Source organism: Cupriavidus sp. 05N39, from assembly GCF_056397325.1.
Genome location: NZ_JBFTNE010000016.1, coordinates 1 through 57,671 on the forward strand (window position 1 = coordinate 1; position 57,671 = coordinate 57,671).

The following is a 57,671-nucleotide window of genomic DNA, read 5'->3' on the forward strand; positions in this document are numbered from 1 at the left end:
CCACTGTGCAGAAGCGAGCCTGCGGCTATCGCAATCCGGACCACTTTAAGATCGCCGTCTACTTCCACTGCGGTGGTCTCAACCTACATCCAGCTGCGCTGACCCACACGAAAGTCGGATGAACCTCAAATAAAAAAACCGGCCAAGAAGCGTTGCGCTCCATGGAGCGACGCGTTGGCCGGTCTTGCCGCGTGGAAACATCCACGCCGGTTTCACGTAGTGCCTGCCCTCGCTTTTCAACGCGCGCCGGGGCGCGGCGCGAGCGGCAGTGATACAGCCGTCAAACCAAGACTACACACATCAACAACAAACAATAGCTAACTACAGTGCACTACAGCAGCAATTACTCTTGATTCGCGCTTCTTGATGTCGGTGCTCTGGCAATTCGGCAATCAGCCGTTCGCGAAAACGATCTTTGCCTTGCGAGCCTGGCTTTGCAGGCGGCCAAACACGTCTTGCACGGCGGCGATGGCGCTCTTCACGTCATCGATAAAGGCCGGGCTGCGGGGACCGAGTTCGCGTTCAATCAGTTCGCGTTCGAGTTGGTCGGTCATCTTGATATCGGATTGCGAGTTCATGGCTTTCTTCCTTTCAGGGATAACCCTCATCGGGTTTTCCCTAGTATAGCAAAAGGAATGACGCATCGCAGCATTAGGTGATAGTACGTATGCAAGATGCCAACAGAGGCGCTGCTTCACCAGCATCACTCGAAAATGATACTCAAAAAGCACAAAACGACATTGCCACCCGTATTTTGTAACGGATGAAGGAAATGAGCCCGGGCTGGGCAACTTCGGCGAACCGCAGGCCAACCTGCTGGGCCCTGCCCGCTGACAAGCCAGACTGGCCCGCTCTTGGGGTCGTTCCGCTTGGCGGCCGGATAGACAAGGCAACAGGCGCCGGCAGTGGAGAATGGCGCAGAAGGGAATTAGCAGCCGCCCAGGCAATAGATCATCGTAGCCAAGCGTCACCGTGGTGGTGACAGGCAGGCCTGCGTCAGGCGCGCGCCGCCAATTGCTCCAGCACGGACGCCAGGCGGTGCTCGATCATGCCGGCACTAGCGTACCCGGTCGTGATGCCGTGGAGTTCGCTACCAACGCGCAACAGCAGCGTGGGGAAACTGGTGACGCCCCACGAACGTGCCAGGGCAAAGTCCGCGTGCGTCTCGGTGATGGTCGCAGGTGCGCGCCACGCCGCCTCGAACGTAGCGGCATCGATGCCGTACCCGAGCCGTGTCAGCGCTTGCGATGCTATGCCGGCCAGCACGCCGGCATCGGTCGTATTCAGGGCATCCATGTAGAACGCATGCTGCAGCGCATCGAATACGGCGAGCAGGTTGCCCTGCCCGGCGAGGATGCGCGCGGTGACGACCGCCCGGCACACCGGCTCCGTGTCGTAGACGAAATCTTCGCGCGCCAGCAGGCCTTCGCGGTTGAATGGCATGCCGCTGGCTTGCTCGACCCGAGCCCAGTGTTGCAGGCGCACATTCCTTGCCGCGTCGTCCATGATGTCCGTGGCCCCCGCGCGCAGGCCCCCGACCACCACGCCCAGCGGCAGATCCGGGAAACGCGCCACCAGCGCGGACAATTCCTTGCCGAAGCCGTAACACCACGAGCACATCGGGTCCGCAACGTAGATCAGTTCCATTTGGATTCCAGGATTTGACTTTCCAGGTAGCGAATCGCGTGAAGCGGACAATGCGCGCTGCAGCGTTGCCATGCAGGGCTCCATCATGCATGTGAGCGCGCTTGGCCGCAATCCACTTCCGCTGCACGGGAAGAGAACATGGAACAAATCTTGCGTATGCGCTTTTGCCATTCCCGCCGGCGACTGGAAGAAATGTGCGGTGTTTCGCCCACAGTTCCACTCCTCAATCGCCGCGCGGCGCGGTAATATCTATCCAACAGGCCATCGGCGCGCGATGGCCCATTCCAAAGAAGGATTCAAGCGCATCATGGAAGAAGGCTCGGCTGCTCCACTAGAGATCGCCCCTTCCCTCCCTCTCGCACCAAGTGATGTTCGCGGCGTTCCGTCGGACTTCCTTGCCAGCGCGAGCGCCAACATCGGCGCCAACGCGCTGCAGCTCTTCCTGAATCGAGAAGCGAGCCAGCTGGAGTTCAACCGGCGCGTGCTCGCCCAGGCGGAGAATTGCGACATCCCGTTGCTGGAGCGCTTGCGCTTCCTATGCATCTTCAGCAGCAACCTCGACGAGTTCTTCGAGATCCGCGTTGCCGGCCTCAAGGAACAGATCAAGCTGCAGGCGATCGCCAGCGGGCCGGACGGGCTGGACACGCGGCAGGTCTATGCGCTGGTCAGCGCACGCACGCATAAGCTGGTCGCGGAGCAATACCACCTGTTCAATGATGTGCTGATTCCCGAGCTGGACCGGCAGGAAATCCGCTTCCTGCGCCGGCCGCACTGGACGCCGGAACAGGCCGAATGGATTCGCGCCTTTTTCTTCCGCGAGTTGATGCCCGTGCTGACCCCCATCGGCCTCGATCCCGCGCATCCCTTCCCGCGAGTGCTCAACAAGAGCCTGAACTTCGCGGTGGAACTCGAAGGCAAGGACGCCTTCGGCCGGGAGGCTGGCGCGGCCATCGTACAAGCGCCCCGCTCCCTGCCCCGCGTGATCCTCCTGCCGGAAGAGATCTCCGGCTGCAAACACGGCTTTGTGTTCCTGTCTTCCATCCTGCATGCCCACGTCTGCGAACTGTTTCCCGGCATGCATGTGCGCGGCTGCTACCAGTTCCGGGTCACCCGCAACAGCGAACTGTTCGTCGACGAGGAAGAAATCAAGAACCTGCGCGATGCGCTGCAGGGCGAACTGCCACAGCGGCATTTCGGCGATGCGGTACGGCTTGAGGTCGCGGACAACTGCTCCGACGAGATGACCAGGTTCCTGCAGAACCAGTTCGGGCTGGAGGACACCGAGGTGTTTTCCGTGAATGGCCCGGTCAACCTCGTGCGGCTGCTGCCGGTGCCCGACAGCGTGGACCGCGAGGACCTGAAATATCCGCCATGCCGGCCAGGCTTGCCGAAGGCGCTGCAGGGCCAGCCGGACATGTTCCGCGCCATCCGCGACGGCGATATCCTGCTGCACCATCCGTACCAGTCGTTTGCCCCGGTGGTGGATTTCATCCGCCAGGCCGCTGAAGACCCCGATGTGATGGCCATCAAGCAGACTGTGTACCGCGCCGGCAACGACTCGGCGCTGCTGCAGGCACTGATCGGCGCCGCGCGCAGGGGCAAGGAAGTCAGCGTGGTGGTGGAACTGCTGGCCCGCTTCGACGAGGAGGCCAACATCAACTGGGCGGCGCAACTGGAAGAAGCCGGTGCCCATGTGGTGTACGGCGTGGTCGGCTACAAGTCGCATGCCAAGATGGCCATGGTGGTGCGGCGCGAAGGAAAAAAACTCAGGCGTTACGCGCATCTCTCCACAGGCAACTACCACTCGCAGACCGCCAGGAATTTCACGGACTTCGGCTTGTTCACGTGCAAGGAAGCCATGGTCGAGGATGTGGCGAACGTGTTCTCCCAGCTGACCGGCCTGGGCCATCCCGGCACGCTTACCCACTTCTGGCAGGCGCCGTTCACCCTGCATTCGGCATTGCTCGACGCCATCCGCCGTGAGGGCAAGCACGCCAAGGCTGGCCGCAAGGGACTGATCATTGCCAAGATGAACGCCCTGATGGACCCGACTATCATCCAGGCGCTCTACCAGGCATCCTGCGACGGCGTGCGGATCGAACTCATCGTGCGCGGCGGCTGCGCCTTGCGGCCCGGCATACCCGGCCTGTCGGAGAATATCCGGGTGCGTTCGGTACTTGGCCAGTTCCTCGAACATGCGCGGATTTTCTACTTCTATAACGACAAGGCCGAGGACGTGCGGTTGTCCAGCGCCGACTGGATGGAACGGGACTTCTTCCGGCGCATCGAAGTGTGCTTCCCCGTGCTGGACAAATCGCTCAAGAAGCGCGTGATCGAGGAAGGCCTGAAGATCTACCTGAAGGACAACCGCGACACCTGGGAGATGGACTCGGATGGCAACTACCGCCGCCGCCGTGGCCGCCACCTGGTCTCTGCCCAGAGCGCACTGAGCGTCGCACTGGCGTGATGCCGCTGCCGGTCCGGCCGGCGCGCTGCGTCACATCCGCCGCCCGGCTCGTTGTGGGAGATCCTGACCACCGTTGCGTCCGGGCTGGCAAGCTGCGTCGGCGCACAGCCGGCAAGCAGAATGCCCGCCGCAATCCATGCGACGACTGTGGTGGCTGCGGTGTTGTTGGTGGCGGTAGTGGTGGCAGTGTTCATGAAATCGCGCGAGCTCGCCCAGTACATCGGCATCACCGATGCCCAATCTCTCCCTGCTGAAATCCGGCAAGGTCAAAGGTATCCGTTTCGATACGCTGGAGAAAATCTGCGAGGCGCTGCAGTGCCAGCCGGGGGACCTGCTGGAGTACCGCGCCGATCCGCCGGAGGAGGACCAGGCATGGAAAACCCGCCAGCCGCGCCGGGCTAACTGCAAACAATTGTCGCGCCTGGCATCCGCATTTGCGCTGGTACGGCCAGCAGGCTGGCTTTGCGGCAAGTGCTGCGTCCAGCTCCCCCCAATCGAGTGATATCCCTGCGATAGTGATCTTGCGCATACTCGCACCTTCCCAAACCACTCGCCCCTAGACGGGCGCGGAGCGAGGTGCCTGTGCTCACCTTCATTTACTGCAGCTACGCGATTGCCTGCATCTTCGCGCTATGGCGGGCGGCCCGCTGGGTGGACAAACACCATCCGGCGCTGCGAGACACCCATGTGCCCAAACCGGGTGCGGACGCACCTCGCGAGGCCCCGGAAAGGAACCAGCAAGCTAGCCAGCGCCGCCGTCACGAGAAGCGGCCCGCCGGGCAGGCACGGGTGCCCCAACGTCCTGGCGCAAGCGCGGCTGCCTGCATGGTGCTGTAGCGCGCCCCGCGCTCTGCCAGGCGAATCTGCTCCGCCCGAAGCGGGCTGCCCATATCTCATCCTTGAAAAACGCAGATTACTGTATATATTTACAGTAACTGTATGGATGAACAGTATTCACGGGAGCCCATCATGGAACACCTTGTCCGGGTACAGAACGAATACGACAGGCAGGTCCTGGCGTGGCTGCGCGCCCGCGTCGGCGATGCGGTGGTGCAAGCGGCCGCGCAGCGGCTGGCGGGAGAACGCAAGCCGTATCTCTCCACGATCTGCCGCAGCCTGAATATCGCGCCGCCGTCCCGGCGCACGCTGCGCGCCCAGTCCAGCCGCGCCAGCCGGGAGGTCGGGGACCGCTACCTTGCCTCGATCCGGCAACTGCTGGCGCGGCCGGCACCGGCGCGGTCCCCGCAGCCGCAGTCCGTCCGAGCTTGTTGAAGCCGTTCAAGCAGGCCGTGCCGAGGCCCGCACGGCGTTAGCGCGGCTCACCCGTCAATGCCGCTCCGGCGGGCGCTCCGCCAGCACCGCCCTGGCCGCCAGCGCGGCATTGATCGCGCGTGGAAAACCCGCATATGCCGCGAGATGAATGATGGCCTCCACCATTTGCTCACGCGAGCCACCCACGTTCAGCAAGCCGTGCATATGCACCTTGAGCTGTGGCGTGGCCGAGCCAATGGCTGCCAGCGCGGCCACGGTCACCAGTTCCCGCGAGACCAGGTCGAGGCCGGGCCGGGTATAGATATCGCCGAAGGCAAACTCGATGATGAAACGACCGAGGTCGGGCGCAATGTCCTCGAGCGAGGCAAGCACGCGCTCCCCCACTTCGCCGTCGATCTCGCGCAAGCGGGCAAGCCCCGCCTCGAAGCGCGATCCGCCCTGGTCCGGCGCGGGAGTGCCGGTATTCACGGCAACGCCCTGCTTCGCGAAGACTTCCCTTGCGGCGGCGATGCCGTTGAGCGCCGCGGGAAACCCGGCATACACCACGAGATGATTCATCAGTTCGACCAGTTCGACCGGCGTGCAACCGGCATGCAGCGCCCCGGCCAGATGGAACCTGAGCTGTGGCTCAAGCCCGCCCATGGCCGCAAGCGCCGCGACGGTGACGAGTTGCCGGTGCCTCCGGTCGAGTCCTGGGCGCGGGTAGATCTCGCCGTAGACGAAACCGATCGCCAGGCTGGCCAGGTCAGGGGCGATGTCACGCAAGGCTTCGACCAGGGACGGCTCGTCCGTCTGTTCGATGGCGGAAAGTTGGGCGCGGCCAAGTGTCATGGTCTGCGTATTCATGCGGTTTCCTTTTTTTGATTCGCATCGGGAGGTCCTGGCGGCGCGGTGCCGTCGGCAGGACAGTGAGGCAAGCTTAGCGAGCGCGTTCGCGCGCCGCCAATGCCTTCGGCGTGATACCTTTGGCGTATCACAAGGACATCCGATGCAAAGCCGCCTGGAACTCTGGCAGTTGAACTATTTCGTGGCCGTCGCGGACGAACTGAGCTTTCGCCGCGCGGCGGAACGGCTGTCGATCACGCAGCCTCCGCTGACGCGGCAGATCCAGGCGCTGGAGGAAACCATCGGTGCGCGCCTGTTCGAGCGGGATCGCAATGGCGTAGCACTGACGCCCGCGGGCAGCCGCCTGCTGCCCGAGGCGCGCGAGCTGCTCGCCAGCGCCGATGCCCTGCTCGCCCGAGCCCGGCAGCGCGCCACGCGCAACCACGGCCTGCGGCTGGGCATCACCACCGTGTTCGATGCCGCCCTGTTCACCTGGCTCGCGCCGGCATTGCAGGCACAGGCGCCGGAGATCAGGCTGCTGCAGAAACGCCAGATATCGCAGCAATCGATTGCCGACCTGCGCCGTGGCGCGCTCGACGCGGCGCTGATCGGCCTGCCGTCCGCCACCGGCGAACTGGCGGTGGAACACTTGTTCGACGACCCGCTGGTGGTGGCGTTGCCGGCCGCGCACCGGCTCGCCAGGCGCAAGCGCATCTCACTGCCGGAACTGCAAGCCGATCCGTTGTTCTGGGGCCAGCGGCGGCTGAATCCCGCCTACTTCGACCACTACGAGGCCGTCTTCCGCGCGCTGGACTATGCACCGCAGCGAGTGCAGGAACCGGCGGACCACCATGTGCTGCTGGGCCTGATCGCCGATGGGCAGGGCGTGGCGCTGGTGCCTTCCTCGCTGCAGGCGATGGCGCGCRCCGGTGTGGTCTACAAGGAACTCAAGGAGCAGGCAGACCTGCGGATCGGCGTGGCCGTGGTCTATGCCGCCAGCAATCCGGCCCCCGCGCTGCCGCTGCTCCTGGAAACCCTGCGCGCCCGCTACCGTCCTGCGCCGGCTGCCTCCCCAGGCCGCAAGCGCCCGGCCACGCGCCGCTGAGCGCCAAGGCTGGCCGCCAGCCCTCGGGACCTTCCCGACGCGTCCACCCTGCCAGCATCATGGATTTCTTGACTTATTCATCCCCATCAATGATAGTTATCCTGAATACATTCTCTTTTTGAGAACAAACTTAGTGAAAGGATTGCCGTGGATCTGGCCGAACTTGAGATCTTCCGGGCCGTTGCGCTGGAGGAAAGCGTGACCCGGGCCGCCAAGGCCCTGGACCGCGTGCAATCGAACGTGACCACCCGCGTCAAGCAGCTTGAGGAGGAACTGGGCGTCGCCTTGTTCCTGCGCGACAGCAAGCGCATGACGCTGACGCCCGAGGGCCAGCGTTTCCTGGGCTATACCGAGCGGCTGCTGGCGCTCGCCGAGGAAGCCCGGCAATCGATGCGCGGCGATGTGCCCTCCGGCACGCTGCGCGTGGGCTCCATGGAAAGCTCGGCCGCCAGCCGCCTGCCCCGGCCACTGGCGCGCTACCACGGCAAGTGGCCGGATGTGCGAATCGAGATCCAGACCGGCACCACGCAGGCCCTGGTCGATTCCCTGCTGGCGCATCGCATCGATTGCGCCTTGGTGGCCCATCCGTCGGAAGGCGCGCCGGATGCACTCGACATGGACGTACTCGGCCCCGGCCTGGAAGGCACCTTCCTGTTTTCCGAAGAACTCCTGCTGGTGCTGCCGCCCAGCCATCCGCCGGTGCGCACGCCACAAGACATCACCCTGCGCAGCCTGGCCACGTTCGCGCGTGGCTGCACCTATCGCATGTGCGCCGAAGCCTGGCTTGCCAGCGGCAAAGGCCCGCAGCTGGCGCTGAATGTGCTGGAACTGGCTTCGTACCACGCCATCCTTGCCTGCGTGACGGCGGGATCGGCAGTGGCCATCCTGCCAAGATCGCTGCTGGCGCTCCACCCCGGCGCGGCGAACCTGCAGACCGTGCCGGTACGTACGGCGCACACCTTCCTGGTGCGCCGTACGGGCTTCATGACCTCGGCTTACGCGGCCTTCTTGCAGGAGTTGCAGCATGGCTAGGATCCAGCCGGTCCCCGCGAGCGGGGACGCCGCCCTGCGCCAGAGGATGGCGCCGTGGATGCCATCGCTTGCCGCCGCGCTGGTGCTTGCGGTCGGCATGGGCTTCGGGCGTTTCGCCTTCACCGGCATGTATCCGCTGATGGTGCGCGACGGCTTGCTGAGCGTCAGCGCCGGCTCGCTGGCGGCATCCGCGAACTATGCGGGCTACCTGGCCGGCGCCCTTGCCGTCACCCGCATGCCGGAACGCGCGGCACCGCAACTCTGCCGCATCGCCCTGCTCGGTACGGCCGTATGCCTGCTGGTGCTGGCACTGCCCGCCGCGCCGTGGTTCTTTATCGCGGTGCGCTTCCTGGCCGGCGTTCTCAGCGCGATCGCACTGATCAGCGCCTCCGTCTGGCTGTTCCATGTGGTCGGCCATCCGCATGGCGCACCGCTGTTGTTCTCGGGCGTCGGCGCCGGCATCCTGCTCTCCGCCGAACTGATCGCCGCCGGCAACCTCGCCGGCTGGCATAGCCCGTTGCTGTGGATTGCGATTGGCGGCGGTGCCGCCGTACTGGCCTTGCTGGCCTGGCCACAGCTTGGCAGCCACCGCCCGGCGGTGCCCGATGCCGCCGGGGCCGGCGCTGCCCTGGCCCATGCCAACGGCCCCGGGCCATGGCCGCTCGTCGTCAGCTACGGTCTCGCGGGATTCGGCTATATCGTCACCGCCACCTACCTGCCGCTGTTCGTGCGCGATGCGCTCGGTCACATCGACCCGATCCATATCTGGGCCGCCTTCGGCCTTGGCGCGGCACCTTCCTGTTTTCTCTGGCATGCGCTGCACGGCCGCCTTGGCACGCGGCGCGCGCTCGCGCTCAACCTGCTGGTGCAGGCAGCGGGCGTGATCCTGCCCGCGCTCAGCCATTCGCCGGTGGCCTACCTGGCCAGCGCCCTGCTGGTGGGCGGCACCTTCGTGGGCACGGTGACCATCGCCATGCCGGCGGCAAAACGCGTGGCCCATCGCGTGAAGTTCAACCTGCTGGCCATCATGACCGCTGCCTATGGCGTGGGCCAGATCGCCGGCCCGCTGGTGTCCGATGCGCTGATGGCGCACAGCCATAGCTTCAGCGGCCCCCTTGCCGCTGCCGCGGTCGCATTGCTGGCCTCGACCGCCGCGTGCTTTCTCTGAAGGCCATGCCATTGCATACCCGCTCCGCTGGCTACCTCCACGCGTAGCCTGAGCGCACACCGCACAGATCCAACCTCTCTAGAAGGAGCCTGCAAATGAACACCCCCACCCAAGCCACGCAGCCACGCACGCTGCTAGCCCGGCTCGGCATCGCTACCCCCATCATCCAGGCACCGATGGCCGGCGTTGGCACGCCGGCGCTGGCCGCGGCGGTATCGAATGCCGGTGGCCTCGRCTCGCTTGGCGTCGGCGCCACGGATGCCGACGGCGCCCGCAAGGCCATCCGCGAGACCCGCGCACTGACGGACAAGCCGTTCAACGTCAACCTGTTCTGCCACGCTCCCGCCGTCGCCAATCCTGCACGCGAAGCGCAATGGCTGGCCTACCTGGCGCCGAGCTTCGCCGAGTTCGGCGCCACGCCGCCGGCATCGCTGCGCGAGATCTACAAGAGCTTTGTTGCCGACGACGCCATGTACGCGATGCTGCTGGAGGAGCGGCCGGCGGTGGTGAGTTTCCATTTCGGCTTGCCGGCTCAGGCCTGGATCGACGCACTGCATGAGGCCGGCATCTTCCTGATGGCCACGGCCACCCATCTCGCCGAAGCGCGGCAGATCGCCGATGCGCGCATCGACGCTATCGTGGCGCAGGGCGTGGAAGCTGGCGGCCACCGTGGCACGTTCAAGACCGAGGGGCATGACGAAGGGCTTGGCACCATGGCCCTGGTGCGCCTTCTGGTCCGCAACACTGCCCTGCCGGTGGTCGCCGCCGGCGGCATCATGGACGGCGCCGGCATTGCCGCCGCGCTGGCTCTGGGTGCGCAGGCAGCGCAACTGGGCACGGCATTCGTCGTCGCCCCGGAAACCGCGGCCGACGCGCCTTACCGGGCCGCGCTGCTGGCAAGCGAGCCGTCCCCCACGACGCTGACCCGCTCCATCTCCGGCCGCCGAGCGCGCGGCTTCGTGAACCGCCTCACCAAACTGGGCGAGGCGCCGGACTGCCCGCCGATTCCCGATTACCCCATCACCTACGATGCCGGCAAGGCGCTGCACGCGGCTGCCAAGGCATGCGGCAATGCCGAGTTTGCGGCGCAATGGGCCGGCCAGGCCGCGCAACTGTCGCGCGCCTTGCCGGCAACCGAACTGATGGCGGTACTGCGCGCGGAACTGGCGGAGGCCATTGGAGGGCTGAGCCGGATGGCGTCCGGCGGCGACTGAACGGGAGGAACGCTGAGGGCGGGCGTCTTGCTGCTAACATGGCGCATCGGCATCGTGCCGGCCCGCGGCGCAGCTCCCATCCCTTCCCGACAAGACAGACGCATGGACGCATTCACATCGACACTGGCCATTGGCGGCGCACTGGCGCTTGGCGCTGTCAGCCCCGGCCCGAGCTTCGTCATGGTGGCCCGTGCCGCCATTGCCCGTTCGCGCGCGGATGCGCTCCACATGGCGCTTGGCATGGGGCTGGGCGGCGTGGTGTTTGCCGCGGCCGCGCTGCTCGGGCTCAAGCTCCTGCTGGCGGCGGTGCCGTGGCTCTACATGGCGATGAAGGTGGGCGGCGGCCTTTATCTTGTCTACCTGGGCGCGCGCATCTGGCGYGGCGCCAGCGAGCCCCTTGCGATGGCTGCCGGTTCGCAGGCCGCCAACGGCGCACAAGCGCCGGGACGCGGCCGCGCCCTGCTGAGCGGATTCGCCACGCAACTGAGCAACCCCAAGACGGCAGTCGTCTACGCCAGCGTCTTTGCCGCGTTGCTGCCGGCCGAGGTGCCGGCGTCCCTGCTGCTCGCGCTGCCGGTGATGGTCTTTGCGATCGAGGCCGGCTGGTACGCCATCGTGGCGGTGGCGTTGTCGTCGGCGGCGCCGCGCGCCTTCTACCTGCGCTTCAAGCTCTGGCTCGACCGCGCCGCCGGCGGCGTGATGGCGCTGCTCGGCATCCGGCTGATCACCTCGCTGCGGCAATAGTCCGGTCGTCAACTGGCCGGCGCTGGCTTTCAGTGCACTTGCTGGAGGCGGCGCAGCAGGCGGCGCCCGGCATCGACGACACCAGGATCGGCCGTCATCTGGTAGCGCACGATCATGCCCTCCACGCAAAGCATCGCCTCTTCGGTAATCGCTTCGGGCTCCGGCAGGCCGAGCCGCCTGACCAGCATGCCGATAAACGCGGCGAGCGCCGCCTTGTGCGCCACCGATTGCTCGATCTGCGTGCCCTCGCCTGAGGCCCCCGCTTCGGCCACCGCATTGATAAAGGCGCAGCCGCGAAATTCTCCGTCGGTGAACCAGTCGGCCAGCGCATCGGCAATGACTTCCAGCCCCGGCGTGGCGGCGAAGCGCGCTTCCACGTCCTGCTCGAACCATGCCATCCAGCTGTCGTGGCGACGATCCAGGAAGGCGGAGATCAGTTCGTTTTTCGAGGCGAAATGCCGGTATAGCGACATCTTGGCCACGCCGGATTCTGCAATGATCTTGTCGATGCCGGTGGCGCGCAGGCCATCCTGGTAGAACAGGCGGGCCGCGGTATCCAGGATGCGCTCGCGGGCGGAAGGCGTGGCCATGGCTGAAAGTTTCCTTGGATGTGCAAAGTTGGGCGGATTATCCCTGATCAAGCTTCGGCCTGTCGCGTACGGCAAGCGCCGCCGCGGCAGGCCGTGCGCCTTACAAGCCGAGATCGCTCAGGCTCGGGTGATCGTCGGGGCGCCGGCCCAGGGGCCAGAAGAACTTGCGGTCGGCCTCCTTGATCGGCGCGTCGTTGATGCAGGCAAAACGCCGCTGCATCAGGCCGGCCTCGTTGAACTCCCAGTTCTCGTTGCCATAGGAGCGATACCAGTTGCCGGAATCATCGTGCCATTCGTAGGCAAAGCGCACTGCGATGCGGTTGCCGTCGAAGGCCCACAACTCCTTGATCAGGCGATAGTCCAGCTCCTTCTGCCATTTGCGCGTGAGCATGGCGACGATGGCCTCCCGGCCGTTGACGAACTCGGCACGGTTGCGCCAGGCGCTGTCGACGGTATAGGCGAGCGCCACGCGCTCGGGGTCGCGGCTGTTCCAGCCGTCTTCGGCGCCGCGCACTTTCTGGATGGCGGTTTCACGGGTGAACGGGGGCAAGGGGGGACGGACTTCGGGGTTGGACGACATCGGTTGCTCCTGGCTGTGAAAGAACCCGGCGGCCGGAATGGCAGCGACGGATTTTAGGAATCGGAAAGCGGGTCCGCAGCACATCCTTCACGGCCCGGCGGGTTCGCGCGACCCATCGGGAACGGATAGAATGATACAGACCTGTCTACATTATTTGTGTAGACAGGTCTGTCTGTCAAGGTGGATTTCACAGGCGTAAAAAAGCCGGCGATCAGCCGGCAGGGACCTCGGGCGGCAGCGCCTTCAGCGCTCAGCGCGGGCGCCGCATGTGGAACAGTGCCTCGGGCCCGATCTCGAAGTAATCGGCGGGGCCGCCACCGCGCAGGATCGGCCGGGCAGCGGCGGTGTCATAAATGCCGTCCTTCAGCAGTGCCTTGTCGACATGCACGCCCACCACCTCGCCCAGCACCAGCCAGGTCGGCACCTTCTCGCCGTTGACGCCTTCGAGCTGGATCAGTTGCGTGAGCCTGCATTCGAACGAGACCGGGCTTTCCGCCACGCGCGGCACGGCAATCGCGCGCGATGCCACGGGCGTGAGGCCGGACAGCACGAACTCGTCGACCTCCGGCGGCACGGCGGCGCAACTCGCGTTCATTGCCTCCGCCAGCGGCCGCGTGGCGAGGTTCCAGCAAAACTCGCCGGTCTGCTCGATATTGCGCACGCTGTCCTTGTAGCCAATGCTGGAAAAACCCACGATGGGCGGCGTGTAGTTGAAGGCGTTGAAAAAGCTATAGGGCGCCAGGTTGACAATGCCATCGGCACCGCGCGAGGAGATCCAGCCGATCGGTCGCGGCCCGACGATGGCATTGAAGGGATCGTGCGGCAGGCCATGCCCGTTGGCAGGCTCGTAGAAATAGGTATCGGCGGACACGAGGCGGGAGACTCAGGGAAACAGCGTTGAAAAACGGAGGCAGCGGCGCAGCCTCCTTCATCCAGGGGTTATCGGGCACCCGTGGGCGCCGGACAAGCTGACTGCGATGCTACCAGTTGCCGTGCACGCGCGTTCGGCGCGGCGCGATTGCCTCAGCGCCCTCCCGCGCCGGCGGCTGGCTCGTCATAAGCGTCCTGCGCCAGCAGCACCAGATCGGCGACGGCCTTGCCGCCCGCCGAAAGATGCGCGCGCATCGCGTCAGCCGCCGCGTCCGCGTCGCCCGCCAGCACCGCCGCCACGATCACGCCATGCTCCTGGAAGGAACTCGGCACGCGAGCGGGGTTGATGAGTCCGCGATGGCGCCAGTAGATCGCCAGCCGCCGCCGCAGCATGCGAATCTGCTCTGCGAGGTACGGGTTGGCTGTTGCCTGATAGAGCACATCGTGGAAATCGCGGTTGGCATCCACATAGCCCGGCGTATCGGCCGCCTCCACGAAGGCCCGGCAATGCTCGAACGCCGACGACAGCGCCGCCCTGCCCGCCTCGGTGATGCGCTGCGTTGCCAGCCGCGCCGCCACGCCCTCCATCTCGGCCAGCGTCTCGAACATCGCCACCAGTTCAGCCACGGTCGGCTTGTGCACGAAGATCCCCGCGCGCGGCACGATCGTCACCAGGCCTTGCGCCGCAAGCATCAGCAATGCCTCCCGCACCGGCGTACGCGAACTGTCGAATTGCTCGGCCAGCGCGCGCTCGTCCAGTTGCGATCCGGGCTTCAGTTTGCCGGCGTGAATTTCTTCCTCAATGGCCTCCCGGATCCGATCCTGGAGCGATTGCACGGGTAAACCTCGATTTGAAGGCTCTTTGGGCATATCTAAAATTATCTTCAATATATCTAAACATCAATCTCATATGCAAAAACACGGCGAACCCCGCCTCAGCATCGATGGAAGCGTTGCAACCATCACCTTCGAGCGTCCCGAAGTAGCGAACCGGCTAAGCCCGCGTGATTTGCAGGTACTTCGCGAGCATATCAACTCCGTCAATGCGATGGAGACTGTTTTGGTACTGCGCTTCACCGGCACCGGCAAGTATTTCTGCAGCGGCTACGACATCGGCGCGCTGGCCAATGCCGACGAGGCGGGGGCGCCGGCCTTCGGCGAGATGATCGACCTGATCGAAGCCGCTCGCCCGGTCACCATCGCGGCGGTCAACGGCGGCGTCTATGGCGGCGCCACGGATCTCTGCCTGGCCTGYGACTTCCGCGTGGGGGCACCCCACTGCGACATGTTCATGCCGGCGGCCAGGCTCGGCCTGCATTTCTACCGGGGCGGACTGGAGCGCTATGTCAGCCGCCTGGGCGTGGACACCGCCAAGCGCCTCTTCCTGACGGCCGACCGGCTCGATGCGGCTGAAATGCTCAAGGTGGGCTTCCTGACCGAGATCGTCGCGGCCGACGCCGACGCCCTCGCGCAGCGCGTGGATGCGCTCAGCGCCACGCTCGCCGGCATGGCACCCATCGCCCTGCTGGGGATGAAGCAGGCCCTGAACCAGATCGCGCGCGGCACGCTGGACACGGCCGCGCTGGAACGCGAGATCGCGCGGGCCGGAGAGTCGGCAGATCTACGCGAGGGCGCAGCCGCCTGGCGCGAGAAGCGCGCCGCGGTGTTCAGCGGCAGGTAGGCGCGCAGAGTCCGGCACGATCAACACAAAACACAGAATCAGGAGACAACGATGACCAAGCGACACCCAACCCTGCTGTTCCTGCTTGCATCCGCACTGGCCGGCCCCGCGCTGGCGGCGGACGCCTTCCCATCCAAGCCCATCCGCCTGGTGATCGGCTTCCCTGCCGGCGGCGGAGCCGACAATGTGGCGCGGCTGTATGGAGACGCCCTGTCGAAGGAACTGGGGCAGCCGGTCATCGTCGACAACAAGCCCGGCGCCGGCACCACCATTGCCGCCGAGACCGTGGCCAAAGCGCCCGCCGATGGCTACACGTTGTACATCGCCGGCGCCAGCTTGATGGGCGGCGACAAGGTGCTGTACAAGAACATTCGCTATGAGCCCACGGATTTCGCGCCCATCACGCGCCTGACGGTCTCGCCACTGCTGCTCGCGGCCAATAAGGCATCCGGGATCAGCAGCGTTGCCGACCTGGTGGCGAAAGCCCGCCAGCATCCCGGCACGCTCAACTACTCCTCTTCAGGCAACGGCGTGATCACGCATCTGGCCGGCGTGCAATTCACCAGGCTGGCGGATGTACAACTCACCCACGTGCCGTACAAGGGCGGCGCGCCCTCCGCGCAGGCGGTAGCCGGCGGCGACGCGCAACTCACCTTCGCCACGCCGGCCTCCGTGCAAGCCATGATCGACACCGGCAAGGTGATCGGCATCGCCGTGACTTCAGCCAGGCGTTCGACGGTGCTGCCGAACTACCCGACCATCGCCGAAGCCGGCATCAAGGGCTACGACGTGACCAACTGGTATGGCCTATTTGCCCCGGCGCAAACACCGCCCGCCGTGATCGAGAAACTCTTCGCCGCTTCGGCCAAGGCCCTGGCCAAGCCGGAATTGCGGGCGAGGCTGGCCGGCCGCGGCGAGGAAGTCTCGCCGTCCGCATCGCCCGCGGAGTTCCGCCAGTTCGCGCAGCGCGAAGGCAAGACCGTGGCAGACCTGACGCTGAGCAGCGGCGCCAGGATCGACTGAGCCGCACGCCCTCCCCCCACTCGTTCGATGTACCCGGGGCCTCCCGGCCCAAAAAGGATTTCCATGAATCGCAATGCCGCAGACCTCCCGCTCGCGGGCTACACCGTGGTGGACCTGACCCGCGTGCTGGCCGGTCCCTACTGCACCATGATGCTGGCCGACCTCGGCGCGCGCGTGATCAAGATCGAGAACCCGGCAGGCGGTGACGACTCCCGGCATGTAGGCCCGTTCGTGGATGGCGAGTCGGCGTACTTCGCCTCGGTCAACCGCAACAAGGAATCCATCGCGCTCGACCTGAAATCCCCGCGCGATCGCGAAGTGCTGGCGGCCATGATCGCCAGCGCCGACGTGCTGGTGGAAAATTTCCGCGCCGGCGTGATGGAAAAACTCGGCTTTACCTGGGAGGCCCTGCATGCGGCTAACCCGCGGCTGGTCTATGCCTCGATCTCGGGCTTCGGCCAGACCGGCCCATACCGCGACCGCCCCGCCTACGACATGGTGGTGCAGGCGATGGGCGGCCTGATGAGCGTGACCGGCCAGACCGGCGGCGACCCGGTGCGGGTCGGCGTATCCATCGGCGACCTGGGTGCCGGGCTGTATGCCGCCATCGGCATTCAGTCCGCGCTGCTCAAGCGCAGCCGCACAGGGCTTGGCGAGCGTGTCGATATCGGCATGCTCGACTGCCAGGTCGCGCTGCTGGAAAACGCCATCGCGCGCCACTCCGCCACCGGCGTCGTGCCCGCGCCGCTGGGCACGCGCCACCCCTCCATCACGCCGTTCGACATGTTCAAGACCGCCGATGGCTTCATCGTGATTGCGGCGGGCAACGACGCCCTGTTCCAGAAACTCTGCGCCGCGCTCGGCCTGCCGGAACTGGCTGCCGACCCGCGCTTTGCCACCGTGGTGGCGCGCAACCAGCACCACGCCGAACTCAAGACTTGCATGGAAGCGCGCCTGGCCAATGCGGACAGCGCCACCTGGTCGGCCACGCTGGAAGGCGCCGGCGTGCCGCACGGCCCGCTGCAAAGCGTGGCCGACATCGTGCAGGACCCACACGTGCAAGCGCGCGGCATGCTGCTGCAAGCCAGCATCGGCGAGGACCGCCCGATCACCCTGGCCGGCAACCCGATCAAGATCGGCAGCCAGGCAGGCGCGAGCCGCTTCCGGCACTCGCCCAGGCTGGACGAGCATCGTGCAAGCCTGCTGGAGGAGTTTGGCCAGCATGTCGAGGTAGGCTGAAACGCGATCTGCTTCAAAGCGTTCAATGCCTTGGCTCAAGTTCGAGCCGGTTGTCCGTGACGGCGAGCTTCACCGGATCGCCCTTCTTCCATCGCGCCTTCGGAATCACCAGTTGCCATTCGGCGCTCGACTGCTCACGGAAAAACGCGACGACGCCGACGTATTGCGCATCGTCAGCCATCGGCTCGGACAGGCTGACCGTTGCGGCGGGGCCAAGCGTCACTTCCGTGCGGCCGAGGCTATCCGTTTTCAGCGGGTCGCCGGCACCTTCTAGCAGTTGCGCGTAGGTGGCCGTTTCAAACGCCTTGGAGTCCTTCAACTGATAGATACGCAGCACGACCGGCAACGACACGCCGCGCTCATCCTGATTCAGCGCGCTGCGGCTCACGATCACGAGGTTCATCTGCTTGACCTTCGCGACGAAAACCGCGCTCGTAGCCGCCGCTGTCGTGTCCTTGACCGACTGCCAGGCACCGCAGCCGGCTAGCAGCGTGACCATCCCTGCCAGCCCCAGGGAGGCCGCTGATCGCCACACCCAGCGAAATGTCGCATACATCACGTACGTCGCGTGTTTCACTGCCATCAGAACCCCGATCCGGTGAATTCGGTGGCGGGATAGCCCGTCTGCTTGCCGTTCGCGACCAGCACGAGCCGCACCGAATAGTGAAGACTGGCGTAGCGCCCGACGAAGTGACTCAGCACGTCCCCAAACAGCACCACGTCGCCTGGGCCAGCGAAGGCCGCCGGATCAATCTCCACATGAATGGCGAACTCCCGCAGCATGCCCTGTTTCCGCAGGACGCCCTGTTGCTCAAGCCTGACGCGCCGGATCGCCGCGATGCGCTTCGCGTTGTCGTCCAGCCCGGTCCAGTCGTACAGGGCAAGCACGCCGCGCAGCACATCCGTGTCCAGTGTGTTGAACTCGTGACCGGAGAAGTGCGACATGACCTGCCACGGGTATTGCCTGCCTCTCGGCGGATAGAGCGGCAACGTGGGCTGCGTCAGGTTGCGAACGCTGCCGACGTCCCCCGCGCTCGATGCGAGCGCGGTGATCGTCGACTCGCGCAGCGCCATGCGCGGCAACGTGCCGTTGTTCGCCAGCACGCGCACTTTCACGTGCGTATCGGGCGGGCTGCCGGGGGCGTCCCCGAGTTTGTCCCATACGTGGCCGCCCAGCGTGATCCACATCTGGCGGCCACCGGTCACACCAAAGCCCAGCGACGCATGGAAGTACCGTTCGGGCGCCTCGTGCCGCAGCATGCCACCGCGGTGCTGGAATGTCTTGAAGGGCCGGTAGGCGTGCTGCTCCGCACTGTTCAGGTCGGTAGCGGCAACCGACAGCGCATCGTAGGGTTCGATGTGCGCGCCGTCGGCGTCCGGCGCGCGCACCAGGTAGTCGCGATCATGCGCGTTGGGCTGCAGCGGCTGCRCATCGATCTCGAACAGGTTGATCACCGGTGTGCAGAAGAGCCGGAGGTTGCTGGTGCCAAACGCTACGTCGCCGGCGAGCGGCCCGTTGAGCAGGACCTCGAATTCGACACGCGTTTCGCCCGGAGGCACGCTCGCCGCATCGAAGCCGCACAGGTCCACGAAATGGAATTTCTCGGGGAACGTGAAGTACTCGAGCATCGTCTGCTCCCGATCCAGCTCCCGGTTGCGCCGCTCGTGGTCAGACGGCCAGAGCCGCGTCTCAGGACCGAAGCCCGCCACCTCGATCGTCATGCGCGGCAGTGGCTGCGGGCGCCCATCATGGACCCGCGCCATGCGCACTGCAATCGCGTCGACCTGGCGCGTCAACGCCGCATATAACGCCGAGGCGGTTGGCCGGTCGCCATGCAGGTACAAGCGGATGCGCGCCAGGTCATCGAGCGGGCGCTGGTCGAAATGCAGCAATTCGAACGCGATGCGGATCACCGTGCGGCCGTCGGCGCGCACCGCAGGGGCCGCCTCCACCAGCTCGAGCGGCAGCAGGCGCACGGGCTGGGTGGTGCGGTACGCGCACACAGTGCCCTCGGGGCCGACCGGGCTGGAGCGCACCTGAGAGCCCGCGGGCAGCGTGCCGAGCACGCGTGCCTCGCCCGCGCGCGGCACGCATTCGAGGATCGCCAGCGACGGAATCGTGCGCCCGGCGTGCGGCCACAGGTTGTCGATCAGCGGGTCGGTGATTTCCGGCAGCGCGTCATCGAGCTTCGCGCGCATCCGCGCCATCAGGAACGCAAAGCCCTGGTAGAGCTGTTCCACGCTGTCTTCGCGCTCACCCAGGCTCGTCAGGCCCAGCCGGCGCGCCGCATTGGGCTGCGCCGCGGCGAACTCCCTGCTCGCCTCGCGCAGATAGCGCATCTCGGCGTCGTAATATTTCAGCAGCGGATTGTCTTCGTCACTCATGGTGTCATCTCCGGTCGCAATGGAGGCAGAACCGGCGCCGTCCCGGCCTTGGCGACGATAAAGACGCGCTCGGGCATCCTGAAGTCGCGCAGCTTGAGCAGATCCAGCGGACCCGCGCCAACCTGCGTGCGCAGCACGTAGCGCAGCGGCTCACCGTCCGTATCTTTGTCCAACGCCTTCCACGTGAGTGCATAGCGCGTGCTGTCGAGCGGCTGGACCTCGGCCTTCGCCAGCAGGCGCAGGAAGGCCCAGTCGCCGGTCGACTCGAACGCCTGGCGCGTGCCGGCATTGACCGACTGCCACGTCAAGCCCGCGTGGCCGTTCAGGCCATTGCCGGGCCACGCGAGCGGCGTATACGCTTCGCGCTGATTGAAGTAGACGATCTGCTTGCCGTCGACGGACAGCGCCGAACGCGTGACGTTCGGGGTCGGCAATGCCATGATCTCGAAGCGGTATCCCGCATCGCCCTGCACGTACATCTGGGCACCAAGCGTGGACAACTGCCGGATCGCGGCGAGGAACGCGGGATCGAACTGCAACGCCTGCGGCGCCAGTTCATTGGGCACCCACTGGTCGCCTTGCGGCTTGAGCACGCCGGCCAGTTGCGTCGTGACGAAGCGCGCGATCAGTCCCGTGTCGAACCGCACGTAGCGCCCCAGCTCGGCGAACGACGCATCGGCATTCGTATCGAAGAACGGATAGCGGCCGCTGAAGGTGGTCGCAAACGGTGCAGCGACGCTCACGCGCCACGCCTCGTTCAGGCTCGCGGCGGCCGGCTGCAGGATCGTCTGCCAGGCCGTGTCGAGCGGTCGCGCAAACAGCGCGTCGCCAAAGCCCGACCACTGCGTGCCCAGGCTCGCGGCGGTGAGCGCTGCGTCATCCTGTGCCTGTGCGAGTTCCGAGAGCTTCCCCTGGAACACGGCCTGCGCGAGCGAGCGGGCCATCACCTGCGCATCGGGACTCGCCGCCACCTGCTGGAGCTTCAGGCGCATCGTGGTGGCGACCGTCAGGTAGCGCGCGAGGCTCACCCCGTTCAGCGTCGTGGCGGCACTGGCGGCATTCCCGCCGTGACCATCTCCGCTGCCAGCGCTAGCGCTGCCGCCACCGTCGCCCATCAGCGCGAGCAGCGGCCCGAATGGCTTGTCCAGAGGATGGACTGCGGCGGCCTGGGCCTTGTCGTCGCTGCCGATCAGGCTTTGCGCCTTGCGCACCAGTGTGTCGGCCAGCGCCTGCTGCGGACGACCCGCCTGTGCCTGATACTGCACGGACCGCATCAGCGCGATCAGCGGTGACGTCTGCGCGTCCGTCAGCCGAGTGAGCTGGTCGATCGCATCGTTCAGGTTCGCCGCCTGCTGCCACTGGATGCTGTTGAGCATGCCCTGCCATGCGGCCGTGTACTCCGCAAAATAGCGCTCGGTCAGCCGCGCCTTGAGATCGTCGGTGGCGCGTTGCTCCTGCCGTGCGCTCGTCATTACGGCCCCTTGCGCGACGGTCGCCGCCACCGACTGTGCCGCGCCCCCGTTCGCCAGCACCCAGTCGCCATGCACGCGCCGTTCGCGAGCGGCCTTGTCGATCGACTCGGCGATCATGCCGTCCCACGCCGCGCGCGTAAAGACGCCCGGCACCGTGCGCGTCGTGGTGAAGAGCCCACGCGCGTCTGCGCCACCGAGCAGCGTCGCGAGCGATGCATCCGCGTACTTGCCCCGCACGTCATCCAGCACGTTCTGGTAGACCGTGTCGTCGGCGTTCGCGAGGCCGATCTGGTTGACGAGTGTGTTGCGCGCCTCGGCCACGAGGGTATCGGACGCGTTGATGCGCCATTCCGGGTGCGCCTTCAGGTGGGCTGCGTAGAAGCTGGCGAGCCGCTGCGACGTGTCCAGCCACTCGCCGGCCGGCATCACAGCCGGTGCGGGCCATGCGGAGACGATCAACCCGGTCAGGAACGCGGGATCGGTGCGGCGCGGTTCCGCCAGCATCAGGTACCCCTTGAGCGCGTCATAGCCGCGCCGCTGCGCGTCGTGACTCTGCAACGCATCGGCGCGCGTCTGCGCGAGATCGGTGAGCGTGGCCCGCAGGGTCTGCAAGACCGGGCGCTGCAGGTTGCGCTCGGCGACCGTCCTGTACGACTGCCACAGCTCGTCGAGCATCGCGTCATTGCGGTTCAGGCCCGCACGCAGATGCCACGGCGCGCCATGCTGCTGCCGATACTCCAGCATCTCAATGCGCTGCTGCAGCGCGAGTTGCGCGCGCAGGGCAGCCGGGCTGCCGGGCGCGGCCGCAACGGCTGCGTCGGCTGCATCGGCGCTCGCCCGCGCCTGCCGGATGCCTTGCAGGTTGCCGGCAAACGAGATTGTCATCGCCACGCACCAGCCGATCGCTGCCACGGTGACAAGCGCGGCGAGCGCGTTCGGCCAGTAAAAGCCGATGCGCCTGCCTCGATGCCGGCGCAGGCTGCGGCCAATCTCCTGCCACGTGGGCAGTAGCGAGGCCGGCTGCTCACGCAGCGCCATGCTGGAGACGTCGGGCCGGGCTACTTCAGCCGACGCGGCCATGGCCGGCGTCAGAACCGGTACTGCAACCGGCTGGCTCGCGGCAAACACCGGCGCGAACATCACGCCTTGCAGCGGTGCGCGAAGCCACTTCGAGGCCATCAACGTATCCCAACTGGCCACGATCCGCTCGCGTTGCCCGCCAATGTACTGCGATACCTGCGCGAGGTACGGCATGCGCGTCGACTCGTGGCACAGTGGCACGCCAATCGTCCCCGTGCGCTGTTCAAGCATCGTAAGCTGGTCGTTCAGTGCATTGGCAGGCCCCGGAGCACGACGGTGGCATGAACCCGTCAGGAAGGCGCCGATGGCCTGGAACGTCTCGGGTTGGCGGCCGGTCGTCGGCACCGGATGCAGGAACGTCACGGGCGCGGCCCAGCCGAGCTCGGTTGCGATAGTCGAGAGCGTGCGTGCAAGCTCGGCGTCGGGCCGGATGGCCTCACCCGTGCGCACCACCTGCACCACGGCGTCGACCGGACGCCTGCGTCTCAACTGCCTGACCTGTTTGCGCCACAGCCCCGCATCCATGCCGTCAGGCGCAGCATGCACGAGGATGGCATCGGCGATATGCATCACGCCCGCCTGCTTGAGACCGGGGGCTACGGTATCGACCAGCGTATCGCTGCCGCTCACCAGCAGCCACGGCAGCCGATAGCGCCAGAACCAGCCGTGCGAGGCACGCAGGTCTTCGCACAGGTACTGCAGGCGCGCATCGCGTTTGAGCGCGGAGGTGGCCTTGATGGCCTCCTGCTGGCTACCGGTCTCCCGGCGAAAAAGCCGGCCTGCCACGCTGTACGCGCCAAGTCCCAGTGCGACGGGATGCAGGATCAAGACCCCAGCCAGTACGGCGAGAATCCAGATCGAGGCTGTCTTTTTGGCGTCCAGCGTCGGCACATTGAACTGATCGCCCTTGAGCCAGACCAGACCGAGGGCAAGTGCGGCCAACGCGACGGCGGCCACCACCAGCCCCCAGGTGACGAGGGAGCCGGAAGTGCCGGAAGAGTCGTCGCGCGGTGCCAATGCCTTGAGGTTATTCGTTGGATTCGTCATACGGCGAAGTGGGGTCCGTTGTGGGGTCCGCTGCGGGGCTCACATAAAGGATGGCGGCCTGCGCGGCTTGTGTGTGCTCGGGCGTGTGAACGATCAGGTGCGGGCCGGCACTCGCCGACTCAACGGCGGCGGCAATCGACAGCCAGCCGCCTGCCGCGCCCGCGTGACCGATGACGCTATCGGGCCGGCGCTGCGTTTCCAGCTTTGTGATGCCGCTCAGCGAAGCGCTGCCGAGTGCAGACAGCAGAGCCGTATCGTGCGAGGCGTCCAGCCCGCTGATCCAGGCGGGATGGACGGCCGGGGCTTCGGCGTTGCCCCACATCACGGCGTTCGCCAGCACATCAGCGAGCGCATCCAGCTCGCCTGCAACCGGCCGGTGCAGGGTCGCCATGACCTTGACCGGCTCAGGTAGCAGAAACACACCAGGACCGAGCAGTACGGCGACGCCGCCTTCGGTACTGCCAGCAGGCGGCGCATCGTGCCACTGCGCGGCAATCACCAGCAGCGGCCGCTTCTCGCCAGCGTCGAGCCACGCATCGGCTACGAGCAGGCCATTGCCGGCCGGCACCGCCATGCACTCAAGCGCAGGCAATCCGGCAATCCGCAGGGCGTGGCGGACCTGTTGCACACGAGTATCGGCGCACTCCGCGGACGCGAGCACCCGCACGGCGGGCGCATAAGTCGCGCCGTACTGCGACAATGCATGCAGGCTTGGGCCGAGCGTGTCGAGGGTCTGGGCAAGCATCCGCACGACGGGCGGAATTTGCTCACGCGTGGGCGCGGGCGCAACGCTCGGCTGCTGTCCGGCGGCGTCCCCCAAGTCTTCATCCGTCAACGGCGCCGGTTCCTCTTCGTCCGGCTCCGCAAACAGCGGATCGTCATCTGTAAACCGGCTATGCACGATCGTTCCGGCACCAGTGCGCGGCGACTGTGCCTCCATCAAGATCATCGTCCCGGCAAGGGCAGCCGAAAGCGGCTCGCTCTTGAGCGGCAGGCAATACCCAACACCAAGTACCTGCAACGGCTGCTGCGCATAACGCACGCGGTGACTCAGCCATTGGCGCCGGTGCATATTCCGGTAGTGCGCCCGGAACCAGATCGCCTCATATCCGGCACGCGCAATGCCAAGCGTGAAAAGAAACAAGCCGTTGGGCAGGCCCACCACGCTGAACCAGAACCACGGGCCGCGCGCGGGCGTGCCCGCCGGCCACAGCAACAGCGCTGCCGCGCCACCAATCCCGCAGCACAGCACCCAGCCGATAAGCCACGGCACAAGGCGCGGCTTGTTCGCGGGGTACGCACTCGGCAAGCCCACCGCTGCCAGATCGACCGCCATCGTCAGGCGATATTCACGTTTTGCAGCGACGAAAGCAACCGGCAGCCGCACGCGCAGCGGTGATGGTGCATCGCGACCGGCCTCCCGCCCTTGCCGGGAAACGAGGCGTTGCCCTCGGCAATCGTCGTCCTCCCATGCCGCGCACAGAGTGCCTCGTCACCGAGGCACGCCAGAAGCCGGCCCATGAACATCATTTCCGACGAGGCGGTCGTTACGGAACCGCCGTTTTCCAATGCGTCACCGACGCGAATAGGGGATCTCATAATAATCACTGAAAGTTGAATGATTTCTCGCACGATGCGCGTTCAATCCGAGTCCATTTACTCGATTTAATGTCAACAACGTCGACGTATTCATTAGATCCACAACTATGCAAACCAAGAGAAACATAACGTCCATCGAGCGAAATCACTGGCGATACACTTGGAGATGCCTCCCTCCGCATTTTTGACGAACGCATGCCTGCCATATAAAACCCAGGCAAATTAACGATATTTTTATCGCTACCGATTTTCGCAACAACCGCCAGGAAACTCATCGGATTCAAGGAAACGGGAACAAGAGATGCATAAATACCAGCCCGCAGATTTACGTCTGATAAAAATCCGACATGGGGAGCCGCCATCTTTGCGCGAACGACCACCTCAGGCTTACAGTGCATCAATTTATCCACTGTAATATATGAAGTCCCCGACACAATCACCAATTCCCGGTCAGAACTCAACCTTATACCAAGCGGCTTTTTTTCGACCAAGCATCGATTCCGATAGCCGGGCCCTTTTATAACAATCTCCGGCTCAGAATTTACCTCGATACTGAAATCTCTATCTGTGATCGATTCAGCACAAAAAAGCCCGCACATCCACATCAAAAACAAAATAGCGACGCATCGAAAACGTATCGCAATCGGCTTGCCGTCCTTGCCCGGAAGCGACGCGTTGCCCTTGGCGATCGTCGCCCTGCCACGTGAGCCCCGTCGCCCAAACACGCCTGAGGCGGCTATCGATTTCTCATCGCCACTTCCCAGTTTTTCGCCCATTCGAATACGGCTTCGCATTGCTCGCCCCAGATCATTTACCTGCTTTTATTAAAACATTCCTTTTCCGACTTTCGGCAGACGGGTCATGCACAGTCTTGGGATATTTTCTTCGTAGTACGTACTAATAAGCCGCCTCCTCTTTTTATCAACCTTCAGGTTGATAAACCGATATCCACACGCCGGGTACGCTTCCACAAACGTAGAGTTGTTAATTGAATAAAGAAAAACCCTATGGATTGTATAAACACCCATCCCATCATCGACAGACCAAATGGAAAACCCTTTCCGGCCATCAAAGCTATAGTCATCGACTGCGACATGAATGGGTTTTTCCGTGTCGACGCCAATTTCTCCACGATGAACTCTCTTCTCGGGGTTCACAATAGCGAAGGTTACTGAATGACCGTCGACTCTCAAGATGGCCCTCGTAGCTGGAGTCGGCGCGAATGCGATTGTCGAATCTTCCGCAAAAACGCCACAGGAAGCCAAAACCAACGGAACGAGGAGCAATCTATCGATCATGCGCATGGTCATCAATTCTTTTTTTATGCTGAGCCGAATACTGGGGCGACCAAGAGTAAAAATTGCCTTCCCATAGGTATTTCCAAACGCCGTCTGCATAAACTCCGTACACACCCGACTTTCACAGTTACTCCTCCATGAAACGGAGCGTCCCAATCATTTCCATAAACAGGTCGTAACTGAAGCCATTTTCCAGGCTAAGCTCGCGCTTGCGTAGCAGGCACACGGCATCTAATTGGGCCGTCATCTTGTCGTTGCCAACCATGACATGAACGCAGCGATAGCGTGATGTGTACTCCTTCTCTGGCTTGCAACGTCCACGTGCTTTGGCAAAGGTTTCCTCAGCGATCCAGCCATGCCAGTTACTGCCCTGGATCGGCCTTACCTCGGTTTTTATTGCCGGGTCACCGCAGTTTGATGTTTGGTATGCTGAACTCATCACCAGCGTCGGCAGGCTATCTCCGGGTTTCAATCGGAATACGCTGTGACCTTTAGCAGTCAACTTTCTTTCGATTCCGATCTCTTCGACGATGAAGGCAACGCTATCGCCCCCACGGGGGTCGAAGTTCGGATCGTATTGAAAATCCATTTCCATGACGGCATAGTCCTTGTTTTTATATGAACTGGTGCACCCGAACCCAATCACTTGATCAGAGACGCTTTTCAAAGCCGGAGTTCTCAATGACATGCCACATTGCTCCTCCACTTTGGAAGAAGTACGATTAGTTCCGATGCTGCGAAGACGAGCCGCGTCAGTTGCCGATTGCGCATAGGCGATCGAATATAAAAGCAGCCCGCATGCTGCGATAATGCGCCGAATCATGGATCCTTTCCTATCTCAGTGGAGCAGGCATTGTCTGCCCACATATACTTCCAGAAATCTCCGGAAGTATTTTTCATCATGAATTCCGAATATTTCTGAATTCGGTTACTCCATAAAACGGAGCGTCCCAAGCATTTCCATAAAAAGGTCGTAACTGAAGCCACTTTCCAGGCTAAGCTCGCGCTTGCGTAGCAGACACACACCTCCTAATTGGGCCATCATTTTTTCGTTGCCAACCATGACGTGAACACAGCGGTAGCTGTGATTGCTCGTATCCGGCACGTGCAATACCAAGTGCGAGAAGGAGCAAGCCGTTGGGCGGGCCCGCCGCGCCAAACCAGAACCAAGGACCGCGCGCGCGGTTAGCGACGCCGCCCGGGCACCACTCTGTGCGGCCACCGCAGCCCGGAAACCCTTCTGTCAATGAGCCTCCTAACGATGTGCTCGGAAATTGGGCAAAAGATGTGCATAACACAATGGGTTGTACGTCATCACTCTCTACTGACCTACTTGTTTGGCAAGCCTAGCTTTCAAAATTAGAGCCTCATATTTTTTAATAAAAATATTCCCCGAAGATGTATTTGGAGCGCAAAATTTTGTTGTCAGGACATTTTTTTTATCGCCCAGCGCAATTGATACGCATTTTGCGGTCAGTGAATAGCCGTCATTCCTCTTGTATTTAGGCAGCATCTGCATAAATCCGACCCACTCACCTATATACCCCTCCATTCCACTGACAAATACGTGCCGAGCCGGATAATTTTCTATCTGGTGTCGAGTAAAATTCTGGCCATCGATTTCTTCGTATGAAAAATAGTACCTCCCATCATCCAAGTATAATCTGTCAGCATCTGATATCACGGAATCAATGCCATGCCTATCATCAAGGGAGAGATAATTATCCCCACCATAATTAGTGTGGTTTTCTATTTCATAATAGCAATCAGAAATCATCTTAAATTTAAATTCCCTGCTCTCAGGCAACTCAAAATTACACCTCGACTCCGAAAATGCGGTGGAGGATGAAACCGCACACATCAGCGCAAGCACGGCAAAATAGAATAATTTCATCAATCAATCCATTATCAGCTTGAAGTCAACTGAAAATCCATCGACCATATCGGAAAGATACGAATACGCGTGTCTTGTGAGCCTTAGTCGTTCGTCAAACCCAACCGCCYGCGCATTCACGCAAAGCGTGACATTTCTGATCGCACTGGCTAACGCTGTCGAGTCAATATCCTCATCARACGATACTCTTTCGACCCAATAATTAATGCCTAATTTCCCCAACGGAACAAGGACGTGATTCTCGTTATAACGGTATCTCTGCTTGCTGGCCCAATAATATCCGCTCACATCGCAAGCATTATAAGCCTCTGCAATCACGCTTTCCGGGCCTGGGTCAGTTGCGAAATTCGCACCACCACGATATTTGCTATAATTTCGATAATTATCCCCACCCGTCAGCTGAATCATCCCTTTTCCGGAAAAACGTACGCCGTCCCCGGGATCGCAATTCCCGAGAGGGGACAGTGTTTTCATCTGACCGCCAATCAATCTTTGAACTGGCGTATGACATCGTCCCTCATAATAATTCGTGAGGTAAGCCACCGAGCCATTCTCCCGCATAGAAGAATAGAGACCTGTTTCATGCAGCGTTTGCCCAAACCAGTTTGCCATTCTTGGCTTCGATGTAATTCCATATCTATTCATACAGACACTTATCGCAGGATAAAGATTGGTTGGTCGCACCACACGACCGCTGTTATCGTTTCGTCCATCTTTAAAAATTTTCGATAACGATTGAATCGTGCGATTCGATCCAGCTGGAATAGCCTGAGCCAGTTCTCGGATGTTCAGCCACCCGCACTTCCTGAAATGGCGGATGAATTCAAGTGGGTGAAAAAACCAGAGTTTCTGTGCTGGAGGGAGTCCTGTTGCATCCCAGAATTGTAATCTCACCTGAAAATCGATAAATTTCTTATACCCATCAGGATTATTTTCGTAAAATCCACCTTGATCCGTGATCTTTGCGTATCGTGTTTCATTGTTTTTACTATCCCACTCGCTTGGAGCCTCACATACAAAACCACGCAGCTTGGCGCGAACATCATGTGCCATCACATAGCCGCGCAGTTCATCGTCCTTGCTCCATTCCTTCGGGTTGGGCACCACAGACGACGCGCTTGTAACAGTCGCTGCCGGAGCGGTGGTGGAGGCGGAAGACGCATTAACATCGTTCAGCAATTGCTTCAAGGCATCGACATCGCACAGCGCATCACTGTCAAATGGGCTGTTAGTGTCACTGACCTTTCTCCAGTTCATGAAGAACGGAAAATCAGCGTCAGAGGTTTTTATAACCTTATGGTCGCTAATATCGATATAGCCCGCTTTGCCATCAGTGTCGAATACCACGGAAATCCAAGTGCGGCGATCGCCGGCAGCCTGTAACGTAATCGACGGATTAAGAACCCGCCCGAAGCGCTGCATTTCATAGCCGTCCGCAGGGCAAGCGGGATACAACGCCGTTGCCCGCTTGAAGAGATCGTACTCATAATCCGCGTACGCATCCGGCATGGGATCAAGTGTCAGCGGTCGGAGCGGTGTTCCGTCTCCTATATCGAGCCATGAGCGGGTGTAGCGCTGGCCGCGGTCGAAAAACGCCTCGACATACAAGGTTTGGCCATCGGCAAGTGTTCCGGCCTGCTGCCCAGCGAACGTTATGCCGTGAATCTTGGAGTTACCATCGGGCGAAGGATTGACCGGCGACGGCAGGAAGGTGCTCGGACCACGAATCACATAGTACGTACTTCCCCAACAATCTGAGGTCGTAGATGTGACTAGTTGCTGCTGTCCTAGCTGGGTTGCATCGAAATACCCGTGGGGTCCGGTGAAGTCATCCGGCATCATGAAAATCTCGAAGTGCAGGTACGGAATGCCATGGCACTTGCCCACGTAACCAAGGACATCTTTTCTGCAAACTTTCTGTCCCTCGCCGGAAACGGCTCCCTTTGTAGAGTGCTTCAGCCAGGATGGAAACGCGTAGTGTGCTGGCGCCGGGATCGGCGGAAGACCTCGGCTGTTCTGCTCGTCCAGATCCATCAAATGTATGTAGAGCGAATAGAATGTCAGCTTGCGACCGTTGCCGGTCTCTGTCGTGTGCTTCAGCAGCACAAAGCCCGTATTGCTGTTCAGTTCAGGCGTTCCATCCGCTTTTTGCACACCATCGCTGATCGGCTTCTGGCTCACGCCATATGCCACAACTTCACCGTCGGCAATTGCCCGCACCTCAAGATTCTGGTTACTGGGATACAGATGTACGCCGGTATGCCAGCGGCGATCAAAGGCAACCGGATAGATGCCGTGTGCCAGTTCGTATCCGTCCACTTCGTCCATCATGGGATCAACTGGATATCGTTTCGGCACATCGCCGGAACTGGCGGACATGCCGTCAGACGTCAGGCCCGAAGCGGGAAGGAATGGAGGGCTGATGAGCATGTTTAGCGCGATATGTTGTAGGAATTCGTTGCATTGAAATTGCTTTTTGGAAGCGCTGGCAACGGGGCATTGACACTAGCAGGGCCTTCGAACGTGAACGATGCTGCCTTGATCTTGAAATCGCCCGGGCAGTGGAACACGACATTGCCGTTCTCGATCGTAAGCGCGGCGCCGCCGCTCGCCATGACAGTCTTCGTGCGCCCTGTAACCAACACGTCGGCGCTGGCGCTTGCCACCCGCAGTTGCTTGTCGGCAAACAGGTCCATCGCGTCGCTCTGTGCCTGAATCTCGACCTTGCCCTTCGCCGCGAAGATCTTCAGCCCGAGCTTGTGCGCGCACAGCGAGATCAGGTCGCCGGCGGCCAGCGTGAAGCGCTTTACCGCGCTCACGTCAACGTGCCTGCCGGCGCTTACCATCACGTTTGCGCTGGCGGCCTGCTGGATCGATTGTGGGGTCACCAGCGCGATGCCGCCTGGTGCGCTGGCGATCAGCCCTGCGCTCTTGAGCTGGTCCAGCGCGTCTTTCAGGCTCGCCTGGGTCGCCTTGTCGGCGGGCACGGCCTTCGCCTGCGTGGTGGTGTCGACCAGCGCGGTCACGCGGCTCAGGGCCAACTGAAGCTCCTGGAGCGCCGCCTGCATCTCAAGCTGCGGGGCATTCGGGCTCGACAAGCCGTCGGCTGACAGCATCAGGCCCTTCGCCCCGTGCACGGTGCCCCAGCCCTGCGTGCTGATCTCGAAGCCCTCGCCGCGCTTCTGTTTCTGGCTGTCGACCAGATAGCCAAGGCTGACCGACGACTTCATGTAGACCGTCGCGACCTTCGCGCCTTCGTGGCCCTTCAGATCCTCGAAGCGGATCTTCGCGCCATGGAGCGGCGAGCGCCATATCGCGCGGCTGTGCCAGCCCGCCTTGCCATGTACGATGTCCGGGTGCGCATAGTCATGCAGCGCCCCGGCGATATACATGCGGTCCACGTCCCCGTTGGTGCATTCGAGCCGGACCTCCGTGCCCGGCAGCAGCGGCGAATGGAAGCCGCCCTGGTATGACGCGCTTGGGCGCATGAGGCGCAGCGGCATGGTGTTCACGCCCCGCTTGCCCGTGCGGCGCTGGAAATGCGGCAGTGCCCGGTAGCGGCCGTATTCGTCCAGCCACGCGTAAGGGCCGTCGTCGCCCGACTCGATGGTGGCGACCAGCGTGCCGCCGATCCTGCGCCAGTCCCGCTCAGGGACGTACTCAGGGCGATACGTCAGATGCGAGGGCGTTGCCTCGAACGTGTTGATGACCGGCTGGCTGCGACTGCCTGTCGTGACCAGCTTCGTGATCACGACACCGTATTCGGCCTCGGGCATCTTGTGGTTGGTCAGGCGCACCACCATGCCGGGCATCATGCCGATCACGTTGCTCGTGCCCCTGAACGTGGTCTGCCGGGCGATCAGTTCATCGCGTCTGGCGTCGGCCAGCATCTGCCCGACCTCTGCCGTGTGGTGGTGCTCGGTGCCGCGGTTCACGCTGCCGTACACGGAGTGGTCGTCGCGCGCGACGTACGACTCGGCCTTCAGCGGATCACCAGGCGTACGGTAGTTTTGCTCCCGTAACTCGACCACGGCCGGCACCAGTTTGCGGACCGGACTGATCGACAGCACCGCCTCGTGCCAGTTGCCCGAGAGGCCGGAAACCGGCATCAGCGGCACCTCGAGCGCGCGCACGTAGCCGCGGGGCGAGTTGCCGAATACGATCGTGTCGCGCTGTGGTCCGTCTCCCTTGCGGCCCTGCTTGAAGTAGATGAAGATGCCGGCGCGCCGGCAATAGCGCGACACAAAGTTCCAGACGGTCTCCTCGTACATGACCGTCTGCTCAAAGCGCTCCTCGACGCCTTCCAGCTTGAACTCGACGTCGAATGACTCGATCAGGTGGCGGTCGATGATCGACTCGGCGATCAGTTCCTTTAGCGTCTTGTCCAGGAAGATTCCCGAGTCGTACACCTGCCTGTACAGGGCAACACGTGGCTCGATGCGCAGCCTGTAGGTGGACTCGTCACGGCTTGTGCTGAGACGCTCCCATTGCGTCACCACGCCATTGACCGTGCGTGCAGGACTGACTACCGGGTCGACCAGACCCGGCAACGATGGGATCGCGGCGCGTTCGTCGATCGTAAAGGTCGAGCGACGCCCCACGCAGGCCGCGCCGTCGATCGCCTTGTCGATCGACGTGACGGTGATGTCAGCCACGTAGGTTTCGTTGAACCCTTCCTCAAGACGGAACTCCAGAACATCCAGCGGCGAGGTGAGCGTGGCTACCGAGAGACCGAGGTGCTGGGTCAGCCTGGCACTCGGATGCTGCAAAACGTCAATGAGGGTTCGCATGGCGGCAGTGAAATCCGGTTTCTCGTTGATCGGCATGGACGCGCTGCGTGTGCCAGTGCCATCTAGCGGAACAGGCTAGCTCACCACATCAAGGGCTGTCTATCGGACAAGTCCGAATCTGGCGCCATCCACTGACGAAGCGTTTTCCAATGGCGGGGGAGCCTGGAGAGCCAGATAGCCAACGCATTTCCATCGGTTGATGAGCCTCGGTTAAACAAGGCCCGTTTGGTATTGACAGCCGATGGGAGGCCGGCTAGCGGGGATGGTTGATCATCGCCGGATGATCATCGACTTGTACGAAACAGGAATCCGCACCATAGCAGGCGCGCGCCATACTCGAGGGCACCGAGACGCTGGAATTCTTTCCCGCCGCGAACGCGCACGCGCGCTGCGCATGGATCGCCTCGGCGCCGGGCCGGCTGCATTATCGCCAGATGAAGCGCAACAACCGGGGGCTGGTATTGCGCTATCTGCGCACACCATAGCAATCCTTGCGGCCAGTTTCCTGATTCTCCTCACGGCGCCACCTCGCGACTGCAACACAATTCAATCGGCCTGAATTCGATCGCGGCTGATGACCTTCTCCCACTCGGTCATCTGCACCTTGATAAACCGAGATGCTTCCGATGGCGTTCCTGCCACGACCGCACCGCCGAGGTTACTCACACGTTCCCGGCTCTCGGACTCGCTCATTGCCTTGCGAATCGCTTCCGAAAGACGCTGTACGATGTGGGGTGGYGTGCCGGCAGGAGCAAACACGCTGTTCCACTCGTACACCTCATAGCGCATCACTCCCTCTTCTGCCATGGTCGGCGTGCCGGGCAGGGCTGCGACACGTTTGTCGCCGGTCACGGCAAGCGCGCGGAGCTTTCCGGCGCGGATATGAGGCAAGGCGGAGGCCGTGTTGGCGAAGAAGACCGGGACCTGACCGGCAATGACGTCAGCCAAGGCCGGGCCGCCGCCCTTGTAGGGGACATGTAGCAACTCGATTCCCATGGACTGCGCAAACATCGCACCAGCCAAGTGCTGTGCGGTCCCATTCCCACCTGATGCATAGGCAATTCGACCTGGCTCCTTGCGAGCCAATGACACCACATCACCCACCGAGGATGCAGGAAAACCAGGATTCGCGACCAGGATGTTCGGGAACAAGGCAATCAACGATACCGGCACGAACGATCCGATGGGGTCATAAGGCAGTCGTTTGTACAGGGCCGGGTTGATCGCAAACGATGATGCATCCAGCAGCAGCGTATAGCCATCCGGATCCGTTTTTGCGACCAGATCCGCGGCAATCCTACCCCCAGCGCCAGGGCGATTGTCGACCGTGACCCTTTGCCCCAGTTCCTGGCTGAGAAGAGGCGACAGCAGGCGTGCCATTGCATCAGCACCTCCGCCCGGTGGATAGCCCACGACTAACCGGATAGGTTTTTCCGTCGGCCATGCCGTCGCTTGCGCGTGGCTACCGATCAGGCCACAGCAAAGCACGGCTATAGATGCACAGACTGCGAATCGCATAGGTCTCCAATCAATTTGCGGCTACTTCCCGAGCGGGCCGCTATAACGCGAAGGTCCCGCTTAACACCATCGGGGTTGACAGGCCTTCAACGAGTCTCGGTGCGGTACTGAAACTCGTCTCCGTTACCCAAGGCCAGGCGATATTCCACAGGCTTATCCGCCATATCGAACGCAACACGAGTTACCGACAATGCCGGGTGGTGCTCAGCCACACGAAGCAGTTCCGCTTCGCGTCCGCCTAGCCTGGTAAAGCTCAGATCATCGACGGCTCGACAGACCGTCACCCCGCAACGTACCGCGTAAAACGGATACAACAGAGCGGGGAATTCGCGGGGTTCAAGTACGGACAACCCGCGAAATCTCACCTCCGGCAGCCAAATGGTCTCGAGCAATCGGACCATTCCCTTCCAACTGCGCTGCCGTGACAAGTGCACTACCTGCGCGCCTTCTTCCAACCCTAGCTTCGCGGCCACGTCGACCGGTGCGGGCAAGACCTGCCTAGACATGATGCGAGACTGCGGAAGCTCTGCGCTGTCATCATCACAGCGAAGAAATCGCGTCATAAAGGCCCCGTATAGGGCACCTCTCACATAGGTCCCGCGGCCCTGCGCCCGCTCGAGCATGCCTTGGTCCACCAACACGTGAATCGCCGCGCGCACAGTTCCGACCGCGACGCGATAGTGCTGTGCCAAAGCGCTCTCCGTTGCAATCGCTGTACCTGGCGCCCACTCACCAGCCAAGATACGCGCCTTCAGCGAACCAGCGATTCTCGACCAGAGCGGTGAGGTGCCGACGAGCAAAGCATCATCGAATTCAGCAGGGATTCCGGAGGAGGCAACAGATTTCATTAAATAAAAATCACTAAAATATTTGGCCATACTATTCTTCTATCAAACAACAAGTCAAGTCCACTTGAATAAAATCGTACTTTTCCTAATAGAATAGGAATAATCCTATTTACCTTTGTTTTATTCTGTTTTCAACTCTAACGATTGACAATCAATTTCATATATTCTTCTTCGATCGCTGCGGCTGCACCCGGGGCCCCGTATCGCCCAGACTACAGGACTGACCTAGCCGAATGGAGGACGGTTGCCGGCAAAAGCGGGGTTCGTGTGGGCGTTGTAGCGTTGTAGTCCAGCCTAGCTTTCCTGGCATCGACAACAGTGCGCTTTCGCGTCCACTCCCTCATCGCGGGGATGTGTGACGTGCTGGAGCCCGATACACATCAGAAGACGAAATGGTACGGCTACACCGATTTGACTTGCGTGGCCCGCGCCGGAACCCCTCATGGCACGATGCGCACTGGCATGCGCTGCTGGGGGCGGCGTATGCACTGGGCTGGCACCTGGCCCCGCCCGGTCGCCGCCGGTCTGTGCGGACTGGTTGCCGCCGGTTCCGATCGCGCTGGCGCCCGACCATTTCGGCAAGCCTGTGCCGACGGCACCGATAGATGAACCAATGACGGCTTGTGCCACTCACCGGCATCGACATCAACCCGTGTACATCAAGCTGAGTGCCCCACTTCGGGTGAAATCCGACTTGCAGCACCAGGCATGCGCACTGTGCCCATATGAAGGTGACCCGGAGCTGCTGCGCCAATTGGTAGCCCCGGCAGCAACCGATGTTGACCAGGGTCGCGCGTCCGTTAGTCCTTGCCCTCCAAAATACCTGTCAGTGCTTCCGTCAGCGTGGTCACGACCTGCGCGCCTTTGCTCGCTGCAGCGTTGCCAGCGCCATTGGTTTCACGGAAATACTGGATGGAATATTCCCATGGCTGGAAATTCAATAGCCCTTGTTTCAGTTCATCTACCCTGCCCTGCAGGCGTTCGACTTCGTCGCTGCTTAGCATCTGGACCACCGCGGTGGGGCGCGGTGCCCGCACATTGCCCGGGTCGACCGACAGAACCCACTTCTGACGCGGCAGCCGTGAGTCCGACAACTTCAGCACGGAAATAGCCCCGAGGAAGGCAGCCGATGCGGATGGGACATCCAGCGTCAGTACGGCGTCACCGTAACTTGCGCGAATCTGTTTCCCGTGTGTCGACACGGAAAAACCCTCCCCGCCGAGGAAGACGTGAAACTCCTTTTTTAGCTCGTCGAGGATCCGCTGCCTGTCTTTGATCCGGAGGGCAATGAGCTTATCACCCAGTTTAGCTTCCTCTTCCCTCAATTCTTGAATTCGCTTGAAACCTTCCAGGGCCATGCCTGCACTCCTTGATCTGACAAAATCGATTGACGAAAAACGTTGACGGCCTGTGACTCGTGGCGGTCGATCTCGCGCCGGTCCAATCTATCTGGCATTTGCTCCGGAAATCTCATCCGATATGGATGGGTTCCCTTCAAGAACAAAACTCGTCAAGATGGAAAATCTCAATCTGGCTGAGACGCCCATACTTTACTCGGTTTCAGTGTTTCAGTCATTGCAAGGTTCGCATAACCTATTCAATCAATCTTGTTTTCCATGGATGTAGCAAATCTACGACACAGATAGGACGAGTAAATGATTAAAGGAATCGGATGAATCATATCTTTCATAACGATTTTTTCCACTATCGCTATTCTTTATAAGGCGCTAAAAAAAATTAGTACTTGTCCCATTGATTCCAATGAGGCATTACGCTCAAATCGGGGCTACATTTGCGCACATAGCCCATCCGGAGAGAGAGCGTATGCAGAAGAACAAGCGGCCCATCGGCATTTGGGAGGCCCAGCCATGAAGCGAAGAATTGCCTGCGTTAACGACGAACTGGAGGATGGTGGCAGGATCCTGCCCTCTCCAGGCCGAGGTTGCACTTTTGGCGATCCCGCTCGCCAGACAGCGATGATCGGAGGCCAGGCATACTGCGAAGCCTGCAAGAGCACTGGCACGATTGCCAAGGCCGGCGGGCCACGCCGGATGCAGTTCATGGGCGAGATTGCCCTGGACGGCGATATTGTCCTGTGCCGGTGCCCGACGCCGCCGCGCATTGTTGCTCTGCTTGCCGGCGAAAAATGGTTCGACGATATGGGCGCACGCAATGGCGCACCCGCGGCCATCTCCCCCGCACAGAGCATATTTGCGGCATCCAACCCGCAGTACGACCAACAGATCCAGCTCATCAACGAGCAGACGGGGCAACCGTTGGCGCGCGTGAGATATCGCCTCATCGGTGAGCTGGGTACGTTTGACGGCCGCACTGACGAACAGGGGATGAGTGAGCGCGTCGCCAGCGACACCGCATCGACCATGAAGATCGAAATCTTGGGGGCCGGGCGCCTGATGCGGCCGATCAAGACGGTTAAGGTGCAACATACGCCTATCGAGGACCGGGCGCCGGTCAAGGTCTATCTGTTACAGCCCCGCGGCACGCTGTATTGGGGCAGTGCCGAGCTGGACGGCGGATATGTTCAGCCGCTGCTCGATGCGTTCCGGAAGGCGGGGATTGCGCACTGCTTCGCTGGGCTGACCCATGCCGCTGGCGCAGCCATGCCAAATGGAAACGAATTCGCTGGCACATTGCTTGACGCTATCCATTCGGGAATGCCGATCCGCTCGCGCGACGACAGCGAGTGGACGATTGCGGGCGGTATAGCGATGGAGGCTCCGCAGTTCAACCTGATCGGCTACAGCTACGGCTCTCTCCTGGCCGCGCAAACCGCATGGTCATATGCCCGTGCCGGCCACGTGATCGACCATTTGGTACTGGTGGGCTCACCGATTGAGGCGGGGTTCCTTTCACACCTGCGCAACCACGAGAACATCCGCAAGACCATCGTTATCGATCTGGAGCCGTTCGGAGACCCGATCTACGCCGGAATGCCTTGGCGCGAGCTGGTTGAATCGGTGCCGATGCTTGAGAGCCAGATGCTCGCCGGCAAGTGCGAGGGGCACTTCTACTATGCCCATGTTGTGAGAGACAGCCCGAAACGATGGGCTGCGCTCGCCGAGCGTGTTGCGGCGGAGGGCCTTAGATGACTACGCGCACCAAGGCCCTTGTGCGCATCGTCCCCGGCCTCGGAGCACTTCTCGCTCTCGATGGGCTCGGCCTGGCCGTGGCTACCATCCTGGTGACAAACTGCGTGCTCCGCCCGCCATGGGCACAGCATCAACAGATGCGCACTGCGACCCGCAAAGATGAAGTCACGCTCGTCACACTCTTCCGATGAACAGCCTCTTCTAGCGCTGCGCCACGGCCTCGAAGCGCGCCGCCACGACATTGTCGGCCCCGAGCAGATCGAGCTGGTGGCCCGCGATGCGATAGCGCCGTACGGTTTCCAGGGCGCGCAGGATCTGCGTTTCCTGGGCCATGCCCTGTGCGCAGGCCATCATGGTGCCTGCCAGGCCTTTGATGCGAAGCTGGTCCCCATCGACTTCAAAGCCGCCCATCAGGCTGTTGCAGCCGCCATTGCCTGACAGTCGCGCTTCGTCGGTGGCAAGGATCAGGTGCGGTTCCCGCTGGTGCTCCGCCACGCTGACCGGCGCATCGCCTATCCGCGTGAGCTTCCAGTAAGTCCCGCGCAACGGACTGTCAGGCACCTGGGCGGATGGTTTCCCCTCGCCCCTCGAAGCCGATACCAGCTGCAACTGGAGTGGCGCATTGCTGCCGTCGAGCGCCGGGACATGCGTGTCGGTGGTGAACAGCAACCGGCCGTGCTGCCGGATCACCGCCCGCACGGCGTAGCGATGGCCAGGTTCAATCGCCTGGTCTTGGTAGGCAACCCCGAAATGAAAGGGTGGCTGGCCCGCCGGATCCAGCGTGGAGCGGCCGATAACCTTGGCTGGCGCTCCGGCGCGCGATACGTCTTGCAGCGTGACTTCAAACACGGCATCGGGAGGCAACGCGATACGCTCGCGATAAGCCGCCGTGCCCGTCACGGTGCCGGCCAGCGCAGGCAACGCCAGGGCGGCAACGATCGCTGCAAGAGTTTGGCGTACGGGGTTCTTCGACATGGTTTTCTCCGTTCTCGGGTTCATTGGGTTGACTCGTGAAGCCTTCACGCAATCACGACTATGTAGTTTTCCGGACAACTGCTGACTATATGCCACGCGTCGAGCCTGCACCTTCCGTTTCAGGATTCCGCAGCGTCCACGTCGATGCAATAGGCCTACATAACACACTTCTGGCGTAACGCTTTTGCCGGGCATCAAACTCGCGGTTATTCCCCAAAACTCGCGATCACACAATGCAGCGGGAATCAGGCCGGCAGCACAAAGTACAATGACGGCCCTTCACTCGGTCCTGAATCAACCGGTCACCCACTGATGATCACGTATTGAGTTTCACTTCGCATCCGATTGGGAGTATTCATGCGAAAAAGCGTTACCCCAGCCGTTCATCCCGTACGCTGTGTACTGGGAAAACGAGCAATGAAATGTAGCAAAAATATAACAAAGACACGCACTTTACACAGGCCTGCATGGCAATGCCATCTCGATGCCGTGCGATTGAAGCCTTCGGCCGCCGCGTTGTTATTTTTCCTGCTGCCTGGCATTGCGGCCGCCGATGGTGCCCGGGACTGGATCAATCTCCCGATCGACACGAATCTGGTCTATCTCTACTACAACCATGTTCAGTCCAACACGCAGCTCGACACGACCCTTCCAGTGCAAGGTGTTGACACCACCATGAACATGGCGTTGGTCCGCTATGCGTATTCCTTTCCGGTTGCAGGCAAGACCGGCGGCATCCAGTTCCTGCTGCCCTACAGCTGGGCGACAGCCACCATCGATAGTTCCATTGCTCCGCTGGCTTCGCGCGAGTTCAGCAAGAACGGCGTGGGAGACCTGACCGTTGTGCTGGCAGCCAACCTGTTTGGCGCGCCGGCAATGACGCGCGAGGCATTTGCCAAGGCCACACCACAGACGCTTCTTACCGCGGCAGTCTTCCTCACCGTGCCCGTCGGGCAGTATGACCGGAACAAGCCGGTCAACTTCGGTGGAAATCGTTGGGTAGTCAAGCCACAGCTTGCATTCAACTATCCCTTTGGCAACTCGATGCTGTCCGTCAATGGCAATGTTTCGCTTTACACGGAGAACAGTGAATACTACAAGCCGGATGGCCACGGAAAGCTTCAGCAAGAACCGTTGGGGACGCTGGAGGCGCACTACAGCTACAGCTTCAACCGCGCGCTGTGGGCGGCGGTGGACATGGTCTATAGCAACGGTGGGCAGACCAGGATCAACGGCGTCAAGCAACACAACGCACAGGACACACTGAAGCTTGGTGTCAGCGGAAGCTTCAATTTCACCCCCACGGATGCCGTCTCGATGTCCTACCTCAAGACCGTCAGCACGCCTGCAGGCGCTGCGGATGTGAAAGTGTTTTCCATCAACTACAACCACGCCTGGTAGTGGGCCGACACCCTTTCCGTGAATACCGATAACGACAAAGAACTATAAACATGAAGAGAAAACCAGGTTCCCGGCGACGCCTTCTGGCAATGGCGCTTGCCCTTGCGAGCACCCCCGCACTCCTTTTTGCGCAATCCGCCCCGGCGCCTGGCAAACCCGCCACGGACCGGACCCGCCAAGCCAATGCCGCCATTCTCAAGGAACTTCCGTTTAACGACCGGACCGACTTCGAATCGGCGCAGCGCGGTTTCATCGGCACCACACCCAACCTGGTCATTCGGGCAGAGAATGGCAAGCACGCCGCCTGGAACTTGCCGGCATACGATTTTCTCAAGGCCGAGGGGGCGCCCGACACCATCAACCCCAGTCTGTACCGCATGGCTCAGCTCAATATGTTCAACGGGCTGTTCGCCGTTGTCGACCGCGTCTATCAGGTACGCGGCTTCGACCTGTCCAACATGACGATTATCGAAGGTGACACCGGACTTATCCTGATCGATCCGCTGATCAGCAAGGAAACCGCGAAAGCCGCGCTTGACTTGTATTACCAACACCGGCCGCGCAAGCCGGTCGTGGCCGTGATCTACACCCACAGCCACGTGGATCACTATGGCGGCGTCAAAGGCGTCGTGAACGAGGCGGATGTAAAGGCTGGCAAGGTAAAGATACTGGCGCCCGAGGGCTTCCTGGAAGAAGCGGTCAGCGAAAACATCTATGCCGGTACCGCCATGAGCCGCCGGGCCACGTATATGTATGGATCGCTACTGCCGCGCGGGGCGCAAGGCCAGGTCGATGGCGGGCTCGGCAAGAGCACCTCGCTTGGCGAGGTCACCTTGATCGCCCCCACCGATTCGGTAAAAAAGACTGGCGAGACACGCACGATTGACGGCGTGCAGATGGAATTCCAGATGGCGCCCAATACCGAAGCGCCTGCGGAAATGCTGATCTGGTTCCCGCAGTTCCAGATGCTCAACATGGCCGAAGATGCCACGCACACCCTCCACAACCTCTATACGCTGCGTGGCGCTCAGGTGCGCGATGCCAGGGAATGGTGGAAGACCGTCAACGAAGCGATCAATCGCTATGGCGTGCGCGCCAGGGCCGTGATCGCCCAACACCATTGGCCGACCTGGGGCGACGCCATCGTTCCGTTCCTGGAGAACCAGCGTGACATGTTCAAGTACCTTCACGACCAGACGCTGCATCTTGCCAACCAGGGCTACACGTCGGTAGAAATCGCGGAAATGCTGAAGCTCCCCGACAGCATTGGCAAGCAATGGTACAACCGGGACTACTATGGCACAGTCAATCACAATGCCAAGGCGGTCTACCAGCGTTACCTCGGCTGGTACGACTCTAATCCCGCAAACCTGTACAAGCTGCCGCCCACCGAGGCCGCCAAGCGTTACGTGGAGTTCATGGGCGGTGCGAAAAGCGCTATCGGGAAGGCCCGGCAATCGTTCCAGGAAGGCGATTATCGCTGGGTGGCGGAAGTGATGAACCACGTCGTCTTTGCCGATCCGGATAACAAGGAGGCGCGCGAGCTGGGGGCCGACGCGCTGGAGCAACTCGCCTACCAGACCGAGAGTCCCACGTGGCGTAACGAATTCCTGATGGGCGCCCTGGAATTGCGGCACGGCGCCGTCAAGCTACCGGGCTCCGGCGTGGCCTCGGCCGATACGGTAAATGCGATGACCGCCGACATGATCCTGGACTATGCCGGCATTCGCCTGAATGGGAGGAAGGCCGCCGGGAAGACGCTCAATGTCAACTGGCTCAATCCTGAAACCCACGAGCAATACGCGATCGAACTGCGCAATTCGGTCCTGATTTATACGCTCGGGAAACAGCTTCCCAAGGCGGATGTCACGATCACGACCAACAAGCTCGGCCTGGCAGGCGTGCTGGGCGGGGCGACCACACTGAGCAAGCTGTCGCAGGCGGGAAAGGCGAAGGTTGAAGGCGCAGGCGAAAAATTCGACGAACTCGCAGGCATGCTCGACACGTTCAGACCTGACTTCAATATCGTGACGCCATAATTCGCGCTGAACGATCCGGCGGCCAATATGGGAAGCGACGTCCGCATCCGCCGAGTTGTCCGGTCCCGGCGCTCTCCACTGGCGGAGAGCCTGCGCGGAACTTTTTCTGCGCATTTCCGGGCGGATGATGACCCCGGTTCTCCGGCGCGGCGGCCGACAGGCCCGCATTCGCGGTCATGGTTCGAATGCCACGTCGGGCGCATCCGTGGGCGTTGGCGACAGGATGCCGGTCTGGTGCCGACTTCCGACGCCGAGGCAGAGAAAGCCGAACTGTAGAGCCCGTGCCCCGGTAGGGTCGTCTTGCTTTTCGCCATTCTTTTGCCGACGCGCCAATGTAAGAAGTGATCGATATCCCACGCAGCGGAATACCATATGGCTTTTGCGCACAAAAGCCAACTCCACCCCAACGCCCACCTCAGTATCCACTGGTAGAATCGGCCCCCCTCAAACAAAAGCCAGCAGATCCGATACCGCACGTAAGTGCACTCCTGACTAACCGAGCCACATCCCCACCCCCACCGCATTCATCGTCGCCCGCCCACCCGCCAGCAGCCACAACTCACGGACTTGCGCCCCCACCACCGGGGATCCGCGGGACACCTCACATATATCCAAATCCCAATAACAGGCATGTCTGCGCCGTTATGAACGAATCCTGCGCCTCCCTTAGTCTTGCGCCATGTCGGACCGGCACCACCAGCACGGAGTGGCGAAGATCCGGCCGACAGCGACGTACCGCGGCAAATGCAGTGCCGGACGCGACACAACCCAGTGCGCGGCGGCCCGCAGACCTGCCCCGGTAACGACAACGAAAAAGCGAGACAGCCTGGAATACGAGCGGCGTAGCCGCCGCCCCAGTGCACCACAAAGGAGACACTCCGCCATGCTTGAGCAGCCGTTCCCCGGCCGTGCCGCCGCCCCCGGTACCGAAGCGATCGAGGCCAAGGCCATCGACACCATCGAGGCCATCGAAGTCAATGGCTTCCTTGACCGCTACTTCCAGATCAGTGCGCGCGGCAGCACTGGCCGGCGCGAGGCGCTTGCCGGCGTCACCACGTTCATGGCCATGGTGTATTCCGTGTTCGTGGTGCCGGGCATGCTCGGCAAGGCGGGCTTTGACTCCAGTGCCGTATTCGTCGCCACCTGCCTGACCGCGGCCTTCGGCTCCTTGCTGATGGGTGTGTGGGCCAGGCTGCCGATCGCCATCGGCTGCGCCATCTCGCTGACCGCGTTCACTGCCTTCGGGCTGGTGCTCGGGCAGGGTCTCTCCCCGGCCGTCGCGCTGGGTGCGATCTTCCTGATGGGCGTGGTGTTCACCGCCATTTCCGTGACCGGGGTGCGCTCCTGGATCCTGCGCAACCTGCCATCCGGCGTGGCGCACGGCACGGGGATCGGCATCGGTCTGTTCCTGCTGCTGATCGCGTCCAACGACGTGGGGCTCGTGATCAAGAATCCGGGCGCCGGCCTGCCCGTTGCGCTGGGCAAGATCACGGCGTTCCCGGTGGTGATGTCGATCCTTGGCCTGGCCGCGATCTTCGGGCTCGAACGCCGCAAGGTGCCCGGCGGCATCCTGCTGGTGATCGTCGCGATCTCCGCGCTGGGCCTGGCCTTCGACCCTGCCGTCAAGTTCTCCGGCGTGTTCGCCCTGCCCGCGCTGAGCGCGCCGGGCCATGCCACGCTGATCGGCTCCATGGACATCAAGGGCGCGCTGTCGCTGGCGGTGCTGCCCAGCGTGCTGGCACTGGTGATGACCGCCGTGTTCGATGCCACCGGCACGATCCGCGCGGTTGCCGGCCAGGCCGGCCAGCTCGATGCGAAAGGCCAGATCCCCAACGGCGGCCGTGCCCTGACCACGGATTCGCTGAGCTCGATCTTCTCGGCCTTTTTCGGTGGCGCGCCCGCCGCGGCCTACATCGAATCAAGCGTAGGCGTAGCCGCCGGCGCCAAGACCGGCCTGGCCGCGGTGGTAGTGGGCCTGCTCTTCCTGGCGGTGATCTTCTTCTCGCCGCTGGCCGGACTGGTGCCTTCGTACGCCACCGCTCCCGCGCTGATGTACGTGGGACTGCTGATGCTCAGCAGCGTCAGCAAGCTGCATATGGACGACATGGTCGACGCCATGGCCGGGCTGGTATGCGCGGTCTTTATCGTGCTGACCTGCAATATCGTCACCGGCATCATGCTCGGCTTCTGCACCCTGGTGATCGGCCGCGTCGTGGCCGGCGAGTTCCGCAAGCTCAATGTGGGAACCGTCAGCATCGCGCTGGCACTGGCCGTGTTCTACGGCGGCGGATGGGCCATCTGAGGCTTGACGGCCGCGGCGCGCGCCGCGGCCGTTGATGCAGGCGGCACCGCGCGGGCGGATGGCCGCGCGGTGCCGCCACGCCAGTGGGTACTGAAAGCCAGCGCAACGATGACACTGGCTTTTTTGCGAAGCGGGCAAATTCCCGTCCCGCTTCTTTTTTTGCGCAGCCTCGCCCCGAATGACCGCGTGACCGCGCGCAAGGCGCTGGCCGCCAGGCTCAGGCCGCCGCGCGCCGTTGCGGCAATGCCGCCCGCAATGCCAATTCCAGCCCCTGCTCCAGGTCAGCGATCAAATCCTCGGACGCTTCCAGGCCGATATGCAGGCGGATCACCGGCTCGGTGCCTCGCCAGTACGAATGCGTCGCCAGCCGTTCCGGCGCGGCCACCTGCACCAGGCTTTCATACCCGCCCCAGGAAGCCCCCAGCCCGAACAAGCGCAGCGAATCCACCAGCTTGCGCGCCGCCGCCGCATCGGCGCCGGGCAACGCGAACGACACCAGCCCGTTGGCGCCCGAGAAATCCCGCCGCCACAGCGCATGACCGGGGTCCGAGGGCAAGGCCGGGTAGAAAACCCGCCCCACCGCCTCATGCGCTTCCAGGAACCGCGCCACCGCCAGCGCGTTGCGATGATGCTGCGCCAGCCGTACCGCCAGCGTGCGGATGCCGCGCAGCGCCAGGTAGGCATCGTCCGCGCCGATGGCCAGCCCGAAGCTATCGTGGGTATCGGCAATCCGGTGCGCCAGCGCTTCATCCCTGACCACCACCGCGCCCTGCATCAGGTCGGAATGGCCGCTGATATATTTGGTCGAGGCCAGGATCGATATATCCACGCCCAGCGCCAGCGGCTGCAGCACGTGACCGGACGCCCAGGTATTGTCGGCGGCAACCACCACCCCATGCCGGTGCGCGATCTGCGACAGGCGCGGCAGGTCCAGCACCTCGTACAACAGCGAACTGGGCGACTCCAGGTAAAGCAGGCGCGTATTCGGACGGATCAGCGCGTCCACATCGTGCTGGCTGGGCGAGAAATAGCTGACCTCGATGCCCAGGCGGCGCAGCAGCGTCTGCTCCAGACGGCGCACCGGCGCGTAGACGCTGTCCGCCACCAGCGCATGATCGCCGGGCGAGAGCAGCGCCAGGAACGTCAGCGAGATCGCCGCCAGCCCGGAAGGCGCAAGGAAGGTACGGTTGCCGCCTTCCAGCGCGGCAATTGCGTCTTCCAGCGCGCGATGCGTGTCCATGCCCTGCCGGCCGTAGGAACTGACGCGCTCGCCGCGCGCATGGCGGGCACGGATATCGTCGTAGGCGTCGGTATTCTCGAAACGCACGGTGCTGGTCCGCACCACCGGCACATTGACCGGACCGTGGCCCTGGCTGAAGGGCGGCGTGCCGGCGTGGATCAGTTGGGTATCGCGATGATGGCTCATGGTTCTTCGATGGGGATTGGACCGGGCGGCGCTCAAACAGCAAAGCGCAGCTTGTCGAAAGAGAAGACGAAGGGATCGGCCGCCACGCGCGGCGCTGCGCCCAGCGCGCGGTTGAGAAAGGCGCGCGTGCGCTCGCTGCGCGGTTCGCTGAAGATGCGGCGCGCCGGGCCATGCTCGACGATCCGCCCGCTCTCGGTGAAATACACTTCGTCGCTGATCTCCTCGGCAAAGCGCATTTCATGCGTGACCAGCAGGCAGGTCAGGCCCTCCGCCACCAGGTCGCTGATCACGTTCAGCACCTCGCCCACCGTTTCCGGGTCCAGCGCTGAAGTCACCTCATCGAACAGGATCAGCTCGGGCTCCATCGCCAGCGCGCGGGCAATCGCCACGCGCTGCTGCTGGCCACCGGAAAGCTCGCCCGGATAGGCGCCCGCCTTGTCGGCCAGGCGCACCTTGCGCAGCAGCTCGATGGCGGTAGCCTCGGCCTCGGCCCGGCCACGCCCCAGCACGCGCAGTGGCGCGATGGTGAGATTCTGCAACACGGTCAGGTGCGGAAACAGGTTGTACTGCTGGAAGACAAAGCCCACCCGCTTGCGCAGCGCGATGCGCTCGGCCTCGCTGCGCAGCTCGCGCACCGCCACGCCGCCCACCGTCACCGTGCCCTGCTGCGGGGCCAGCAGGCCCGTCATGCAACGCAGGATGGTGGACTTGCCCGAGCCCGACGGGCCGATGATGGACACCGCCTGCCCGCGCCGCACTTCCAGGTCGATGCCCTTGAGCACCGCGTTGCCGCCGAACGCGAGGTGCACGTCGCGCAGCGCAACCAGCGGCGCTGGCGTGGGGACCGCGGACAACACGGGTCCGCCGCTATGTTCAGGCAACAGCATGTTTTTGTTCCAGGAAACGGGTGAAGCGCGAGATCGGGTAGCACCAGGCAAAGAACATCGCCAGCACGATGAAGTAGATCAGCACGGTAAAAGCGGTCTGGTTGACGGTATTGCTGGCGATCTGCGCGGTATCGAGCAAATCGTGCACGCCCACCAGCGAAGCCAGCGCGGTGCTCATGGTGAGTGTGGCGTACAGGTTCATCCATGGCGGCAGCATGCGCCGCACGCACTGCGGCCCGACGATCAGCCGCAGGATCTGCCAGCGCGAGAACGCCATCGAGCTGGCCGCCTCCCACTGCGTGAGCGGGATCGACTGCACCGCGCCACGCAGCACCTCGGCCACATTGGCGCTGGCCGGCAGCGCCAGTCCCACCACCACCTTGAGCCAGTCCGGGAACGGCACGATATGGCTGCCGATGTTCAGCTCGAACGGAAAGACATAGGTGGAGAAGTAGATCAGCACCAGCCACGGCGCATTGCGGAACACCTGCACATAAAGCTGCGCCGGGCGCCACAGCAGCGCCAGCGGCGACAGCCGCAGCGCGCCGACCAGCAGCCCGCCAGCGGTGCCCAGCGCGATCGCCAGCAGGCTCACGCCGATATTGACCAGGAAGCCGCGCGCCAGCGCCGGCGACCATTGCCACGCGCTGGCCAGCGCCCGCGCCAGGTCCGGATGGCGGGTGGCGGCCAGCGCCACCGCCACGAGCGGCAGGAGCCACAGCAGGCTGGCGAAGCGGCCCACGCGCGGCCATGCCGGCGCGCCGCGGAAAATGGAATCAGCGGTCGCCATAGCCGGGCATCCTCAGCCGAAGTTCCAGCCAGTTGCCGGCCTGGCTGACCACCCAGGTCAGCAGGCCAAAAAACAGCAGCAACAGCACCATCAGTTCCAGCACGTTATCGCGCTGGGTCCAGATCATGATGGAGGCATAGGTGATATCGCCCACGGCAATGGCCGACGCCACCGCCGTGGCCTTGACCAGATCCACGGAGTTGTTGACCAGGGCAGGCAGCGCGAAGCGCACCGCCAGCGGCAACTGCACCCGCCACAGCAAGGTGCGGCGGTCGAAGCCGAGCGAGGCCGCCGCCTCCAGCGTGACCCTGGGCACCGCTTCGATGCCCGCGCGCAAGGCTTCGGCATGGAACACACCCTTGTGCAGCGACAGCACCACCACCACCCACAGGAACGGGGTGAGCGGATTGCTCCGCTGCGCATCCTGCAAGGCATGGGTGATCAGCATATTGAGCACGAGGAAGGCGCAATAGAGCTGCACCAGCGTGGGCGTATTGCGCGTGACCTCCACAAAGGCGCGCGTGGCACCGGCCAGCAATGGCCGGCGCGAAGTCAGCAACGCCGCCATGGCCACCCCCGCCACCAGGCTGCCGGCCAGCGCGCAGACCACCAGTTGCACGGTGACCCATGCGCCATGCACGAAGGAAGCGCGGTCATAGGCATCGGCAAGAAATGCATAGTTCAGGCCGAAGCGGCGCGCCACCTCGATCCCCCAGGCAATCGCTGCATCCATCAGGAACGGCCGCCCTTGAACTTGTCGTGCAGTTCGGTCAGCGCAGGCGAAGGCGGCTGGATGCCGGCCTTCTTCTCGGTAGCCACCAGCCAGCCGCTGCGATGCCAGTTCTGCACGATGCGGTCGACGGCCTGGATGGTGTCCTGCTCGCCCTTGCGGGTCCAGATCACGGTGGGCGCGGGGTTCAGTTCCGGCAGCACGATGCGGTAGTTCTGCCACTCGGGATTGCCGCGCACCAGCGGTTGCAGCAGCGTGTTGTCGTGCACGGCGCCGGCGCAGTTGTCGCCGCGCAGGGCCAGCAGCGATTCCGCCGAGCCCTTGAAGCCCTTCGGGATGGCGCCGTATTCCACCTGTACCGGCCGCGTATAGCTGCTGCCTTGCGAGATGCAGACCGTCTTGCCCTTGAGGTCTTCCCAGCGGCGGATATCGCTCTGCCTGGGCACGATCACGGCGCCGCCCACGCGGTAGTAAGGCGTGGGCACGTGGCCGAGCTGCTCGCCGCGATCGGCGTTGTATTCCATCGATGCGATCAGCACATCGACCTTGCCTTGCTGCAGGAACTGCACGCGGTTGGAGGGCTGCACCTGCACCGTTTCCAGCTCCACGTTGAGTTGCCTGGCGAGATCCTGCGCAAGCTCCGCGTTAAAGCCCACGGGTTTCTGCGTGGCGGGATCGATCGAGCCGAAAGCGCTGCCGGACAGCATGACGCCGACCACGATCCTGCCGCGCTGGCGGATCTTGTCGAGCGTGGCGTCGGCATGGGCGGCGCCGGCGAGGAAGGTACCTGCCAGCATGGCAGCGGCGAGGACGATGGGACGCGGGGAACGCAGGGGAAAGATACGGGTCATGGTGTGTTCGAGTTCTTGTAGGCGAAGTCGTGTCTTGCGCGAATGGCATGCCGCCGGAGGGGCTGGCTGGAGCGTCCGGTGCGCCATGCGGTCAGCAAACTGTACCCATGCGCCGATGAACACGGAACGAATCATTGAGCCCATCGTTATGCGCTGCGCGTTGCCGGTCGCAGTGCCGCCAGGCCGGGCCACACCGCATATCCATGCGCGGAAAGATTCGTTGGCCTTGCCCGCCGCGCTTTCTAAGCTTTGCGCTCGATTCGCCTCCGGCCACATCCCATGCAACGCCGCACTGTGCTCCGCACCCTCTCCTGCCTTCCTGTCGCTGCCGGCGTGGCAGCCATCGCAGGCGTTCCGTTCCACAGCCACGCCACGCAAGCCGCGGAGGCCTTTCCCTCGCGTCCCGTGCGCATCGTGGTGCCGGTGGCTCCCGGCGGCAGCGCCGACAAGCTCGCGCGCACGCTGGCCCTCAAGCTCAGCGAGAAATGGGGGCAGCCGGTAGTGGTGGAAAACGTGGTTGGCGCCAGCGGCACCCTGGGCGCGGCACAGGTGGCAAGGGCCAGGCCTGACGGCCATACGCTGCTGCTGGGCGGGGAAGGCGTGACGCTGAATGCCTCGCTGTTCAAGACGCTGCCCTATGACACGGGCCATGCGTTTCGCGGCGTGAGCAAGGCGGTGGTCAATCCGCAGATCCTGGTGGCGCGGCCGGACCTGGGCGTGCGCAGTCTCCAGGATTACATCGCGCTCGCGCGCAAGAAGCCAGGCGAACTGACGCTTGGCCTGCCGGGCAACGGCGGCATAGCCCACGTCGCGCACGAAATGCTGTCGCGGCAGGTCGGCATCAAGGTCAACTACATTCCGTATGCCGGTGGCGCACCCGCCACGGTGGACTTGCTGGGCGGGCATATCGATGCCACGCTGATCACGCTGGCGGCGGTCACGGACTACGTGCGCTCAGGGCGCCTGACGGCGCTGGCGGTCACGACGCCTTATCGTTCGAAGGCACTGCCGCAAGTGCCGACCATGGCGGAAGCCGGGGCCGCCGGCTTTGCGGTGGAGAGCTGGCAGGGGCTGATCGCGCCCTCGGCCACGCCGACGCAGGTGGTGGAGCGCATCAGCCGCGATGTGGCGGCGGTGCTCAATGTGCCGGCCACGCGTGGGCAGTTGGAGGATGCGGGATATGTGGTGGTGGGTTCGTCGGCGCAGGAGCTGGACGCTACGCTGTCGCGCGATTTGCCGAAGTACGCTTCCGTGATCGCGGCTTCGGGGATTTCGTTGCGTTGAGGCGGGAGGGAAAGCGCTCACGTGATGTGAGCGCTATCGGTATGGCGGTATATGGCGCGCGCGCCCTCTCCCCGCGCTCAGCCCTGCCGATAGTCCACCAGCCGCACCGGCAGATCGCCATCGCGTTCCAGCTGATCGACCAGGCCGATCTCCCAGTTCAGGTAGGCATGCATCTCCGCCTTGCGGCGGTTCTCGTCCTCATAGGCATAAGCGCTGTACCACGCGTCTTCGTCACCGGTCAGCACGCGCGCCGCGGCAGCGCTACCCGCCCCCGCCGGTTCAACAGGCAGGCCCAACGCCTGCCAGCGCGCATTGCCGCCGAGCAGTGCCCGCACGTCGCGCCCGCTGGTGCGGCGCAACTCTGCCGCAACCGCCTGCGCCAGCACGCCGTCCGATGACGTCACGACGATGATGTCTTCGGCCTCCCCGTGCTCCAGCACCAGCGCCACCTTCTCCGGTGTGGCAAACCAGGCGCCAGGCACATGGCCGCGGCGGAATGCAAGGCTGCTGTCCACGTCGGCCACGCTTACCCCGCCCCGCGCTTGCAACTCGGCGAGCGATGCCACCTCGATCCAGGGCGCCTCCACCTCGGAGGCACGCAGTACGCGCACGGGCTCCGGCCCGGACTCGCGCGGCGCCAGCGGCGCGGGACGGAACAGGTAGACCTCATGCCCGCTGAACTGCGCCAGCCACGCGGCCGTGATCTGCGCGCGCACGCCATCCCAGTCGGCCAGCACGATGCGGGCGCGGCGGGTGCCGGCGTAGGCGTCGGTGGCCTGCACCAGTTGCCCGCCGGGCGCGCTGCGCCAGCCGGGCAGGTGCCCTGCCGCGTATTCCTCGGGCGAGCGCACGTCGAAGCGGTACAGCGTGCGTGCGCCGGCTTGCTGCTCGAAGGCGGCCAGCTGCGCCGCATCGATATGCCGCACGCCGGCGCGTTCGGCCACCCGCGCCGCACGCTCGCGCGCGGCCGCCTGGGCCGCATCGCACGGCTGCGGCGCGAAGCGGGTCTGGCCGTGGTCCAGCTTGTAGCCCGCCAGCAGCCAGGCCATGGTGCCGTCCTTGAGCGACACCACGCGATTGGGAATGCCCGCGTTGATCAGCGTCTGCGCGCCCACGATGCTGCGCGTGCGGCCGGCGCAATTGACGACCACCAGCGTGGCGGGATCGGGCGCGATCTCGCCGATGCGGTAGACCAGTTCCGCGCCGGGGCAGTCGACCGCGCCGGGAATGCTCATATTCTGGAATTCCGTGAAGGGGCGGCTGTCCACCACCACCACGTTGTCGCCGCGCTCCTGGTAGAGCCTGAGCGTCTCGGCGGTGATCCACGGCGTGCGCAGCTCATGCTCGATCACCTCGCCGAAGGCCTTGCTTGGCACGTTGGTGCCGCTGAATACCTCATAGCCCGCCGCCTGCCAGGCGCGCGTGCCGCCTTCCAGCACGGAGACGTTCGTATAGCCGAAACGCAGCAGCTTGGCCGCGGCCGCGTGGGCGATATCTTCCGCCAGGTCCGTCACGACGATGCGCGTAGTCCGGCGCGGCACCAGGCGGTCGATCGTGGTCTCGAGCCGGCCCAGCGGCGCGGGCACCGCGAACAGCAGGTGCTCGCGCGAGAATGCACCTTCTTCGCGCGCGTCCAGCACGGCCAGTTCCTCGCCCGCTGCAATGGCGCGCTTGAGCGCGGCCGGGCTCACCAGCGGATGGCGGATCAGCGCCGGCGCGGCAAAGGTGCGGCAGGTGTACTGGGTGCCGTCCTCGGGCACGGGCTCGAACTTCACGCGAGCGGCGAGGCGGGTCAGCGTGAGGCCGTAGAAGTGCAGGTGCAGCCCGGGCGTGTCGCCGGTCAGCTCGATGGTATGCACATCGGCTGGCGACAAGGTGATGGCATTGCCCGCGCGCACGTCGAGCTGGCGCAGCGGCTCCAGCGTGTCCTGGCCGGGCCTGCTGCCCTGGCTGCGGTGGAAGATGACATTGCGCTCGACGCCGCGCACCCCGGCGATCACCGCCCAGGTGGTGTGGTCGTGCGGCGGCTGCGCCTTGCCGGGCAGGCCGGCGGAAGCGAACAGCGCGAAGCCGCCGTCCGGATCTTCCGCCAGCCGGTAGATCGCGGCGGGCCGTGCCGTGTCCACGGGGAAGTGCTCGGGCGGGAACAGGTGCGCCTGGCCGGCCAGCGCCACCAGTTCGTCGGCCAGCGCGGCCAGCGGCGCCCTGTCGGCGGCCTGGCGGGCGGCGATCTTGCGGGCGCGGGCGATAAAGGCCGCGACGGCGGCGGCGCGGGCATCGCTTACGTCGCCGGCGGCCGCGTCATCGACAAGGGTCTGGGTCAGGTCGGTAATGGTCATGGCGAGGGATTTTCGTGAATGCTGGGAGAGTGCGGGGACAGTGCGCGGCTTGCGCGGCCAATGGCTTGCCCGCGCACCGGACACTAGAGCCTAAGAGAAGTTGCGCCGCCGGCTAACGAATCAGATCGCAGATCGTTATGCCGTGGCCGCCGCGCATGGGTGCGCTTCGCCCGCCGGCACGGCTTCGCATATGCATCGTCGATATTGTTCGTTCTTGCGCAGCCTCGTATTCCTTAGAGTAAAGGCCTGCCGCCACCCGCCGCGGCTTCGCACCGACCAAGGACTCCCCATGACGACCCGGAACCAGCGCACTGCCGCCATTGCCACCACCCTTGCCGAGGTCCGCGCACTGACCGCGCAGCGCGACATCGACCGCGCCACGCTGGCACAGGTCGCCGCGGTCCTGCAGAACCTGGCCAGCCGCAAGGACCTGTTCGGCTTTGCCGACTTTCCGCCGCCCGGCGATGGCGCCACCACCTCCACCCGCTACCGCCTGAGCGAGGAAGGCCAGTTGCCGGCGCTCTACCTCAACTCGATCGTGCCGGGCAAGAAAACCATCCCGCACAACCACGACACCTGGGCCGTGATCGTGGCCGTGCAGGGCGATGAACTCAACCGCGTCTACCGCCGCACCGACGACGGCAGCAACCCCGAGCGGGCCAGCATCGAACTGGAGCGCGAACTGGTGGTGCGCCCGGGCACGCCGATCAGCTTCCTGCCGCAAGACATCCACAGCATTCACGTGGTCGGCGACGCGCCGACACTGCATTTCCACCTCTACGGCCGTCCGCTCGAAACCCTGACGGGCCRCATCGGTATCGAGCCGGAAACCGGGCGTATCGTCAACTACAACGCCACCCAGTTGAACCGCAGCGAAAAGATCGCCGCCTGAGGCTGCAATGGACAGCGCCCTAACCCCCTTCTTCACGCAGAGCAATCCATGACCCGATCCATCGATGCCGCCGCCCTGCGCGGCTGGCTTAACGACGGCCAGCCGCTGGCGCTGTTCGACGTGCGCGAGCACGGGCAGCATGGCGAGGGCCATCCCTTCTTCGCCGTGCCGCTGCCCTACAGCCGGCTGGAACTGGACGTGGCGCGCCTGGCGCCGCGCCTGGGCGAGCGCATCGTGCTGCTCGACGACGGCGACGGCGTGGCCGGGCGCGCGGCGCAACGGCTGGCGGCGCTGGGCTACCGGGACGTCACGCTRCTGGCCGGCGGCGCGCCGGCCTGGGCTCTGGCCGGCTTCACTTTGTTCAAAGGCGTCAACGTGCCGTCCAAGACGTTTGGCGAACTGGTGGAACACCTGCAGGAAACGCCGCGCCTGAGCGCCGCGGAACTGGTAGCGCGCCGCGCCGCCGGCGAGCCCCTGGTACTGGTGGACGGCCGCACCTTCGATGAACACCAGAAGATGACCATCCCCGGCGCGCACAGCCTGCCCAACGGCGAGCTGGCCTTGCGCCTGTCCGCCCTGCTGCCGGATGCACGGACCACCGTGGTGGTGCACTGCGCCGGGCGCACGCGCAGCATCATCGGGGCCCAGACGCTGCGCAACCTCGGCCTGCCCAATCCGGTGCTGGCGCTGGAAAACGGCACGCAGGGCTGGTACCTGGCCGACTACGCGCTGGAACACGGCAGCCAGCGCCGCTACCCGCCAGCCCCGGCAGCCGGCGAGCTGGCCGAGGCGCGTGCGCGCTCGGCCCGGCTGCTGCAGCGCGACGGGCTGCCCGCGCTGTCGGCCACGCAGGCGCAGCAGTGGCTGGACGACGACCGCCGCACCACCTACCTGCTCGACATCCGCACCGCGGAGGAATTCGCCCAGGGATCGATCGACGGCGCACAGCATGCGCCCGGTGGCCAGCTGGTGCAGGCCACCGACCAGTACATCGGCGTACGCGGCGGCCGCGTGATCGTGTTCGACGACGACGGCGTGCGGGCGCCCGTGGTGGCGAGCTGGCTGCACCAGATCGGCTACGAGAGCGCCGTGCTGGCCCATGGCGTCAATGCCGCCGTCAAGGCACCCGCGCCGCCGCGCACCCTGCCCGCCCATGCCCTGCCGGTGCTCGACGCCAACCTGCTGCGCGCTCTGTATGCCGAAGCGCCCGATGCGCTGCGCTTCGACCTGCGCGACAGCGCCGAATACGCACGCGGCCATGCCAAAGGCGCAGCCTGGTCGATCCGCCCGCGCCTGCCGGCCACGCTCGACCGCCTCGGCGCCACGCACGACCATCCGGTCATCCTGATCGCCAGCGAGCCGCATATTGCCAACCTGGCCGGCCTGGACCTGCTGGCCGAAGGCTACCGGCACGTGTATCGCCTGGCCGAGGGCTACCAAACCTGGCAAGCCGCGGGCCTGCCCGAAGCAACCGAACCCACGCCGCTGCCCCCCGAGACGCGTATCGACTACCTTTTCTTCGTGCACGACCGCCACGAAGGCAACAAGGACGCCGCCCGCGCCTACCTGGCCTGGGAAACGGGACTGATCGCCCAGTGCGCGCCGGACGAGATCGGCCGCTTCCGGATCCCGGCACCCGCCGCGCTGGCGTCGGCCCGTCACAAGACCGCGTGAAATCATTCGCCATTGGCTTTGGCCACCCCGGAAGCGTTGCGCTCGGGCGTTGGTATCGACTCGCGGGCAATTCGCCTGCCGTTGATTGTTATTTAATAATAATTACCAATAAATTATGTAATACCATAATACGTAGACAGCTTGTGCTATGATATTTCATATCTTTTTGATGTGAAACTATGCTATGCCATCCTTCTACGACCAGCTTCAGGCCCGCCGCGCCGCACGGAAGTCCTCGCTTGGGGACGTGGCGCGGCTGATTGGCATGGCGCCGTCGAATCTCACCACGGCACTGAGCGGCCGGCATGATGTGCGCGCCTCCACACTCGAAGCCGTGGGCGCGGCGCTTGATGCGGAATGGGTGCTGGTGCCCCGCGAGCACCTGCTCGCCGTGCGGCGCCTGATCGAAGGCAAGGACAGCGGCCCGGACCGCGAAGCCAGGACATCGGTCGAGATGTTCCTGGAGCAGGAACCGTGAGCCCCGGACTGCGCCCCCGCTACCTGGAGGTACACCTGCACGGCGTACTGTGCGGCTACCTGTGCGAAGTCGAGCGCACCTGCCGCTTTGTACCCGCGGAAGCCTTTCGTGGCGACCCGTTGCGGCCCACGCTCAGCCTCTCGCTGACCTTTCCCGGCAATGACACGCTGACCGCGGCGGTACTGGCCAACCCCTTCCACCCCGCGCTCTACAACACCAACGGCGCGCTGCCGCCCTATTTCGCCGGGCTGCTGCCCGAAAGCGAATTGCGCAAGCGGCTGGAAGCCACACGCCATCATCCCGAGGACCGCGACGATTTCGGCATCCTGGCCGCCGCCGGCGAGGACCTGCCCGGCGCGGTGGTGGTGCGCCCCGCGCCCATCGACGCCCTGCCCGCGCACGTACGCACGGTTGGCGTGACGGGTGGCGCGGACAACCTGGAAATTGCCGTCATCGAAGGCGCCACCGAAGGCGCGGCCTCGGTCTCGGGCGTGCAGAACAAGATTGCGCTATCCACCGCGCATGCCGGCAAGCGCTACACCATGCCCACCCACGGGCACCTGTCGGACCTGATCGCCAAGCTGCCCACGCGCAACGACGACAGCCAGGTCTTCAACGAATACGTGTCGATGCAACTGGCACAGGCCGCCGGCGTGGCGGTCGCGCCGTGCCGGCCCGCGCCGCTGGCCGCCATCGAGGTGGAAGGCATGGCCGAAGCCCTTGGCGCGGATCTGCACTTCCTCGCCGTGGACCGCTTCGACCGCGAGCCGGGCGGACGCGTGCATGCCGAGGACGGTTGCCAGTTGCTGACCCGCATGCCCAATCGCAAGTACGCCGGCCGCGACGCCTACGCCGTGCTGGTGCAATTGCTGGAGCGGCTGAGCGTGCGCGGGATCGAGGATGTGCGGCAGTTCTTTATCCGGCAGGCCGTCAACACCCTGCTGGGCAACAGCGACGCCCACCTGAAGAACTTCTCCTTCCTGTACCGCAACGGCATCGCGCCAGAGCTGTCGCCTGCCTACGACATCGTCAGCGTGGCGGCSCTGYCSGGCTTYGCCGGCTTCGGCCAGAACGTCGTCATCGACCGCCAGCAGCGCGTGCAAAC

The 57,671-nt window shown here is 63.6% G+C and carries 49 protein-coding genes and 1 pseudogene (1 of these 50 running past the window's edge); 21 read left to right on the forward strand and 29 right to left on the reverse strand.

Annotation, left to right across the window (positions count from 1 at the left end; all coding sequences use genetic code 11):
• Positions 1–392 precede the first annotated feature (392 nt).
• Together AC1DN0_RS10220 and AC1DN0_RS10225 are read right to left on the reverse strand one after the other, a co-directional pair.
• Positions 393–578 carry a hypothetical protein gene (locus AC1DN0_RS10220; protein ID WP_045236777.1) on the reverse strand — a complete coding sequence of 62 codons (186 nt, stop codon included), beginning with the start codon at positions 576–578 and terminating at the stop codon, positions 393–395.
• A gap of 418 nt (positions 579–996) precedes the next feature.
• Positions 997–1,647: a DsbA family protein gene (locus tag AC1DN0_RS10225; RefSeq protein WP_441632759.1), complete on the reverse strand. Its 651-nt coding sequence runs from the start codon at positions 1,645–1,647 to the stop codon at positions 997–999.
• Positions 1,648–1,921: 274 nt separating this feature from the next.
• On the opposite strand from AC1DN0_RS10225, the gene ppk1 reads away from it, so the two are divergent.
• Both ppk1 and AC1DN0_RS10235 read left to right on the forward strand, forming a co-directional pair.
• Positions 1,922–4,114, forward strand: a complete 2,193-nt coding sequence (gene ppk1, locus AC1DN0_RS10230) for a polyphosphate kinase 1 (protein ID WP_441632761.1) — start codon at positions 1,922–1,924, stop codon at positions 4,112–4,114.
• Positions 4,115–4,306: 192 nt separating this feature from the next.
• A pseudogene (locus tag AC1DN0_RS10235) lies at positions 4,307–4,472 on the forward strand (helix-turn-helix domain-containing protein); the annotation flags it as partial.
• Between the two features lie 400 nt (positions 4,473–4,872).
• On the opposite strand, the gene AC1DN0_RS10240 reads toward AC1DN0_RS10235, so the two are convergent.
• Positions 4,873–5,004: a hypothetical protein gene (locus AC1DN0_RS10240; protein WP_441632763.1), complete on the reverse strand. Its 132-nt coding sequence runs from the start codon at positions 5,002–5,004 to the stop codon at positions 4,873–4,875.
• A 79-nt stretch (positions 5,005–5,083) separates the two neighbouring features.
• Here AC1DN0_RS10240 and AC1DN0_RS10245 point away from each other — a divergent pair, with 79 nt between their 5' ends.
• Complete coding sequence (locus AC1DN0_RS10245; protein WP_045236827.1) at positions 5,084–5,386, forward strand: CppA family protein; 303 nt, start codon at positions 5,084–5,086, stop codon at positions 5,384–5,386.
• 54 nt (positions 5,387–5,440) lie between these two features.
• Here AC1DN0_RS10245 and AC1DN0_RS10250 read toward each other — a convergent pair whose 3' ends face one another.
• Positions 5,441–6,232: a carboxymuconolactone decarboxylase family protein gene (locus AC1DN0_RS10250; RefSeq protein ID WP_441632765.1), complete on the reverse strand. Its 792-nt coding sequence runs from the start codon at positions 6,230–6,232 to the stop codon at positions 5,441–5,443.
• Between the two features lie 142 nt (positions 6,233–6,374).
• Here AC1DN0_RS10250 and AC1DN0_RS10255 point away from each other — a divergent pair, with 142 nt between their 5' ends.
• From AC1DN0_RS10255 to AC1DN0_RS10275, 5 genes are all read left to right on the forward strand, one after another.
• Positions 6,375–7,316, forward strand: a complete 942-nt coding sequence (locus AC1DN0_RS10255) for a LysR family transcriptional regulator (protein ID WP_477145690.1) — start codon at positions 6,375–6,377, stop codon at positions 7,314–7,316.
• Between the two features lie 147 nt (positions 7,317–7,463).
• Entirely contained in the window at positions 7,464–8,348 is an 885-nt protein-coding gene (locus AC1DN0_RS10260; protein WP_441632769.1) for a LysR family transcriptional regulator, read from the forward strand.
• Positions 8,341–9,516, forward strand: a complete 1,176-nt coding sequence (locus AC1DN0_RS10265) for a YbfB/YjiJ family MFS transporter (protein WP_477102571.1) — start codon at positions 8,341–8,343, stop codon at positions 9,514–9,516. Before AC1DN0_RS10260 ends, AC1DN0_RS10265 begins: the two co-directional genes overlap by 8 nt.
• 95 nt (positions 9,517–9,611) lie before the next feature.
• Positions 9,612–10,730 carry an NAD(P)H-dependent flavin oxidoreductase gene (locus AC1DN0_RS10270; RefSeq protein ID WP_477145691.1) on the forward strand — a complete coding sequence of 373 codons (1,119 nt, stop codon included), beginning with the start codon at positions 9,612–9,614 and terminating at the stop codon, positions 10,728–10,730.
• Positions 10,731–10,832: 102 nt separating this feature from the next.
• Positions 10,833–11,474: a LysE family translocator gene (locus AC1DN0_RS10275; protein ID WP_441632775.1), complete on the forward strand. Its 642-nt coding sequence runs from the start codon at positions 10,833–10,835 to the stop codon at positions 11,472–11,474.
• A 29-nt stretch (positions 11,475–11,503) separates the two neighbouring features.
• Here the strand turns inward: AC1DN0_RS10275 and AC1DN0_RS10280 are convergent, their stop codons facing one another.
• The 4 genes from AC1DN0_RS10280 to AC1DN0_RS10295 all read right to left on the reverse strand — a co-directional run bounded on the left by AC1DN0_RS10280 (position 11,504) and on the right by AC1DN0_RS10295 (position 14,351).
• Entirely contained in the window at positions 11,504–12,064 is a 561-nt protein-coding gene (locus AC1DN0_RS10280; RefSeq protein WP_441632777.1) for a TetR/AcrR family transcriptional regulator, read from the reverse strand.
• Positions 12,065–12,164: 100 nt separating this feature from the next.
• Positions 12,165–12,644 carry a nuclear transport factor 2 family protein gene (locus AC1DN0_RS10285; RefSeq protein ID WP_045236768.1) on the reverse strand — a complete coding sequence of 160 codons (480 nt, stop codon included), beginning with the start codon at positions 12,642–12,644 and terminating at the stop codon, positions 12,165–12,167.
• 250 nt (positions 12,645–12,894) lie between these two features.
• Positions 12,895–13,515 carry a flavin reductase family protein gene (locus AC1DN0_RS10290; protein ID WP_441632779.1) on the reverse strand — a complete coding sequence of 207 codons (621 nt, stop codon included), beginning with the start codon at positions 13,513–13,515 and terminating at the stop codon, positions 12,895–12,897.
• 152 nt (positions 13,516–13,667) lie between these two features.
• The gene (locus tag AC1DN0_RS10295) at positions 13,668–14,351 is read right to left on the reverse strand and encodes a GntR family transcriptional regulator (RefSeq protein ID WP_441632781.1); all 684 of its coding nucleotides are present in this window, start codon (positions 14,349–14,351) and stop codon (positions 13,668–13,670) included.
• A 73-nt stretch (positions 14,352–14,424) separates the two neighbouring features.
• On the opposite strand from AC1DN0_RS10295, the gene AC1DN0_RS10300 reads away from it, so the two are divergent.
• The 3 genes from AC1DN0_RS10300 to AC1DN0_RS10310 all read left to right on the forward strand — a co-directional run bounded on the left by AC1DN0_RS10300 (position 14,425) and on the right by AC1DN0_RS10310 (position 17,457).
• Complete coding sequence (locus AC1DN0_RS10300) at positions 14,425–15,195, forward strand: enoyl-CoA hydratase/isomerase family protein (RefSeq protein WP_441632783.1); 771 nt, start codon at positions 14,425–14,427, stop codon at positions 15,193–15,195.
• A 51-nt stretch (positions 15,196–15,246) separates the two neighbouring features.
• On the forward strand, positions 15,247–16,218 hold the full coding sequence (locus AC1DN0_RS10305) for a tripartite tricarboxylate transporter substrate binding protein (RefSeq protein ID WP_441632785.1): 972 nt from the start codon (positions 15,247–15,249) through the stop codon (positions 16,216–16,218).
• Between the two features lie 63 nt (positions 16,219–16,281).
• Complete coding sequence (locus tag AC1DN0_RS10310; protein WP_441632787.1) at positions 16,282–17,457, forward strand: CaiB/BaiF CoA transferase family protein; 1,176 nt, start codon at positions 16,282–16,284, stop codon at positions 17,455–17,457.
• A gap of 22 nt (positions 17,458–17,479) precedes the next feature.
• Here the strand turns inward: AC1DN0_RS10310 and tssJ are convergent, their stop codons facing one another.
• The 14 genes from tssJ to AC1DN0_RS10380 form a co-directional block, all read right to left on the reverse strand.
• Positions 17,480–18,040, reverse strand: a complete 561-nt coding sequence (gene tssJ, locus AC1DN0_RS10315; RefSeq protein WP_441632789.1) for a type VI secretion system lipoprotein TssJ — start codon at positions 18,038–18,040, stop codon at positions 17,480–17,482.
• On the reverse strand, positions 18,040–19,842 hold the full coding sequence (tssF, locus tag AC1DN0_RS10320) for a type VI secretion system baseplate subunit TssF (protein ID WP_477145692.1): 1,803 nt from the start codon (positions 19,840–19,842) through the stop codon (positions 18,040–18,042). The genes tssJ and tssF overlap by 1 nt, the downstream gene beginning before the upstream one ends.
• The gene (locus AC1DN0_RS10325) at positions 19,839–23,441 is read right to left on the reverse strand and encodes an ImcF-related family protein (protein WP_441632793.1); all 3,603 of its coding nucleotides are present in this window, start codon (positions 23,439–23,441) and stop codon (positions 19,839–19,841) included. Before AC1DN0_RS10325 ends, tssF begins: the two co-directional genes overlap by 4 nt.
• A complete protein-coding gene (locus AC1DN0_RS10330; RefSeq protein WP_441632795.1) occupies positions 23,422–24,603 on the reverse strand; it encodes a hypothetical protein in 1,182 nt (393 codons plus the stop codon). Before AC1DN0_RS10330 ends, AC1DN0_RS10325 begins: the two co-directional genes overlap by 20 nt.
• Positions 24,604–24,779: 176 nt before the next feature.
• Entirely contained in the window at positions 24,780–25,040 is a 261-nt protein-coding gene (locus tag AC1DN0_RS10335) for a PAAR domain-containing protein (protein WP_477102576.1), read from the reverse strand.
• A gap of 5 nt (positions 25,041–25,045) precedes the next feature.
• Entirely contained in the window at positions 25,046–25,816 is a 771-nt protein-coding gene (locus AC1DN0_RS10340) for a hypothetical protein (RefSeq protein WP_441632799.1), read from the reverse strand.
• 48 nt (positions 25,817–25,864) lie between these two features.
• Positions 25,865–26,437, reverse strand: a complete 573-nt coding sequence (locus tag AC1DN0_RS10345) for a hypothetical protein (protein ID WP_441632801.1) — start codon at positions 26,435–26,437, stop codon at positions 25,865–25,867.
• Positions 26,438–26,465: 28 nt separating this feature from the next.
• Entirely contained in the window at positions 26,466–27,161 is a 696-nt protein-coding gene (locus tag AC1DN0_RS10350) for a hypothetical protein (protein ID WP_441632803.1), read from the reverse strand.
• A 498-nt stretch (positions 27,162–27,659) separates the two neighbouring features.
• Positions 27,660–28,232 carry a hypothetical protein gene (locus AC1DN0_RS10355; RefSeq protein WP_441632805.1) on the reverse strand — a complete coding sequence of 191 codons (573 nt, stop codon included), beginning with the start codon at positions 28,230–28,232 and terminating at the stop codon, positions 27,660–27,662.
• Between the two features lie 3 nt (positions 28,233–28,235).
• On the reverse strand, positions 28,236–30,662 hold the full coding sequence (locus AC1DN0_RS10360; RefSeq protein ID WP_477145693.1) for a glycoside hydrolase family 19 protein: 2,427 nt from the start codon (positions 30,660–30,662) through the stop codon (positions 28,236–28,238).
• Positions 30,663–30,664: 2 nt separating this feature from the next.
• Positions 30,665–33,022 carry a type VI secretion system Vgr family protein gene (locus tag AC1DN0_RS10365; protein ID WP_477111398.1) on the reverse strand — a complete coding sequence of 786 codons (2,358 nt, stop codon included), beginning with the start codon at positions 33,020–33,022 and terminating at the stop codon, positions 30,665–30,667.
• Positions 33,023–33,568: 546 nt separating this feature from the next.
• Positions 33,569–34,402 carry a tripartite tricarboxylate transporter substrate binding protein gene (locus AC1DN0_RS10370; protein ID WP_441632811.1) on the reverse strand — a complete coding sequence of 278 codons (834 nt, stop codon included), beginning with the start codon at positions 34,400–34,402 and terminating at the stop codon, positions 33,569–33,571.
• Positions 34,403–34,626: 224 nt separating this feature from the next.
• Positions 34,627–35,418, reverse strand: a complete 792-nt coding sequence (locus AC1DN0_RS10375; protein ID WP_441632813.1) for a GntR family transcriptional regulator — start codon at positions 35,416–35,418, stop codon at positions 34,627–34,629.
• 770 nt (positions 35,419–36,188) lie between these two features.
• Complete coding sequence (locus tag AC1DN0_RS10380; RefSeq protein ID WP_441632815.1) at positions 36,189–36,746, reverse strand: hypothetical protein; 558 nt, start codon at positions 36,744–36,746, stop codon at positions 36,189–36,191.
• A 510-nt stretch (positions 36,747–37,256) separates the two neighbouring features.
• On the opposite strand from AC1DN0_RS10380, the gene AC1DN0_RS10385 reads away from it, so the two are divergent.
• Both AC1DN0_RS10385 and AC1DN0_RS10390 read left to right on the forward strand, forming a co-directional pair.
• Positions 37,257–38,498 carry a hypothetical protein gene (locus AC1DN0_RS10385; protein ID WP_441632816.1) on the forward strand — a complete coding sequence of 414 codons (1,242 nt, stop codon included), beginning with the start codon at positions 37,257–37,259 and terminating at the stop codon, positions 38,496–38,498.
• A complete protein-coding gene (locus AC1DN0_RS10390) occupies positions 38,495–38,689 on the forward strand; it encodes a hypothetical protein (protein ID WP_441632818.1) in 195 nt (64 codons plus the stop codon). Before AC1DN0_RS10385 ends, AC1DN0_RS10390 begins: the two co-directional genes overlap by 4 nt.
• A gap of 10 nt (positions 38,690–38,699) precedes the next feature.
• On the opposite strand, the gene AC1DN0_RS10395 is transcribed toward AC1DN0_RS10390, so the two are convergent.
• Entirely contained in the window at positions 38,700–39,473 is a 774-nt protein-coding gene (locus AC1DN0_RS10395; protein ID WP_441632820.1) for a YbaY family lipoprotein, read from the reverse strand.
• Between the two features lie 495 nt (positions 39,474–39,968).
• Here AC1DN0_RS10395 and AC1DN0_RS10400 point away from each other — a divergent pair, with 495 nt between their 5' ends.
• The 3 genes from AC1DN0_RS10400 (at position 39,969) to AC1DN0_RS10410 (ending at position 45,215) form a co-directional block, all read left to right on the forward strand.
• Positions 39,969–40,874, forward strand: a complete 906-nt coding sequence (locus AC1DN0_RS10400; RefSeq protein ID WP_441632822.1) for a transporter — start codon at positions 39,969–39,971, stop codon at positions 40,872–40,874.
• Positions 40,875–40,963: 89 nt separating this feature from the next.
• On the forward strand, positions 40,964–42,913 hold the full coding sequence (locus AC1DN0_RS10405; RefSeq protein WP_441632824.1) for an alkyl/aryl-sulfatase: 1,950 nt from the start codon (positions 40,964–40,966) through the stop codon (positions 42,911–42,913).
• Between the two features lie 883 nt (positions 42,914–43,796).
• Complete coding sequence (locus AC1DN0_RS10410; RefSeq protein ID WP_441632826.1) at positions 43,797–45,215, forward strand: NCS2 family permease; 1,419 nt, start codon at positions 43,797–43,799, stop codon at positions 45,213–45,215.
• Between the two features lie 217 nt (positions 45,216–45,432).
• On the opposite strand, the gene metC is transcribed toward AC1DN0_RS10410, so the two are convergent.
• From metC to AC1DN0_RS10435, 5 genes are read right to left on the reverse strand one after another with little or no spacing between them, the layout of a single operon-like run.
• Positions 45,433–46,641 carry a cystathionine beta-lyase gene (gene metC / locus AC1DN0_RS10415; protein WP_441632828.1) on the reverse strand — a complete coding sequence of 403 codons (1,209 nt, stop codon included), beginning with the start codon at positions 46,639–46,641 and terminating at the stop codon, positions 45,433–45,435.
• A 32-nt stretch (positions 46,642–46,673) separates the two neighbouring features.
• Positions 46,674–47,528 (reverse strand): amino acid ABC transporter ATP-binding protein, encoded by an 855-nt coding sequence (locus tag AC1DN0_RS10420; RefSeq protein WP_477102723.1) that lies wholly within the window; start codon positions 47,526–47,528, stop codon positions 46,674–46,676.
• Complete coding sequence (locus AC1DN0_RS10425) at positions 47,515–48,318, reverse strand: amino acid ABC transporter permease (protein ID WP_441632832.1); 804 nt, start codon at positions 48,316–48,318, stop codon at positions 47,515–47,517. The genes AC1DN0_RS10420 and AC1DN0_RS10425 overlap by 14 nt, the downstream gene beginning before the upstream one ends.
• Positions 48,305–49,051, reverse strand: coding sequence for an amino acid ABC transporter permease (locus tag AC1DN0_RS10430; protein ID WP_441632834.1), 747 nt, complete (start codon positions 49,049–49,051; stop codon positions 48,305–48,307). The genes AC1DN0_RS10425 and AC1DN0_RS10430 overlap by 14 nt, the downstream gene beginning before the upstream one ends.
• A complete protein-coding gene (locus AC1DN0_RS10435) occupies positions 49,051–49,899 on the reverse strand; it encodes a transporter substrate-binding domain-containing protein (RefSeq protein ID WP_441632836.1) in 849 nt (282 codons plus the stop codon). Before AC1DN0_RS10435 ends, AC1DN0_RS10430 begins: the two co-directional genes overlap by 1 nt.
• Before the next feature lie 279 nt (positions 49,900–50,178).
• Here AC1DN0_RS10435 and AC1DN0_RS10440 point away from each other — a divergent pair, with 279 nt between their 5' ends.
• Positions 50,179–51,183, forward strand: a complete 1,005-nt coding sequence (locus AC1DN0_RS10440; RefSeq protein WP_441632838.1) for a tripartite tricarboxylate transporter substrate binding protein — start codon at positions 50,179–50,181, stop codon at positions 51,181–51,183.
• 77 nt (positions 51,184–51,260) lie between these two features.
• On the opposite strand, the gene AC1DN0_RS10445 is transcribed toward AC1DN0_RS10440, so the two are convergent.
• The gene (locus AC1DN0_RS10445; RefSeq protein WP_477111399.1) at positions 51,261–53,522 is read right to left on the reverse strand and encodes a rhodanese-like domain-containing protein; all 2,262 of its coding nucleotides are present in this window, start codon (positions 53,520–53,522) and stop codon (positions 51,261–51,263) included.
• 289 nt (positions 53,523–53,811) lie between these two features.
• Here AC1DN0_RS10445 and AC1DN0_RS10450 point away from each other — a divergent pair, with 289 nt between their 5' ends.
• The 4 genes from AC1DN0_RS10450 to AC1DN0_RS10465 form a co-directional block, all read left to right on the forward strand.
• The gene (locus AC1DN0_RS10450; RefSeq protein WP_477145694.1) at positions 53,812–54,414 is read left to right on the forward strand and encodes a cysteine dioxygenase family protein; all 603 of its coding nucleotides are present in this window, start codon (positions 53,812–53,814) and stop codon (positions 54,412–54,414) included.
• 48 nt (positions 54,415–54,462) lie between these two features.
• Positions 54,463–56,088 carry a rhodanese-like domain-containing protein gene (locus AC1DN0_RS10455; RefSeq protein WP_477102727.1) on the forward strand — a complete coding sequence of 542 codons (1,626 nt, stop codon included), beginning with the start codon at positions 54,463–54,465 and terminating at the stop codon, positions 56,086–56,088.
• A gap of 184 nt (positions 56,089–56,272) precedes the next feature.
• Complete coding sequence (locus AC1DN0_RS10460; protein ID WP_045236754.1) at positions 56,273–56,566, forward strand: helix-turn-helix domain-containing protein; 294 nt, start codon at positions 56,273–56,275, stop codon at positions 56,564–56,566.
• Positions 56,563–57,671, forward strand: partial view of a type II toxin-antitoxin system HipA family toxin gene (locus tag AC1DN0_RS10465; RefSeq protein WP_477145695.1) — the 5' portion only. It continues 193 nt past the right edge of the window; only the first 1,109 of its 1,302 coding nucleotides appear in the window; the start codon lies at positions 56,563–56,565; the stop codon falls past the right edge of the window. The genes AC1DN0_RS10460 and AC1DN0_RS10465 overlap by 4 nt, the downstream gene beginning before the upstream one ends.

Excerpts from the sequence above, each read along its gene's own strand:
- AC1DN0_RS10440 (WP_441632838.1), top strand. The coding sequence starts at position 50,179 with ATGCAACGCCGCACTGTGCTCCGCACCCTCTCCTGCCTTCCTGTCGCT.
- AC1DN0_RS10405 (WP_441632824.1), top strand. The coding sequence starts at position 40,964 with ATGGCGCTTGCCCTTGCGAGCACCCCCGCACTCCTTTTTGCGCAATCC.
- AC1DN0_RS10225 (WP_441632759.1), bottom strand. The coding sequence starts at position 1,647 with ATGGAACTGATCTACGTTGCGGACCCGATGTGCTCGTGGTGTTACGGC.
- AC1DN0_RS10245 (WP_045236827.1), top strand. The coding sequence starts at position 5,084 with ATGGAACACCTTGTCCGGGTACAGAACGAATACGACAGGCAGGTCCTG.
- AC1DN0_RS10380 (WP_441632815.1), bottom strand. The coding sequence starts at position 36,746 with ATGGCCCTGGAAGGTTTCAAGCGAATTCAAGAATTGAGGGAAGAGGAA.
- AC1DN0_RS10310 (WP_441632787.1), top strand. The coding sequence starts at position 16,282 with ATGAATCGCAATGCCGCAGACCTCCCGCTCGCGGGCTACACCGTGGTG.
- AC1DN0_RS10460 (WP_045236754.1), top strand. The coding sequence starts at position 56,273 with ATGCCATCCTTCTACGACCAGCTTCAGGCCCGCCGCGCCGCACGGAAG.
- AC1DN0_RS10410 (WP_441632826.1), top strand. The coding sequence starts at position 43,797 with ATGCTTGAGCAGCCGTTCCCCGGCCGTGCCGCCGCCCCCGGTACCGAA.
- AC1DN0_RS10340 (WP_441632799.1), bottom strand. The coding sequence starts at position 25,816 with ATGGGCGAAAAACTGGGAAGTGGCGATGAGAAATCGATAGCCGCCTCA.
- ppk1 (WP_441632761.1), top strand. The coding sequence starts at position 1,922 with ATGGCCCATTCCAAAGAAGGATTCAAGCGCATCATGGAAGAAGGCTCG.
- AC1DN0_RS10375 (WP_441632813.1), bottom strand. The coding sequence starts at position 35,418 with ATGGCCAAATATTTTAGTGATTTTTATTTAATGAAATCTGTTGCCTCC.
- AC1DN0_RS10325 (WP_441632793.1), bottom strand. The coding sequence starts at position 23,441 with ATGACGAATCCAACGAATAACCTCAAGGCATTGGCACCGCGCGACGAC.
- AC1DN0_RS10395 (WP_441632820.1), bottom strand. The coding sequence starts at position 39,473 with ATGTCGAAGAACCCCGTACGCCAAACTCTTGCAGCGATCGTTGCCGCC.
- AC1DN0_RS10265 (WP_477102571.1), top strand. The coding sequence starts at position 8,341 with ATGGCTAGGATCCAGCCGGTCCCCGCGAGCGGGGACGCCGCCCTGCGC.
- AC1DN0_RS10280 (WP_441632777.1), bottom strand. The coding sequence starts at position 12,064 with ATGGCCACGCCTTCCGCCCGCGAGCGCATCCTGGATACCGCGGCCCGC.
- metC (WP_441632828.1), bottom strand. The coding sequence starts at position 46,641 with ATGAGCCATCATCGCGATACCCAACTGATCCACGCCGGCACGCCGCCC.
- AC1DN0_RS10240 (WP_441632763.1), bottom strand. The coding sequence starts at position 5,004 with ATGGGCAGCCCGCTTCGGGCGGAGCAGATTCGCCTGGCAGAGCGCGGG.
- AC1DN0_RS10390 (WP_441632818.1), top strand. The coding sequence starts at position 38,495 with ATGACTACGCGCACCAAGGCCCTTGTGCGCATCGTCCCCGGCCTCGGA.
- AC1DN0_RS10250 (WP_441632765.1), bottom strand. The coding sequence starts at position 6,232 with ATGAATACGCAGACCATGACACTTGGCCGCGCCCAACTTTCCGCCATC.
- AC1DN0_RS10350 (WP_441632803.1), bottom strand. The coding sequence starts at position 27,161 with ATGATTCGGCGCATTATCGCAGCATGCGGGCTGCTTTTATATTCGATC.
- AC1DN0_RS10425 (WP_441632832.1), bottom strand. The coding sequence starts at position 48,318 with ATGGCGACCGCTGATTCCATTTTCCGCGGCGCGCCGGCATGGCCGCGC.
- AC1DN0_RS10345 (WP_441632801.1), bottom strand. The coding sequence starts at position 26,437 with ATGCAGACGGCGTTTGGAAATACCTATGGGAAGGCAATTTTTACTCTT.
- AC1DN0_RS10420 (WP_477102723.1), bottom strand. The coding sequence starts at position 47,528 with ATGCTGTTGCCTGAACATAGCGGCGGACCCGTGTTGTCCGCGGTCCCC.
- AC1DN0_RS10445 (WP_477111399.1), bottom strand. The coding sequence starts at position 53,522 with ATGACCATTACCGACCTGACCCAGACCCTTGTCGATGACGCGGCCGCC.
- AC1DN0_RS10335 (WP_477102576.1), bottom strand. The coding sequence starts at position 25,040 with ATGAGATCCCCTATTCGCGTCGGTGACGCATTGGAAAACGGCGGTTCC.
- AC1DN0_RS10365 (WP_477111398.1), bottom strand. The coding sequence starts at position 33,022 with ATGCGAACCCTCATTGACGTTTTGCAGCATCCGAGTGCCAGGCTGACC.
- AC1DN0_RS10385 (WP_441632816.1), top strand. The coding sequence starts at position 37,257 with ATGAAGCGAAGAATTGCCTGCGTTAACGACGAACTGGAGGATGGTGGC.
- AC1DN0_RS10430 (WP_441632834.1), bottom strand. The coding sequence starts at position 49,051 with ATGGATGCAGCGATTGCCTGGGGGATCGAGGTGGCGCGCCGCTTCGGC.
- AC1DN0_RS10305 (WP_441632785.1), top strand. The coding sequence starts at position 15,247 with ATGACCAAGCGACACCCAACCCTGCTGTTCCTGCTTGCATCCGCACTG.
- AC1DN0_RS10435 (WP_441632836.1), bottom strand. The coding sequence starts at position 49,899 with ATGACCCGTATCTTTCCCCTGCGTTCCCCGCGTCCCATCGTCCTCGCC.
- tssJ (WP_441632789.1), bottom strand. The coding sequence starts at position 18,040 with ATGGCAGTGAAACACGCGACGTACGTGATGTATGCGACATTTCGCTGG.
- AC1DN0_RS10285 (WP_045236768.1), bottom strand. The coding sequence starts at position 12,644 with ATGTCGTCCAACCCCGAAGTCCGTCCCCCCTTGCCCCCGTTCACCCGT.
- AC1DN0_RS10355 (WP_441632805.1), bottom strand. The coding sequence starts at position 28,232 with ATGAAATTATTCTATTTTGCCGTGCTTGCGCTGATGTGTGCGGTTTCA.
- AC1DN0_RS10220 (WP_045236777.1), bottom strand. The coding sequence starts at position 578 with ATGAACTCGCAATCCGATATCAAGATGACCGACCAACTCGAACGCGAA.